General features: G+C 68.1%; 54 protein-coding genes, 2 pseudogenes and 1 riboswitch (2 of these 57 cut by a window edge). Of the genes and pseudogenes, 27 read left to right on the plus strand and 29 right to left on the minus strand.

The features are described from left to right. Positions 1–1662, plus strand: the 3' portion of a protein-coding gene (locus tag HPF_RS24050) for a transglycosylase domain-containing protein (protein ID WP_207959335.1). Its footprint begins 1377 nt before the window's first position; only the last 1662 of its 3039 coding nucleotides appear in the window; the start codon falls outside the window, past its left edge; the stop codon is at positions 1660–1662. On the opposite strand, the gene HPF_RS08660 is transcribed toward HPF_RS24050, so the two are convergent. The 8 genes from HPF_RS08660 to gntR form a co-directional block, all read right to left on the minus strand. Next, entirely contained in the window at positions 1646–2581 is a 936-nt protein-coding gene (locus HPF_RS08660) for an AraC family transcriptional regulator (RefSeq protein ID WP_133156345.1), read from the minus strand. The genes HPF_RS24050 and HPF_RS08660 overlap by 17 nt on opposite strands. Before the next feature lie 39 nt (positions 2582–2620). Continuing rightward, a complete protein-coding gene (dalD, locus tag HPF_RS08665) occupies positions 2621–4012 on the minus strand; it encodes a D-arabinitol 4-dehydrogenase (RefSeq protein ID WP_133156346.1) in 1392 nt (463 codons plus the stop codon). 25 nt (positions 4013–4037) lie between these two features. After that, the gene (locus HPF_RS08670) at positions 4038–4772 is read right to left on the minus strand and encodes an SDR family oxidoreductase (RefSeq protein WP_133156347.1); all 735 of its coding nucleotides are present in this window, start codon (positions 4770–4772) and stop codon (positions 4038–4040) included. A 4-nt stretch (positions 4773–4776) separates the two neighbouring features. Next, on the minus strand, positions 4777–5820 hold the full coding sequence (locus tag HPF_RS08675; RefSeq protein WP_066150639.1) for an ABC transporter ATP-binding protein: 1044 nt from the start codon (positions 5818–5820) through the stop codon (positions 4777–4779). A gap of 28 nt (positions 5821–5848) precedes the next feature. Then, positions 5849–6679, minus strand: coding sequence for a carbohydrate ABC transporter permease (locus HPF_RS08680; protein ID WP_127803660.1), 831 nt, complete (start codon positions 6677–6679; stop codon positions 5849–5851). 10 nt (positions 6680–6689) lie between these two features. Next, positions 6690–7562, minus strand: a complete 873-nt coding sequence (locus tag HPF_RS08685) for a carbohydrate ABC transporter permease (protein ID WP_133156348.1) — start codon at positions 7560–7562, stop codon at positions 6690–6692. 80 nt (positions 7563–7642) lie between these two features. Next, complete coding sequence (locus HPF_RS08690) at positions 7643–8845, minus strand: ABC transporter substrate-binding protein (RefSeq protein WP_243721763.1); 1203 nt, start codon at positions 8843–8845, stop codon at positions 7643–7645. A gap of 322 nt (positions 8846–9167) precedes the next feature. Next, positions 9168–10205 carry an HTH-type transcriptional regulator GntR gene (gntR, locus tag HPF_RS08695; RefSeq protein WP_133156350.1) on the minus strand — a complete coding sequence of 346 codons (1038 nt, stop codon included), beginning with the start codon at positions 10203–10205 and terminating at the stop codon, positions 9168–9170. A gap of 150 nt (positions 10206–10355) precedes the next feature. Between gntR and HPF_RS08700 the strand changes: the two genes are divergently transcribed. The 9 genes from HPF_RS08700 to creC all read left to right on the plus strand — a co-directional run bounded on the left by HPF_RS08700 (position 10356) and on the right by creC (position 19215). Beyond that, complete coding sequence (locus HPF_RS08700; protein WP_243721708.1) at positions 10356–10883, plus strand: gluconokinase; 528 nt, start codon at positions 10356–10358, stop codon at positions 10881–10883. Continuing rightward, positions 10880–11386, plus strand: a complete 507-nt coding sequence (locus tag HPF_RS08705) for a TRAP transporter small permease (protein ID WP_066150648.1) — start codon at positions 10880–10882, stop codon at positions 11384–11386. Before HPF_RS08700 ends, HPF_RS08705 begins: the two co-directional genes overlap by 4 nt. A gap of 4 nt (positions 11387–11390) precedes the next feature. Further along, the gene (locus HPF_RS08710; protein WP_066150650.1) at positions 11391–12683 is read left to right on the plus strand and encodes a TRAP transporter large permease; all 1293 of its coding nucleotides are present in this window, start codon (positions 11391–11393) and stop codon (positions 12681–12683) included. Positions 12684–12718: 35 nt separating this feature from the next. After that, positions 12719–13732: a TRAP transporter substrate-binding protein gene (locus HPF_RS08715; RefSeq protein WP_066150652.1), complete on the plus strand. Its 1014-nt coding sequence runs from the start codon at positions 12719–12721 to the stop codon at positions 13730–13732. A gap of 103 nt (positions 13733–13835) precedes the next feature. Next, positions 13836–14678, plus strand: coding sequence for a shikimate dehydrogenase (aroE, locus tag HPF_RS08720; protein ID WP_133156351.1), 843 nt, complete (start codon positions 13836–13838; stop codon positions 14676–14678). Positions 14679–14814: 136 nt separating this feature from the next. After that, positions 14815–15561, plus strand: coding sequence for a hypothetical protein (locus HPF_RS08725; RefSeq protein ID WP_133156352.1), 747 nt, complete (start codon positions 14815–14817; stop codon positions 15559–15561). Further along, the gene (locus HPF_RS08730; protein ID WP_133156353.1) at positions 15561–16961 is read left to right on the plus strand and encodes a hypothetical protein; all 1401 of its coding nucleotides are present in this window, start codon (positions 15561–15563) and stop codon (positions 16959–16961) included. Before HPF_RS08725 ends, HPF_RS08730 begins: the two co-directional genes overlap by 1 nt. Positions 16962–17066: 105 nt before the next feature. Then, the gene (gene creB, locus HPF_RS08735) at positions 17067–17771 is read left to right on the plus strand and encodes a two-component system response regulator CreB (protein WP_133156354.1); all 705 of its coding nucleotides are present in this window, start codon (positions 17067–17069) and stop codon (positions 17769–17771) included. A 4-nt stretch (positions 17772–17775) separates the two neighbouring features. Continuing rightward, on the plus strand, positions 17776–19215 hold the full coding sequence (creC, locus tag HPF_RS08740; protein ID WP_133156355.1) for a two-component system sensor histidine kinase CreC: 1440 nt from the start codon (positions 17776–17778) through the stop codon (positions 19213–19215). A gap of 19 nt (positions 19216–19234) precedes the next feature. Here creC and HPF_RS08745 read toward each other — a convergent pair whose 3' ends face one another. Continuing rightward, positions 19235–19789: a PaaI family thioesterase gene (locus HPF_RS08745; RefSeq protein WP_133156356.1), complete on the minus strand. Its 555-nt coding sequence runs from the start codon at positions 19787–19789 to the stop codon at positions 19235–19237. Positions 19790–19841: 52 nt separating this feature from the next. Here HPF_RS08745 and HPF_RS08750 point away from each other — a divergent pair, with 52 nt between their 5' ends. From HPF_RS08750 to creD, 3 genes are all read left to right on the plus strand, one after another. After that, on the plus strand, positions 19842–20312 hold the full coding sequence (locus HPF_RS08750) for a MarR family winged helix-turn-helix transcriptional regulator (protein ID WP_133156357.1): 471 nt from the start codon (positions 19842–19844) through the stop codon (positions 20310–20312). Next, on the plus strand, positions 20305–21666 hold the full coding sequence (locus tag HPF_RS08755) for an MATE family efflux transporter (protein ID WP_133156358.1): 1362 nt from the start codon (positions 20305–20307) through the stop codon (positions 21664–21666). The genes HPF_RS08750 and HPF_RS08755 overlap by 8 nt, the downstream gene beginning before the upstream one ends. An 87-nt stretch (positions 21667–21753) precedes the next feature. Beyond that, positions 21754–23097, plus strand: a complete 1344-nt coding sequence (gene creD / locus HPF_RS08760) for a cell envelope integrity protein CreD (protein WP_165961671.1) — start codon at positions 21754–21756, stop codon at positions 23095–23097. Between the two features lie 73 nt (positions 23098–23170). On the opposite strand, the gene HPF_RS08765 is transcribed toward creD, so the two are convergent. After that, positions 23171–23641: an Lrp/AsnC family transcriptional regulator gene (locus HPF_RS08765; protein ID WP_371836589.1), complete on the minus strand. Its 471-nt coding sequence runs from the start codon at positions 23639–23641 to the stop codon at positions 23171–23173. A gap of 144 nt (positions 23642–23785) precedes the next feature. On the opposite strand from HPF_RS08765, the gene HPF_RS08770 reads away from it, so the two are divergent. After that, positions 23786–24094, plus strand: coding sequence for a 4a-hydroxytetrahydrobiopterin dehydratase (locus HPF_RS08770; protein WP_133156360.1), 309 nt, complete (start codon positions 23786–23788; stop codon positions 24092–24094). After that, positions 24015–24989 carry a phenylalanine 4-monooxygenase gene (gene phhA / locus HPF_RS08775; protein WP_424955191.1) on the plus strand — a complete coding sequence of 325 codons (975 nt, stop codon included), beginning with the start codon at positions 24015–24017 and terminating at the stop codon, positions 24987–24989. Before HPF_RS08770 ends, phhA begins: the two co-directional genes overlap by 80 nt. Here the strand turns inward: phhA and ribBA are convergent, their stop codons facing one another. Then, entirely contained in the window at positions 24990–26099 is a 1110-nt protein-coding gene (gene ribBA / locus HPF_RS08780) for a bifunctional 3,4-dihydroxy-2-butanone-4-phosphate synthase/GTP cyclohydrolase II (protein WP_066150673.1), read from the minus strand. On the opposite strand from ribBA, the gene HPF_RS24055 reads away from it, so the two are divergent. From HPF_RS24055 to HPF_RS23880, 4 genes and pseudogenes are all read left to right on the plus strand, one after another. Next, a complete protein-coding gene (locus HPF_RS24055) occupies positions 26098–26229 on the plus strand; it encodes a hypothetical protein (protein ID WP_256861484.1) in 132 nt (43 codons plus the stop codon). The two genes, ribBA and HPF_RS24055, sit on opposite strands and share 2 nt — an antisense overlap. Further along, a riboswitch (FMN riboswitch) is annotated at positions 26202–26376 on the minus strand. (Overlaps the previous gene by 28 nt.) A 33-nt stretch (positions 26377–26409) precedes the next feature. Continuing rightward, positions 26410–27120: a hypothetical protein gene (locus HPF_RS08785; RefSeq protein ID WP_133156362.1), complete on the plus strand. Its 711-nt coding sequence runs from the start codon at positions 26410–26412 to the stop codon at positions 27118–27120. A gap of 10 nt (positions 27121–27130) precedes the next feature. Further along, positions 27131–27400 (plus strand): annotated as a pseudogene (locus tag HPF_RS23875) (VOC family protein); the annotation flags it as partial. 411 nt (positions 27401–27811) lie between these two features. Continuing rightward, positions 27812–28423 (plus strand): HD domain-containing protein, encoded by a 612-nt coding sequence (locus HPF_RS23880; protein WP_243721764.1) that lies wholly within the window; start codon positions 27812–27814, stop codon positions 28421–28423. Between the two features lie 279 nt (positions 28424–28702). On the opposite strand, the gene HPF_RS24135 is transcribed toward HPF_RS23880, so the two are convergent. The 4 genes and pseudogenes from HPF_RS24135 to HPF_RS08805 form a co-directional block, all read right to left on the minus strand. After that, complete coding sequence (locus tag HPF_RS24135; protein WP_133156364.1) at positions 28703–29869, minus strand: cytochrome P450; 1167 nt, start codon at positions 29867–29869, stop codon at positions 28703–28705. Then, a pseudogene (locus HPF_RS24195) lies at positions 29868–29948 on the minus strand (DUF2249 domain-containing protein); the annotation flags it as partial. The pseudogene HPF_RS24195 and the gene HPF_RS24135, both read right to left, overlap by 2 nt. 70 nt (positions 29949–30018) lie before the next feature. After that, positions 30019–30636, minus strand: coding sequence for a hemerythrin domain-containing protein (locus tag HPF_RS08800; protein ID WP_341785653.1), 618 nt, complete (start codon positions 30634–30636; stop codon positions 30019–30021). 189 nt (positions 30637–30825) lie between these two features. Continuing rightward, positions 30826–31383 (minus strand): hypothetical protein, encoded by a 558-nt coding sequence (locus HPF_RS08805; RefSeq protein ID WP_066150677.1) that lies wholly within the window; start codon positions 31381–31383, stop codon positions 30826–30828. Positions 31384–31447: 64 nt separating this feature from the next. On the opposite strand from HPF_RS08805, the gene HPF_RS08810 reads away from it, so the two are divergent. Next, positions 31448–31897 carry a MarR family winged helix-turn-helix transcriptional regulator gene (locus HPF_RS08810; protein WP_066150679.1) on the plus strand — a complete coding sequence of 150 codons (450 nt, stop codon included), beginning with the start codon at positions 31448–31450 and terminating at the stop codon, positions 31895–31897. Between the two features lie 166 nt (positions 31898–32063). Here HPF_RS08810 and HPF_RS08815 read toward each other — a convergent pair whose 3' ends face one another. The 7 genes from HPF_RS08815 to HPF_RS08845 all read right to left on the minus strand — a co-directional run bounded on the left by HPF_RS08815 (position 32064) and on the right by HPF_RS08845 (position 39822). Further along, the gene (locus tag HPF_RS08815) at positions 32064–32429 is read right to left on the minus strand and encodes a methylglyoxal synthase (protein WP_066150681.1); all 366 of its coding nucleotides are present in this window, start codon (positions 32427–32429) and stop codon (positions 32064–32066) included. After that, the gene (gene pgi / locus HPF_RS08820) at positions 32430–34016 is read right to left on the minus strand and encodes a glucose-6-phosphate isomerase (RefSeq protein ID WP_133156365.1); all 1587 of its coding nucleotides are present in this window, start codon (positions 34014–34016) and stop codon (positions 32430–32432) included. A 34-nt stretch (positions 34017–34050) separates the two neighbouring features. After that, complete coding sequence (gene eda, locus HPF_RS08825) at positions 34051–34686, minus strand: bifunctional 4-hydroxy-2-oxoglutarate aldolase/2-dehydro-3-deoxy-phosphogluconate aldolase (RefSeq protein WP_133156366.1); 636 nt, start codon at positions 34684–34686, stop codon at positions 34051–34053. 13 nt (positions 34687–34699) lie between these two features. Continuing rightward, positions 34700–36526 (minus strand): phosphogluconate dehydratase, encoded by a 1827-nt coding sequence (gene edd / locus HPF_RS08830; RefSeq protein ID WP_133156367.1) that lies wholly within the window; start codon positions 36524–36526, stop codon positions 34700–34702. Between the two features lie 5 nt (positions 36527–36531). Further along, on the minus strand, positions 36532–37236 hold the full coding sequence (pgl, locus tag HPF_RS08835) for a 6-phosphogluconolactonase (RefSeq protein ID WP_079365961.1): 705 nt from the start codon (positions 37234–37236) through the stop codon (positions 36532–36534). Continuing rightward, positions 37236–38705, minus strand: a complete 1470-nt coding sequence (gene zwf / locus HPF_RS08840; protein ID WP_133156368.1) for a glucose-6-phosphate dehydrogenase — start codon at positions 38703–38705, stop codon at positions 37236–37238. Before zwf ends, pgl begins: the two co-directional genes overlap by 1 nt. 109 nt (positions 38706–38814) lie before the next feature. Further along, the gene (locus HPF_RS08845) at positions 38815–39822 is read right to left on the minus strand and encodes a PfkB family carbohydrate kinase (RefSeq protein WP_243721709.1); all 1008 of its coding nucleotides are present in this window, start codon (positions 39820–39822) and stop codon (positions 38815–38817) included. Positions 39823–39991: 169 nt separating this feature from the next. Here HPF_RS08845 and HPF_RS08850 point away from each other — a divergent pair, with 169 nt between their 5' ends. From HPF_RS08850 to HPF_RS08875, 5 genes are all read left to right on the plus strand, one after another. Further along, positions 39992–40975 carry a sugar ABC transporter substrate-binding protein gene (locus HPF_RS08850; protein WP_066150697.1) on the plus strand — a complete coding sequence of 328 codons (984 nt, stop codon included), beginning with the start codon at positions 39992–39994 and terminating at the stop codon, positions 40973–40975. A 198-nt stretch (positions 40976–41173) separates the two neighbouring features. Next, positions 41174–42133: an ABC transporter permease gene (locus tag HPF_RS08860; RefSeq protein WP_133156371.1), complete on the plus strand. Its 960-nt coding sequence runs from the start codon at positions 41174–41176 to the stop codon at positions 42131–42133. Next, complete coding sequence (locus tag HPF_RS08865; protein ID WP_133156372.1) at positions 42133–42924, plus strand: ATP-binding cassette domain-containing protein; 792 nt, start codon at positions 42133–42135, stop codon at positions 42922–42924. Before HPF_RS08860 ends, HPF_RS08865 begins: the two co-directional genes overlap by 1 nt. Positions 42925–42933: 9 nt before the next feature. Then, positions 42934–43386 carry an RbsD/FucU family protein gene (locus tag HPF_RS08870; protein WP_079365966.1) on the plus strand — a complete coding sequence of 151 codons (453 nt, stop codon included), beginning with the start codon at positions 42934–42936 and terminating at the stop codon, positions 43384–43386. Between the two features lie 21 nt (positions 43387–43407). Then, on the plus strand, positions 43408–44679 hold the full coding sequence (locus HPF_RS08875) for an ROK family transcriptional regulator (protein ID WP_371836588.1): 1272 nt from the start codon (positions 43408–43410) through the stop codon (positions 44677–44679). On the opposite strand, the gene HPF_RS08880 is transcribed toward HPF_RS08875, so the two are convergent. The 4 genes from HPF_RS08880 to HPF_RS08895 form a co-directional block, all read right to left on the minus strand. Then, complete coding sequence (locus tag HPF_RS08880) at positions 44676–45329, minus strand: ABC transporter ATP-binding protein (protein WP_066150709.1); 654 nt, start codon at positions 45327–45329, stop codon at positions 44676–44678. The two genes, HPF_RS08875 and HPF_RS08880, sit on opposite strands and share 4 nt — an antisense overlap. Next, positions 45326–46300, minus strand: coding sequence for a tRNA (adenosine(37)-N6)-dimethylallyltransferase MiaA (miaA, locus tag HPF_RS08885; protein ID WP_133156373.1), 975 nt, complete (start codon positions 46298–46300; stop codon positions 45326–45328). Before miaA ends, HPF_RS08880 begins: the two co-directional genes overlap by 4 nt. Further along, on the minus strand, positions 46290–47546 hold the full coding sequence (locus HPF_RS08890; protein ID WP_207959337.1) for a Bcr/CflA family efflux MFS transporter: 1257 nt from the start codon (positions 47544–47546) through the stop codon (positions 46290–46292). Before HPF_RS08890 ends, miaA begins: the two co-directional genes overlap by 11 nt. Positions 47547–47610: 64 nt before the next feature. Continuing rightward, entirely contained in the window at positions 47611–48453 is an 843-nt protein-coding gene (locus tag HPF_RS08895; RefSeq protein WP_133156374.1) for an alpha/beta hydrolase, read from the minus strand. A gap of 353 nt (positions 48454–48806) precedes the next feature. On the opposite strand from HPF_RS08895, the gene HPF_RS08900 reads away from it, so the two are divergent. Further along, entirely contained in the window at positions 48807–49208 is a 402-nt protein-coding gene (locus tag HPF_RS08900) for a GreA/GreB family elongation factor (protein WP_133156375.1), read from the plus strand. A 3-nt stretch (positions 49209–49211) separates the two neighbouring features. Here the strand turns inward: HPF_RS08900 and gdhA are convergent, their stop codons facing one another. Together gdhA and mutL are read right to left on the minus strand one after the other, a co-directional pair. Further along, complete coding sequence (gene gdhA / locus HPF_RS08905; protein ID WP_066150724.1) at positions 49212–50555, minus strand: NADP-specific glutamate dehydrogenase; 1344 nt, start codon at positions 50553–50555, stop codon at positions 49212–49214. A 157-nt stretch (positions 50556–50712) separates the two neighbouring features. After that, positions 50713–52659, minus strand: coding sequence for a DNA mismatch repair endonuclease MutL (gene mutL, locus HPF_RS08910; RefSeq protein WP_133156376.1), 1947 nt, complete (start codon positions 52657–52659; stop codon positions 50713–50715). Positions 52660–52697: 38 nt separating this feature from the next. Between mutL and HPF_RS08915 the strand changes: the two genes are divergently transcribed. Beyond that, positions 52698–53363 (plus strand): DedA family protein, encoded by a 666-nt coding sequence (locus tag HPF_RS08915; protein ID WP_133156377.1) that lies wholly within the window; start codon positions 52698–52700, stop codon positions 53361–53363. On the opposite strand, the gene HPF_RS08920 is transcribed toward HPF_RS08915, so the two are convergent. Next, positions 53364–54501, minus strand: the 3' portion of a protein-coding gene (locus tag HPF_RS08920) for an N-acetylmuramoyl-L-alanine amidase (RefSeq protein WP_133156378.1). The gene runs 257 nt beyond the window's last position; the window shows 1138 of its 1395 coding nt (coding positions 258–1395); its start codon lies off the right edge, out of view — the gene reads right to left on this strand; it ends in the stop codon at positions 53364–53366.

A 54501-nucleotide genomic window follows, 5' to 3' on the forward strand; every position in this document is an offset into this window, starting at 1 on the left:
ACGCTGGGCGCGGTGCGCTACAGCTTCACCCTGCTCGAACGCACACCCGAGGGCAACCAGGTGCGCGTGCAGACCGACACCACCAACCAGCCGCTGGACATCAACGAAGGCAGCAAGCTCGAACTGGGCTCCACCGCCAAGCTGCGGGTGCTGGCGACCTACCTGGAACTCGTTGCCGAACTGCACGCCCGCCTGGCGCCGCAGGAGCCCAGGACCCTGGGCGGCATCGCCTTCGACCGGCAGGACACGCTCACCCGATGGGCCGTGCAGCACCTCACCACCAGCCCCGACCGCAGTCTGGACGCCATGCTGGAGGCGGCGCTGGAGCGCCGGTTCTCGGCCGATCCGGGCGAGCGCTTCTTCACCGGTGGCGGCCTGCACAGCTTCAGCAACTTCAGCGCCGACGACAACACCCGCTCGCCGACGGTGCGCGAGGCCATGCAGGCCTCGATCAACCTGCCGTTCGTGCGGGTGATGCGCGAGGTGGTGCGCCACACCATGTACCAGGTGCCGGGCAGCACCGCACGCCTGCTCGAAGACGACCAGGACCCGCGGCGCAGCGCCTACCTGGCGCGCTTTGCCGACCGCGAAGGCCAGACCTTCCTGCGCCGCTTCTGGCGCAAGACCGACCAGCGAAACCCGGCCGAGTTGCGCGCCCTGCTGCTGGACGGCCTGCGCCCCACGCCCGAGCGGCTGGCCGCGGTGTTCCGCTACCTGGAGCCCGAGGCACCGGCCGAGGCGCTCGGGACCTTCCTGCACGAGCGCCTGGGCGAGAAGGCGCCCGACGCGGCGCGCGTGGCGCGCCTGCACGAGCGCTTCGCGCCCGGCGCGCTGGACCTGCCCGACCGTGGCTACGTGGCCGGCGTGCACCCGCTCGAACTCTGGCTGGTGGCCTACCGGCTGCAGCACCCCGGCGCCAGCCTGGCGCAGGCGCTGGAGGCGAGCGCCGACGAGCGGCAGGCGGTCTACGGCTGGCTGTTCCGCACCCGGGTCAAGAGTGCGCAGGACACCCGCATCTACACGCTGCTGGAAGTGGAAGCCTTCCTCGACATCCACAGCCGCTGGGCGCGGCTGGGCTACCCCTTCGGCCACCTGGTGCCCTCGCTGGCGACAGCGCTGGGCAGCTCGGGCGACCGGCCGGCGGCCCTGGCCGAGCTGATGGGCATCATCGTCAACGACGGGGTGCGCCTGCCCACCCGCCACATCACCGGCCTGCACCTGGCCGCTGACACGCCCTGGGAGACGGCGCTGGGCCGCACGGCGACGCAGGGCGAGCGCGTGATGACGCCGGAGGTGGCGCGGGCGCTGCGCAAGGCCCTGTCCGAGGTGGTGGAGCGGGGCACCGCGCGCCGCCTGTCCGGCAGCTTCAGGACCGAGGGGGGCGAGGACCTGTCGCCGGGCGGCAAGACCGGCACTGGCGACAACCGCGTGGTGGTGCGCGGGCGCGCCACGCTGGCGCTCAACCGCACCGCCACCTTCGTCTTCCACCTCGGACCGCGCTACTTCGGCAGCCTCACCGCCTATGTGGTGGGGCCGGATGCCGCGAAGTACCGCTTCACCTCGGGGCTGCCGGTGCAGATCCTGACGTCGATGGGGCCGGGCCTCATGCCCTATCTGGATGGCACCGAGGGCCGGGCCTGCCCGGTCACGCCGCGCCCTTGAAGCGCGTGAGGCTCTGGCGCCGGAACTCGGTGGGCGTCATGCCCTTGATTTCCAGAAAGCGCCGGTTGAAGTTGGCCACGTTGTTGAAGCCGACCTCGTAGCAGATGTGGGTGACCTGCTCGTCGGTGTCCATTAGCAGCTGGCAGGCGCGGCTGATGCGCACGCGGTTGACGAAGTCGGTGAAGGTGTTGCCGGTGGCCTTGCGGAAGAAGCGGCTGAACCGGCTCTCGCTCATGCCCAGTTCCGCGGCCAGCGCGCTGGCCGAGTGGTCGTCGGCCAGGTGGTCGGTGATGCGGCTGACCACGGCGTGGATCTGGTCGATGGAGGCATCGTCGTCGTCGCTCTGCAGCTGCACGCTGGAGAGCAGCCGGTAGTCGGTGCAGGCCGTGAGGTCGGCCAGGTAGTCGCAGAAGGCGGTGAGCCGGCGCAGGCCGCGCGCGTTCTTGACGCGGTGCCAGTGCCGCTCGGCCGCCTCGGACAGGCCGAAGAACTCGATGCCGTGTTTGGCGCGCTCCAGCAGGGGCAGCACCTCGCGCAGCTCGGGGATGGTTTCTGCGGCGCGGGTCAGGGGCTCGTGGGTGAACTGGATCACCAGGTCGCGCTGGGCCACGCCGCCTTCGGGCATGTCCATGGTGACCCAGTTGTGCGGCAGGCGCGGGCCGGTGAGCACCAGTTGGCCGGCCTGGAAGGGGCCGATCCAGTCGCCCACGAACACCTTGCCGCTGGTGCTTGTGATCAGGTGCAGCTCGTACTCGTCGTGGTAGTGCCAGCGCGCCAGCGGCGTCGGGAAGCCGTGGGAAAGACAGCGCACGAAGCCGACATCCGACGACAGCTCGTAGCCCAGGTCGGGCGAGCGCACGAACTCGTGTTCCAGCTCGGGCTTGAGCTGGCGCGGGGCGGTGGGCACTTTCACGGTCATGGCGGGCTCCGGCGGCGGTGGCACCTAAGTTACACCGGTTCAGGCCCTGGCGCGTTCCGCCACGAACGCCTGCACGCGGGCAAAGGCCTTGCGCAGGGTCTCGACCAGCTGCGGGTGGCCGGCCATTTCGCCCCAGAGCGTGGTGTCGGCGGCGTAGGCGGCCACCGGGTCGGCCGCGTCGCAGATGGCGTGGGCCACGGCCGGGTCCATGGCCTGGTCCTGGTAGGTGTAGGGGATCTGCCCGGCGTGCCAGCGCTGCAGGTAGGCCAGGAACAGTGCGGGCAGCAGGGCCACGCTGTCGAAGCTGCCGCCGCGGGCCAGCTGGTCGCGGATGGTGGGCGCGATCATGCCGGGGATCTTGGAGAAGGCGTCCATGGCCACGCGCTGGTTGGTGTCGGCGATGGCGGGGTTGCCGAATCGGTCGAGCACCACGTCGCGGTACTGCTCCAGGTTGATCGGGCAGGGCAGCAGAACCGGGATGGCGTCGTCGGTCACGTAGTCGTAGGCCATCTTCCGGATGGCGGCGTCGTGCGTGCCTTCGTGGATGTAGAGGTAGCCCGCCAGCGTGCCGGCCCAGGCGATGCAGCTGTGCGTGGCATTCAGCAGGCGGATCTTGGCCTCCTCGTGGGCCTGCACCGAGTTGACCATCTCGACCCCGACCTTTTCCCACTCGGGGCGACCGGCGATGAAGTTGTCCTCGATCACCCACTGGATGAAGCTCTCGCCCATGAGGGCGGCCTTGTCGTCCCAGCCGGTGGCGGCCTTGACGCGTTCGGCCACGTCGGGCGTGGGGCGGGGCGTGATGCGGTCGACCATGGCGTTGGGGCTGCGGGTGTGTTCCTGCACCCAGGCCTTGAGGGCCGTGTCCCCCAGCGCGTCGATGAACTGCAGCAGGCCGCCGCGCGAGCGTTCGCCGTTGTGGCGCAGGTTGTCGCAGTTCATCAGCGTGACGGCGCCACCGCCCGCCTTCATGCGCGCGCGCAGGATGCTGACCAGGCCGCCGTAGATGGTGTGGCCGGCCTGGCCCGCCTTCACGGCCTCCAGGTCGGCGCGCAGGTCGGGGAAGGTGGCCCAGTCGAGCCGGTTCTTCGCGTCGAGGTAGTAACCGGCTTCGGTGACGGTGAAGCTGATGATGCGCGTGGCCGGGTCGGTGCCGGTGGCGATCAGCGGCGCCAGGTCGTCCTGGTAGGGGATCACGCGCTGGATCGATTCGATGCGCGTGTAGCTGCGCTCGCCCTGGGGCGTGACGGTCTCCAGCGTGTAGCGGCCGCCCTGGGCCTGCAGGGCGGCGATGGTCTCGGCCATGTCGGGGCGCAGGTTGCCGCCGGCGATGGCCCAGCGCAGGTCGCCTTGCTGGCGCAGCTGGTGGATGTAGACGGCCTGGTGGGCGCGGTGGAACGAGCCCAGGCCCAGGTGCAGGATGAAGTTCATGGTGCGTCGGTGAAAAGGGAGCGGGTCAGAGGTCGAAATTCGTGGGCATCAGCACGACGTCGCGGATGGTCATGCCGCGCGGGCGGGTCAGCATGAACAGCAGCACCTCGGCCACCTCGGCCGCTTCGATCAGGCTGCCGCTGGCCTTGGCCTCGGCGAGTTTTTCTGCCGGCCAGTCGGACAGCAGCGAGGTGATGACCGGTCCCGGCGAGACCGAGCCGACGCGGATGCCGTGTTTGAACATCTGCCGCCGCACGGTCTGCACGAAGCAGTCGATGGCCCACTTGGACGAGGCGTAGACCGGCTCCCAGGGCGTGGGGAAGTGCGCGGCCAGCGAACTGGTGACGAGGATGTCGCCCGTGCCGCGGCCGATCATGTGTGGCAGCACGTTGTGCACGTTCTTCATCACCACGTTCACGTTGAGGTTCAACATGCGGTCGATGGCTTCGGGCGTGGTGTCCAGCAGGTCGCCACCGACGTAGAGGCCCGCGTTGGCGTGGAAGATGTCCAGCTGGCCCAGCAGCGCCAGCGTGTGTTCGAGCAGGCGGTTGCACTGCGCGGGGTCCAGGAGGTCCATCACCAGGGGCAGGGCGTTCGCGCCGATGGCGGCGCAGGCCTTGTCCAGCGCCGCGGCATCGCGGTCGATCAGCACCACGCGGGCGCCGGCATCGGCCAGGGCCTTCGCGCTGGCGAAACCGATGCCCGAGGCCGCGCCGGTGACGGCGGCGGTCTTGCCCTGGAGAGCTTGTGAGGAAGCCATGGCGTCAGGCGGCCCGTGCGGCGACCACGCGGCCGGCGGTGTCGAACCAGTGGGCCTGCGAGGCGTCGATGTCCAGGCTCACCGCATCGCCCGCGTGCAGGCCGGTGCGCTCGTTCTGGCGCGCCACGAACTGCGCGCCGTTGGGCGTGCTCACGTAGATCAGGGTCTCGGCGCCCAGGGCCTCGACCAGGTCCACCTGGCCGCTCACCGGCGTGCTGCCGGTGCTGCGCACGCTCACGTTCTCCGGCCGCAGGCCGATGGCGCCACCCACGGCGCCGGCGGGCGCCTGCTGGGCCACCACGGCGGGCACCTGCTGCAGCGGCACCACGTTCATCTGCGGCGTGCCGATGAACTGGGCCACGAACTGGTTGGCGGGCCGGTCGTACAGCTCCAGCGGCGTGCCCACCTGTTCGATGACGCCGTCGCGCAGCACGACCACCTTGTCGGCCAGCGTCATGGCCTCCACCTGGTCGTGCGTCACGTAGATGGTGGTGGCGCCCAGGTCGCGGTGCAGCTTGGCGATCTCCACCCGGGTCTGGCCGCGCAGCGCGGCGTCCAGGTTGGACAGCGGCTCGTCGAACAGGAAGACCTTGGGCGAGCGCACGATGGCGCGGCCGATGGCCACGCGCTGGCGCTGGCCGCCCGAGAGTTCCTTGGGCGTGCGCTGCAGGTACTGCGTGAGGTTGAGGATGCGCGCGGCGTTCTGCACCTTCTCGTCGATCACCTTGGGGTCGACCTTGGCCAGCTTGAGCGCGAAGCACATGTTCTCGTAGACGCTCATGTGCGGGTACAGCGCGTAGCTCTGGAACACCATCGCCAGGTCGCGCTTGGAGGAGGGGGCGTGCGTGATGTCCTTGCCGTCGAGCACCAGACTGCCGCCGTCGATGTGTTCGAGCCCGGCGATCAGGCGCAGCAGCGTGGACTTGCCGCAGCCGGACGGCCCGACGAAAACGATGAACTCGCCCTTTTCGATGGACAGGTCGATGCCCTTGATGGCGCGGTTCTCGCCGAAGAACTTTTCAATGCCTTGGAGTTGCAGGTAGGCCATGGTGGTCTCTTGTCTCTCTTGAATGGGGTTACTTCACAGCGCCGAACGTGAGGCCCTGGACGAGCTGCTTCTGGCTGAACCAGCCAAAGACCACGATGGGGGCAATGGCCATGAGCGAGGCGGCGGACAGCTTGGCCCAGAACAGGCCTTCGGGGCTGGAGTAGCTGGCGATCAGCGTGGCCAGCGTGCCGGCCTTGGCCGAGCTGAGGTTGAGCGACCAGAAGGCCTCGTTCCAGCTCAGCACCAGGCACAGCAGGCCGGTGGAGGCCAGGCCGCCCATGCCCAGCGGCAGCAGCACCTTGGTGGCCTCCTGCCAGAGGGTGGCGCCGTCCATGCGCGCGGCCTCCAGGATCTCGTGCGGGATCTCCTTGAACGAGGAGTACAGCATCCAGACCATGATGGGCAGGTTGGACAACGTGAACACGATGATCAGGCCCAGCTGCGTGTCCAGCAGCTGGCTCTTCTGCGCCATCACGTAGATGGGCACCAGGGCGCCCACCGCCGGCATCATCTTGGTGGAGAGCATCCACATCAGGATGTCCTTGTCGCGCTGGCCCTTGTGGAAGGCCATGGCGTAGGCCGCGGGGGCGGCGATGGCCAGGCCCAGCAGGGTGGATACCACGCTGGTGACCACCGAGTTCCAGGCGTAGTGCAGGTAGTCGCTGCGTTCCTGCACCTCGTGGAAGTTTTCCAGTGTGGGCGAGAAGAACAGCTCGGGCGGCACCGCGATGGCCTGCAGCTCGGTCTTGAACGCTGTCAGCAGCAGCCAGCCCAGCGGGAAGAACAGCAGCAGGGCCACGGCCCAGGCGGCCACGGTGCGCACCGCGTAGGCGGGGGTGAAGGTGGATTGACGTGCCATGGGATGGGCCTTATTTGTCGAGGTTCTTGCCGACCATGCGGATCAGGAAGATCGCGGCGATGTTGGCCAGCACGACGGCGAACAGGGCACCGGCCGAGGCCACACCGGCGTCGAAGTTCAGCAGCGCCTGCTTGAAGATCAGGAAGGCCACGTTGGTGCTGGCGTCGCCCGGGCCGCCACCGGTGGTGGTGTAGATCTCGGCGAAGACGCTGAGCAGGAAGATCAGCTCGATCATCACGACCACGGCCACCGAGCGGCCCAGGTGCGGGATGTAGAGGTAGCGCAGCTGCTGGCCGTAGGTGGCGCCGTCCATGCGCGCGGCTTCCAGCTGCTCGCGGTCCATGCTCTGCAGCGCGGTCATGAAGATCAGCGTGGCAAACGGCAGCCACTGCCAGCTCACCATCACGATCACCGAGAACAGCGGGTGGTCGGTGAGCCAGTCCACCGGCGCGGCGCCGAAGAAGGCCCAGACCTGGGCCAGCACGCCGTAGATCGGGTTCATCATCATGTTCTTCCACATCAGCGCGTTGACCGTGGGCATGACGAAGAAGGGCGAGATCAGCAGCACGCGCACGATGCCGCGGCCGGCGAAGGGCTCGTTGATCAGCAGGGCGATGGCCACGCCCAGGATCACGGTGATCAGGATCACGCTGCCCAGCAGCAGGATGGTGTTGATCACCGAGGTCGTGAACGACGGATCGGTCACGAAGTATTCGAAGTTCTCCAGCCCGACGAAGCCGCTCTGGTCGGGCTGCATCAGGTTGTAGCGGATGACGGAGAAATAGATCGTCATCACCAGCGGCACGATCATCCACAGGAAGAGCGTGGCCACCGCGGGCGTCAGCAGCAGACGCGGCAGGGTGCGCGATGTGGGGCGGTTCATGGCCATGGACGTGAGAGGGGAAAACCCCTCCCCCGCGGGCGGGGGAGGGGGCGGTCAGACCGGGTGGGGCCTGCGGTGGCTTACTTGTAGTAGCCGGCCTTCTTCATCTCGCGTTCGGCGGCGACCTGCGAGGCCTTGAGCGCGTCGTCCACGCTGGTCTTGCCGGCGAGCGCGGCGCTCATCTGCTGGCCCACGGCGATGCCGATGGACTGGAACTCCGGAATGGCGGCGAACTGCACGCCGACATACGGGCTCTTGGGCAGGGTCGAGTCGGTCGGGTTGGCCGATTCGATGGCCTTGAGCTCGGCCGCGGCGAAGCGGGCAGCCTTCTGGAACTCCGGCGAGGCGTAGGTGCTCTTGCGGGTGCCGGTGGGCACGTTGGCCCAGCCGTTGGTCTTGGCGACCAGCTGGATGTATTCCTTGCTGGTGGCCCAGGTCACGAACTTCTGGGCGGCGTCGACCTTCTTCGAACCGGCGGGGATGGCCAGGTTCCAGGACCACAGCCAGTTCGCGCCCTTGGGCGTCACGGCGGTGGGGGCCTGGGCGAAGGCCATCTGGTCGGCCACCTTCGACTGCTTGGGGTCGCTCACGAAGGAGGCGGCGATGGTCGCGTCGATCCACATGCCGCACTTGCCCGAGTTGGTCAGCGCCAGGATCTCGTTGAAGCTGTTGTTCGACGAGCCGGGCGGGCCGTAGTTCTTCAGCAGGTCGACGTAGAAGGTGATGGCGTCCTTCCAGGGCTTGCTCTCCAGCTGGGGCTTCCAGCTCATGTCGAACCACTGGCCGCCGTGGGTGTTGACCAGGGTGGACAGGAAGGCCATGTTGTCGCCCCAGCCCGGCTTGCCGCGCAGGCAGATGCCGTAGGTGTTGGGCGGGTTGTGGATCTTGGCGGCCAGCGCCTTGATGTCGGTCCAGGTCGGGTTGTCGGCGACCTTGATGCCGGCCTTGTCGGCCAGGTCCTTGCGGTACATCAGCATGGACGATTCGCCGTAGAACGGGGCGGCGAACAGCTTGCCGTCCACCGTCAGGCCGCCGCGCACCGCGGGCAGCAGGTCGTCCACGTCGTAGGCGGCGTCGGTCTTGAGCTCGGTGAGCCAGCCTTTCTTGCCCCAGATCGGCGCCTCGTACATGCCGATGGTCATGATGTCGAACTGGCCGCCCTTGGTGGCGATGTCGGTCGTCACGCGCTGGCGCAGCACGCCTTCTTCCAGCGTCACCCACTTGAGCTTGATGTCGGGGTTGGCGGCTTCGAAGTTCTTCGAGAGCTTCTGCATCTCGATCATGTGGCCGTTGTTCACGGTCGCGATCACGAGTTCGGTGGCGGCGTTGGCGCCCGCGGCGGCCAGCAGGCCGGCGGCGAACACGGTGGCAAGGCGGAATTTCACAGGGTGTCTCCTGAGGTGGGTGGTGGCGTTCGTCCAGGTTCAACGGTGTCTGAAACCGTGGACCGGATTCTGGGCACCTTCTGACCCGCGGTTTGTACGCAAATCGGCCAGATATGTACTTGCTTGCGTTATCAGGCTGGGATTTACCCTAGGTGCCGGCAAAAAGTATGTGCGACCTGCAAAGCGGTACTTCGCGGGTGCAGCAAGGTATCGAAAAGGCTCAGGTGGAGGCGCGCAGCCGCAACTCGAAACCCAGGTCCACCGAATGGCGGGCGGGCGTGTCGCCGCGCATCAGGCTCAGCAGCATCTGCGCGCTGGCCTCGCCGATGGCGCCGCGCGGTGTGGCCACGGTGGTCAGCGGCGGCAGCATCTGGTCGCTGCCCGAGAGGTCGTTGAAGCCCGCCACCGCCAGCCGCTGCGGCACGGCCACGCCCAGGCGCAGCGCGGCCAGCAGCCCGCCCTGGGCCAGGTCGTCGTTGCAGAAGAAGACGGCGTCGCAGCCGGGCTGCTCGCGCAGCAGCCGCTCCAGCAGTTCTCCGCCCAGGGCCATCGACGAGGGCCGCGGATCGAGCCACTCCAGCGCCGGGTCGTACAGGCCCGCGGCCCGCAGCGCACGGCGGTAGCCCTCGGCGCGCTGCAGGGTGCGCGGGTCGAGCTGGGCGGCGACGAAGGCGATGCGGCGCCGGCCGCGGTCCAGCAGGTGGCGGGTGATGGCCTCGCCCGCATCGCGCTGCGAGAAACCCACGCAGTACTGCGCCGGGTCGGTGGACAGTTCCATCAGGTGCACACAGGGCACGCCGCTGTGCGCCATCAGTTCGCGCGTGGCGGCGTTCTGGTCGATGCCGGTCACCAGCAGACCGGCGGGCCGGTGCTGCAGCTGTTCGCGCAGCAGCTGTTCTTCCTCGTCGGGGCTGTAGTGGGTGATGCCGATCAGCGTCTGGTAGCCGGCCGGTCGCAGCGTGCGCTGCACCGCCTCGAGCAGGTCGACGAACAGGGCGTTGGACAGCATCGGAATCAGCACCGCCACATGCGAGCCGTGGCGCGAGGCCAGGGCGCGCGCCGCCGGGTCGGGCACGTAGCGCAGCTGCTGCGCCGCTTCCTTGACCCGCGCCGCCAGCACCGGGTCCACGGTGCGCTCGCCGCGCAGGGCGCGCGAGACGGTGATCGGGCTCACGCCCGCCAGTGCCGCAACGTCGGCCAGGGTCACCCGGCCGGTGGCGCGGGGGCGGGAAGGAGGCGGCGGTGGGGCGGGTGGCATCAGGGTTTGTCCGGGTGTCGGCGAAGAATCATAGCCGTAAGATAGCGCTATCTCAAAGGGGCGGACACCCTCGAAAACCCGAGCCGCCACCAAGCCCGGCCTGGCCACAGGCCGTTTTTTCTTCCGACAAAAGATAGCGCTATCTCAAGCATGAACATGGTTCAAAATGCGTCGCTGGTGATCATGGGCGTGGCCGGTTGCGGCAAGTCCAGCCTGGGCGCCGGTCTGGCCCAACGCCTCGGGCTGCCGCTGATCGAAGGCGACGACCACCACAGCCCTGCGAGCCGGCAGAAGATGCGCGAAGGCATCGCCCTGACCGACGCCGACCGCGCCGGCTGGCTGGCGACCCTGGCCGGCCTGCTGGCCCGTTCGCCCGGTGGCGTGGTGCTGACCTGCTCGGCCCTGCGGCGCGCCTACCGCGACCAGCTGCGCGCCGCGGCCCCGGGCCTGCGCTTCGTCTTCATCGACATCACCCCGGCGCTGGCCAGCGAACGCGTGGCCGCGCGCTCGGCGCACTTCTTCAACACCGCACTGGTGGACAGCCAGTTCGCCACGCTGGAATCGCCGGTGGGCGAGCCCGGCGTGCTGCGCGTCGACGCGGCCGAGCCCCTGCCGCAACTGCTGGACCAGGCCGCCGCCTGGGCCGCCGCCCCGTCCCCCAGCCAGGAGGCCGCATGAACACGCCCGACCAACCCAAGGCGCATCCCCTGCAGCGCGCGGCCCAGACCCTGATGGCCGTGTGCCTGGCCGTCATGGCCTGTTCCGTCTTCCTCAACGTGGTGCTGCGCTACGGCTTCGGCAGCGGCGTGGCCGCCAGCGAGGAACTCTCGCGCCTGCTGTTCGTCTGGATGGTGTTCCTCGGCGCCGCCGCGGCCTACCCGGCCGGCGAGCACATGGCCTTCACCAGCCTGGTGGGTCTGCTGCGCCGCCGTCCGCTGGCTTTCAAGGCCGCCACGCTGCTGATCCGCCTGCTGGTGCTGCTGGCCTGCGTGCTGCTGGGCCGGGGCGCCTGGCAGCAGGTGGTGGTGGGCATGGACAGCCACTCGGTGGTGCTCAAGGCGCCGGCCGCGCTGCTGCCGCTGCCTGCGCTGCTGTGCGCCATTGCCATCGGCGCGATGGTGGTGTGGGAAATCATCAAGGCCAAGCCGCTGGACCTCGGCCACGGCGTGGACGTGGAGTGACGCGATGAGCCTCGAAGCACAAGCCTTCATCGTCTTCGTCCTCGGCATGCTGGTGCTCATGGGCATCGGCATGAACATGGCGTTCGCCCTGCTGCTCACCGGCGCCGCCATGGCCTGGGTGATGGACTTCTTCGACACCCAGCTGCTGGCGCAGAACATGGTGGCCGGTGTGGACAGCTTCCCGCTGCTGGCCGTGCCCTTCTTCATCCTGGCCGGCGAGCTGATGAACAGTGGCGGCATCAGCCGGCGCATCATCGAAATGGCGCAGACCTGGGTCGGCCACATCCGCGGCGGCCTGGGTTTCGTGGCCATCGGCGCGGCGGTGCTGATGGCGTCCATGAGCGGCTCGGCCCTGGCCGACACCGCGGCGCTGGCCACCATCCTGCTGCCCATGATGCGCGAGCACGGCTACCCCATGCACCGCTCGGCCGGGCTGATCGCCTCGGGCGGCATCATCGCGCCCATCATCCCGCCGTCCATGCCGTTCATCATCTACGGCGTCACCACCAACACCTCCATCTCGGCGCTGTTCCTCTCGGGCATCGTGCCGGGTCTGATGATGGGCGCCGCGCTGATCGTCACCTGGAAGATCGTGCTCAAGGGCATGAACCTGCAGGACAACCCACCGGTGCCGATGGCCGGCCGTCTGCGCGCCACGGCCCGCGCGTTCTGGGCGCTGCTGATGCCGCTGATCATCATCGGCGGCATGAAGAGCGGCGTGTTCACGCCCACCGAGGCCGCCGTTGTGGCCGCGTTCTACGCGCTGGTGGTGTCGCTGTTCATCCACCGCGAGATGAAGATCGGCGCCCTGCACGGTGTGCTGGTGCGCGCCGCGCGCACCACCGCGGTGGTGATGTTCCTCTGTGCCGGCGCCCAGGTGGCCAGCTACATGATCACGCTGGCCGACCTGCCCGGTGTGCTGGGCGGCTGGCTGGGGCCCCTGGTGGAGAACCCGCGCCTGCTGATGGCCGTGATGATGATCGTGCTGGTGCTGATCGGCACCGCACTCGACCTCACGCCCACCATCCTGATCTTCGCGCCGGTGATGCTGCCCATCGCCGTCAAGGCCGGCATCGACCCGGTGTACTTCGGCCTGATGTTCGTGCTCAACGGCGCCATCGGCCTCATCACGCCGCCCGTGGGCACCGTGCTCAACGTGGTGGCCGGCGTGGGCCGCCTGCCCATGCACCAGGTCATCAAGGGCGTGAACCCCTTCCTGCTCAGCTACACGCTGGTGCTGGCCCTGTTCGTGTTGTTCCCGCAGATCGTCACCGCCCCCGTGGCGTGGATGCGCTGATCCGTTCGTCCGATTTTTCACCCAAGGAGACTGTCATGTCCATGTTCCGCCGCACCCTGATCGCCGCCACCGCCGTGGCCGCCTTCGCCGCCCCGTTTGCCAGCTTCGCGCAGGACATCAAGCCGCGCCTGATCCGCTTCGGCTACGGCCTCAACGAAGACTCCAACCAGGGCCGCGCCGTCAAGCTGTTCGCTCAGGAAGTCGAGAAGGCCTCGGGCGGCAAGATGAAGGTGCGCGCCATCGGCGCCGCCGCGCTCGGCTCCGACGTGCAGATGCAGCAGGCCCTGATCGGCGGCGCGCAGGAAATGATGGTCGGCTCCACCGCCACCCTGGTGGGCATCACCAAGGAAATGGCGATCTGGGACACGCCCTTCCTGTTCAACAACGCCAAGGAAGCCGACACCGTGCTCGACGGCCCGGTGGGCCAGAAGGTGATGGACAAGCTGCAGGAGAAAGGCCTGGTCGGGCTGGTGTACTGGGAGAACGGCTTCCGCAACCTGACCAACAACAAGCAGCCCGTGGCCAAGCTGGAAGACCTGAACGGCATCAAGCTGCGCGTGATGCAGAACGACGTCTTCCTCAACAGCTTCAAGACCCTGGGCGCCAACGCCATCCCGCTGCCGTTCTCCGAGCTGTTCACCGCGCTGGAGACCAAGACCGTCGACGGCCAGGAGAACCCCTACAACACCATCCTGTCGAGCAAGTTCTACGAGGTGCAGAAGTACCTGACCGTGACCAACCACGTCTACAGCCCCTGGATCGTCACCGTGAGCAAGAAGTGGTGGGACGGCCTCTCCAAGGACGAGCAGAAGGTGCTGGCCGACGCCGCGAAGAAGAGCCGCGACTTCGAGCGCCAGGACACCCGCGCCGAAGCCGCCAAGGCCCTGGGCGACCTCAAGGCCAAGGGCATGCAGGTCAACGAACTCAGCCCGGCCGAAGCGAACCGCATGCGCGAGAAGCTGGGCGCCGTCAACGCCAGCATCGCCGCCAACGTGGGCGAGGCGCTGTGGAAAGACACGCAGGCTGCTGTGGCCGCTGCGCGCAAGTGAATGTCTCCGGCGCCCGCCAGCCGGCGGGCGTTTTTCCCAAGCCGGTCTTGCCCCAGACCGGCTTTTTTGTTTTCATGGGGCCCCTCATTCGCCGGGAGCCGCCATGAACTTCCTCCACACCCTCACCGGTTCCTTCGCACAGCCCGCCGCCGAGAACCCGACGGTCGCCATGATCGAGGCCGCCTACCGGCACCACGGCATGGAATGGCGCTACGTCAACTGCGAGGTGCCGCCCGAGCGGCTGGCCGACGCGGTGCGCGGCGCCCGCGCCATGGGCTGGGCCGGGTTCAACTGCTCGCTGCCGCACAAGGTGACGGTGATCGAGCACCTCGATGGCCTGGCACCGTCGGCGCAGATCATCGGCGCGGTCAACACCGTGGTGCTGCAGGGGGACCTGCTGGTGGGCGAGAACACCGACGGCCAGGGCTTCGTCGAAGCGCTGCGCCCGGTATGCACCATCGAAGGCCAGCGCGTGCTGCTGTTCGGCGCCGGTGGCGCGGCGCGCGCGGTGGCGGTGGAACTGGCGCTGGCCGGCGCGGCCCACATCACCGTGGTCAACCGGGGCCGGCTGCGCGGCCAGGAGCTGGCCGACCTGATCGCGGCCAGGACCGGCGCCACCGCCGAATACCTGCACTGGCAGCCGACCATGCAGATTCCCACGGGCACCGGCATCGTGGTCAACGCCACCTCCATCGGCTTGTTCCCGAATGTGGACGACCAGCTCGACATCGACTGGAGCACCCTGCGCCCCGGCATGGTGGTGGCCGACGCCATCCCCAACCCGCCGCGCACCCACCTCATCCGCACCGCCGAAGCCGCCGGCTGCACCGTGCTCGACGGCCTGGGCATGCTGGTGAACCAGGGCGCGGTGGCGATCCGGCTCTGGAGCGGGGTGGATGTGGACCGGGGGGTGATGCGGCGGGAGCTGGAGCGGGTGTTGCTTTAGGATGCCAGCTTGGGCTTTCAGTGGACGCCGACTGTCTACATTAATTGATAATGCCGGCGCTTGCCTTGGGTCTGGTTTTAGTCATTTGTGATTGTGGCTTTGACTGGTTGTTTAATTTTTCGGAACTTCCTTTCAGATGATTTCATATTCTCGTATTTTGATGAGGTTGGTGTTGATCTTTGGGGCTGGATTTTTCTCTGGGTGTGCTGCCTACAACACTGAGATGAGAAATTCATCGGGAGAGGTTTCTTATTGTCAGAATGTAGGCTGGGGGTGGTTAGGGGCTCCAATTGCAGTAATCAATCAGCATCGGTGTGAGTCGGCGATGAGGGAGCGAGGGTTCGCTCCGGTAAGTGATGTTTCGGCTCAACCAGCTCGCCAGGCCGCAGCATTGGATATATCGGGCGGAAGGCCTGAGCAACAAGGCGCTTCAAAATCAGGTGGGCAGCCCCAACTTCGGGAGCTTAAGATTCCTGATCCTTGGTCCAAAATGACGATTCCAGATGCGAAAGTTCGCAGTGGTGCTGTTTTATGGGCAAAAAGGCAAAGTCCTGATGTCTATCTGGCGGTTTCTGTGCTTTCTAATTCGGTGGAAATTAATGTTGTTGATCAGCTGAAGTTGCAGCAGCAAGCGATGGTGGCTAAGGTGGCAGCGCCGAATCTATTTCCGATATCGGAATTCGAAGTTGCTGGTATTCGTGGAAATTTTGTACATGTTGTGGGTGTGCCGTCTGGCTCGAAAGAACCTGTCAGGTTTACAACCTACGTCTTTCTCAAGGGCTCCAATATTTATCGCGTGGAAATTTCTCATCTGGAACGGGATTTTTTCTCAAATCGTGATGGTGTTCGTGATGTTGTTGATTTGATTGTGAAGGAAATTTGATGGCTTTTAGACTGTTCTTGGTTTTTATGCTTGCCGTGACGCTTGCGGGATGTGCAAGAAACAGACTCCCAAAGCCAGTAGGTGTTCCTGAGTTTGTCACTCATAGCTACCAAATTTCAGCGAAAAACAATGCTGGTGCTCCGGTGGAAGGGGTTCGGTTTCATGCAGTCAAAACTGATCTCGCAACCGTCTTTACGCATGATGATCCTGTGCGAGTGCATGAAACCGTAGTTACGGACTCGAATGGCATTGCTAATGTTTCCTTGCGAGTCCAGCTTGGTCAGCATTGGAAAGGGGGGTATTACGAGGCTGACAATGAGCCAGAAATCGTGCGTCAAGCTTTTCCGCATGGTGGTAAGGATGTTTGGGGTTATTTCTCAGAAATACGAGGGGAAGAGGTTTTTGCAACTAAGTTCTCCTCTGGTGTAAATGTTCGAGAAACCATCCCAACTGATGTTCTGGTAAGAACGCCTGCATCTCATGGGGGCTCTGCGGAACATGTTTATCGCTTTCAAGCTGTAGACGTCGCCGGTAACCCCATCGAAGGTGCTCGGGTTGCACTAACGGTTGCCGACTACGCCAGAACCAATGGAGAGGGAGGGAAAGTAAAAGAAAAGAACAAGGTTTTTGAGTGTCTTAGTGATGCTCTAGGATTCTGTGTGTTGCGAGTCCCAGTGGAGTTTGGGGCGTACTATTCCTATGATTTTCCCAGTGATTCTGCTTATAAACCTTTTGACTGGCTCTACAAGTCGAATTTGAAGGGTTTGTATTTTGGCTATTTCTCGGGTGGCGGCGCTTCCGCTGGTATGCCAGGATTTTTCGAGTCTGATGTGTCAAAGGTTACGCGGGCAACATATTCAGGAGCCGAGCCTGATGGCGATGTATTAAAAATTGCTGTCCCTCGCCCTTCTGACTACTTTTGCAAAATTTTAAAGGAGTCGGAATCTCAAGTATTTGCGCGGAACCTTGATTCTTGGGTTCGGGCCATTCGATTGAGTAGCTGGGCGCGGAAATCTGATTTGAGTGAGATATGTAGAGAGAGTTTCAAGGGGCGGCAGCATGTTTCATTAACTTTGGAGCATAATGTTAAATACAACGAGCTGAAACTGAATAACTATGGAATTGGTGTTTTGGTCTTTGATGAGGTGGTGCGCAAAATGCTGAAAACTTTGGTTTCTGCATCCGGGGCGCTGCCGGTTGATGGCTTCAAGATAAGTGTAAAAACCCAAAAATCAAACTTTGCTGATAATTTCTCTCCGGCTGAATGGTTGACGTATGATTTTTACTTTCCTAAATCGCTTGTTGCCAAGTATGTTGAGGCTGATGTTTCAGGGCAGGCATTGGTCAATGGATCAATCGTTTTGCTGAATGGCGAGAGAATTGATCTTGACTTGAAGTAAATCGAGTTGCTTGATGCGGTTGAATGCCATGTGAAGCTGTAGCTTTGAAAAATATGTCTGCAGTCTCTTGGAGTTCAACCGCAGGAAGAGCCCTTTGGGCGAAAGATGAAATTGCCCCGCATCCTCCTCCTCGAAGACGAACCCGCCATCGCCGACACGCTGCTCTACGCACTGCGCAGCGAGGGCTTCGAGGTTGTTCACGTCACCCTGGCGCGCGAAGCGCTGGCCGCGTTTGCGCAGCACCCGCCCGACCTCGCGATCCTCGACGTCGGCGTGCCCGACGGCAACGGCTTCGATGTCTGTCGCGCCATCCGAAGAACGAGCGAGCTGCCCATCGTCTTCCTCACCGCGCGCAGCGAGGAGATCGATCGTGTGCTCGGGCTGGAGCTGGGCGCGGACGACTACGTGAGCAAGCCGTTTTCGCCACGCGAGGTCTGCGCGCGGGTCAAGGCGATCCTGCGGCGCACGGCGAACGGCAAGGCGGCGGAGCAGGGCGCTGCGCCGGCCACCGCCGGGGCTGCCGCGCTCCGCCTGGACGAGACGGCGCAGCGCATCGCTTGCGGCGGCGGCTACCTCGCGCTCACGCGCTACGAGTTCCTGCTGCTGGCGACGCTGTTGCGGCGCCCAGGCCGCATCTTCTCGCGCGCCGAGCTGATGGATCTGGTCTGGGCCGATGCGCCCGACACGCTGGACCGCACGGTCGACGCCCACATCAAGCTGCTGCGCGCCAAGCTGCGCGAGCGCGGCCTCTCGCCCGACCTGATCCAGACGCACCGGAACATGGGCTACTCCCTCACGCTGTCGGCCTGAATCCATGCGCATCGGCCTGCGTCTGCTGTTCGCCTTCTTCCTGGTGCTCGGCCTGGCGCTGTTTGTCGTGCTGCGTGTCTTCATCGAGGAGGTCAAGCCCGGCACGCGGCTGGCGATGGAGGACAGCCTGGTGGACGCGGCGAACGCGCTGGCGCTGGTGGCGGCGCCGGACCTGAAGGCCGGCACCATCGCCAGCGGCTCCTTTGCGCAGGCGCTGTCGGCGCTGCCCTCGGTGGACCCGGGCGCGACCATCTGGGGCTTTCGCAAGTCGCGCATCGACTACCGCATCACCGTCACCGACGCGCGCGGCATCGTGGTGTTCGACAGCCGCGGGCAGGATCTGGGCAAGGACCATTCGCAGTGGAACGACGTGCTGCGCACGCTGCGCGGCGAGTACGGCGCGCGCTCCAGCGGCGAGAGCGAATACGACGCCGACCGCACCGTGATGCATGTGGCGGCGCCTGTGAAGGACGGCCAGCGCATCATCGGCGTGCTCACCGTCTCGCGCCCGAACCAGACGCTGGAGCCCTACATCCAGCGCAGCCGCGACCGCATCCTCAACTGGTCCTGGGTGCTGCTGGGCTTGTCGCTGGCAATCGGCCTGCTGTTCACCTGGTGGATCGCGAGCTCGCTCTCGCGCCTGCGCGGCTACGCCAACGCCGTGGCGCGCGGCGAACGCGCCGAGCTGCCGCGCATGGGCCGGCTCTCGGGCAACACCGAGTTCGCCGACCTCGCGCAGGCGGTCGAGCGCATGCGCCTGAAGCTCGAAGACAAGGCCTACGTCGAGAACTATGTGCACACGCTGACGCACGAGCTCAAGAGCCCGCTGGCGGCGATCCGCGGTGCAGCCGAGCTGCTGCAGGAGCCCATGCCCGAGGCCGACCGCGAGCGCTTCGCCGGCAACATCCAGCGCCAGACCGAGCGCCTGCAGCAGCTGATCGACCGGCTGCTGGCGCTGGCCGACGTGGAGCAGCTGCGGCAGCTGCGCAAGGTGGAGCCGGTGGACCTGGCGGTGCTCACGCGCGAGCTGCTGCACACCGCCGAACCGACGCTGCGGCGCAAGAACCTGCGGCTGCAGACCACGCTGGACGAGGGCGCCATGGTGCGTGGCGACCGCTTCCTGATCGCGCAGGCGCTGCAGAACCTGCTGGACAACGCCATCGACTTTTCACCGCAGGGCGGCGCGCTGGTGGTGGCAGCCAGGCGCGTGGACGGGCTGGTGGAGTGGTCGGTGCGCGACGAGGGGCCGGGCGTGCCCGACTACGCGGCCGACAGGATCTTCGACCGCTTCTATTCGCTGCCGCGCGCCGACACGCAGGAAAAAAGTTCGGGCCTGGGCCTGTGCCTTGTCAAGGAGGTCAGTGAGCTGCACGGAGGCGCGCTGCGCATTGACAACGTGGCCGACCCGCGCGGCTGCCGCGCGAGCTGGACACTGCCAGCCTGACGCGCCGCGCCCCCGTGCCTCAGCGGCCGGCCCGCGCGGTCGCGTCGAAGATGAAGCAGGTGGTGGTGGCGTGGGCGTAGAGCTTGCCGTCGGGTCCGACGATGCGGGCCTCGGCGGTGGCCATCTGCCGCCCGCTGTGGATCACCTTGCCAATGGCGCGCAGCGGCCCCGTCCTGTCGCTCGCGGCGCGCACGATGTTCAGGCCGAGCTCGGCGGTGGTGTAGCCGGTGCCGGCGGGCAGCTTGGTCTGCACCGCACAGCCCAGCGCCGAGTCCAGCAGGGTGGCGTACCAGCCGCCGTGCACCGTGCCCAGCGGGTTGTAGTGTTTGAACTGCGGTTCACCCTGGAACACCGCGTGACCGTCGCCCACTTCGATCAGGTAGAAGCCCAGGGTCTCGCTGATGGGCGGGTAGGGCAGCTCGCCGCGCAGCAGCGCCTGCATGATCTCCAGCCCCGTCTTGCCGGCGATCTGTTCCGGCCTTGAAACGCCGGCCCGGCCACCGCCGGCCTCAATGCGCTGCCGCACGGCAGCTTCTTCCTGTTCCCAGCGCAGGCGGATGTTCTCGGTGTCCATGGTGTGTCCTCAAAACAGTTGCATATGCAATTATTGTAGATACAATCAACACATGGCCGCAAGCACCACCCCCAAATCCCTGCCGCAAGGTTGCACCAACCTCAAGCTGCGCCAGTTCATGCGCCGCGTGGCCCAGTTCTACGACGCTGAGATGGCGCAGGTGGGGCTCAAGACCACGCAGTACTCGCTGCTGTCCTATGTCGACAAACTGGGGCCGGTGCGTCCCGGCGAGCTGGCCGAGGGGCTGAAGATGGACGCGTCCACGCTCACGCGCAACCTGCGGCCGCTGGTCGATGCCGGCTGGGTCGTGGTCGCGGCGGGCGAGGACGCGCGCAGCCGCCTGGTGAGCCTCACGCCCGCCGGCCGCGAGAAGCGCGCCGAGGCCAAGCGGCGCTGGAAGGTGGCGCAACTGGGCATCAACCGCCTGCTCGGCGAGGACCAGGTGGTGGCGCTGCACGCGCTGATCGACGCGTCGATGGACAAGCTCGCTCCCGTGGCGGCCAGGGGCGAGGGCGATGAGTGAGCCCGGGGCCAGCGCGCCCAACCCCCTGCTGACCGCGCCCATCCTGCCGCTGCTGCTGAAGTTCGCGCTGCCCAACATGGTGGCCATGCTGGCAACCGCGCTGGCGGCGATCGCCGAGACCGCCTACGTCGGCCGCTTCGGCTCGCCCGCGCTGGCCGGCATGGCGCTGGTGTTCCCCTTCGTGATGTTCCAGATGATGCTGTCGGCCGGTGCCATGGGCGGCGGCGTCTCGTCGGCGGTGAGCCGGGCGCTGGGCGCAGGCGATGCCGCGCGGGCCAACGCGCTGGCGGTGCACGCGGTGTGGATCGCGCTGGCCGCCGGTGTCGTGTACACGGTGGCCATGCTCACGCTCGGCGAAGCCCTGCTGTCGGCGCTGGGAGGGCAGGGCGAGGCGCTGGCGCAGGCCATGGCCTATGGCAACGTGGCCTTCCTGGGCTCGGTGTTCGTCTGGCTGGTGAACACCCTGGCGTCGGTGATCCGCGGCGCGGGCAACATGGCCGCGCCCTCGGTCACGCTGTTTGCCGTGGCGCTGTTGCAGGTGGTGCTGGGTGGAGTGCTCGGGCTGGGCTGGGGGCCGTTCCCGCCGCTGGGCATGGCGGGCGTCGCGGCGGGTGGTGTGGTCGCCTACGGGGCGGGCGCGGCCTGGTTGTGGTGGACTCTCGCTTCGGGCCGGGCGCGCATATCGCTGAACATGCGCGGAACTCGTTTCGAGCGCGCGCTGTTCGCCGACATCCTGCGCGTCGGCGCGGTGGCCTGCATCTCGCCGCTGCAGACCGTGCTGACCATCCTCATCCTCACGCGGCTGGTGGCGCAGTTCGGCACCGACGCGCTGGCCGGCTACGGCATCGGCACGCGGCTCGAATTCCTGCTGGTGCCGGTCGCGTTCGCCATCGGGGTGGCGTCGGTGCCGCTGGTGGGCATGGCGATTGGCGCCGGGCTGGTGGTCCGGGCGCGGCGCGCGGCCTGGACGGCGGCGGGGTTGGCCACCGCCGTGCTCGGCGGGCTGGGCCTGATCGTGACACTCGCGCCCAACCTCTGGACCGGTCTGTTCTCGCAGGACCCGGCGGTGCTGGACGCCGCGGCGGGCTACTTCCGCTGGGCCGGCCCGGTCTACGGCCTGTTCGGCCTGGGCCTGTCGCTGTACTTCTCGTCGCTGGGTGCGGGCAAGGCCGTTGGCCCGGTGCTGGCGGGCACGCTGCGGCTGGTGATGGTGGCCGGCGGCGGCCTGCTGCTGGCGCTGTGGCAGACGCCCACCTGGACCATCTTCGCGCTGCTGTCGGCGGGCATGGCGTTGTATGGCCTCAGCTCGGTGGTCTTCGTTCGCCTCACCCCTTGGGGTGTCGAGAAGGCCTGATCCGTTTCACATTCGCTTCACACAGGCTGCGTGGGCACCGCACAGCCGCTTTGAAGAATCGCTCCGTCCCAACACAAGGAGCGAGAAGTGAACCGGTTTCCCCTGCTGAGCAAGACCGCCGTCATCGGCTTTCTGATGGTCCTGCTGCTGATTCCCCTGGCCATGGTGAGCGACCTGGTCACCGAGCGCACCCAGAACCGCGAACAGGCCACGCGCGAGGTGGCCCGAGCCCACGCCGGCACACAGACCCTCACCGGCCCCGTGCTGCACGTGCCCTACACCGAGACATTCACCCGCAAGGTGGTGGTCGACGTGGCGCGCAACATCGAGCGCGAAGAGACGGTCAAGGAACACCGCGTGGCGACGGTGTTTCCTCAAACCATGGACACACGCAGCCGCCTCACCACCGAGGTGCGCTGGCGCGGCGTGTTTCCGGTCACGGTCTACAACAGCCGCCACGACAGCGCCGGGCGTTTCGTCTGGGACGGCGTGGCACCGCGAGAGAAGGGCGGCCAGATCGCGCTGGGCCGGCCCTGGCTGAACTTCGGCGTGAGCGACCTGCGCGGCCTGCAAGGCCAGCCCGAACTGAAGCTCGCAGGCCAGACCCTGACCATCAGCGCAGCGCCGGCCGATGCGGACCTGCCGCTGCCCCTGGCCGCCGCTCTTGGGGCCGACCTGCTGCAGCCCGGCGCCGCGCTGGACTTCACCCTGGGCATGGACCTGGCCGGCACGGGGCAGATCGGCTTCGTGCCGCTGGCGGATGACAACAAACTCAGCCTGGTCTCGGCCTGGCCGCACCCCACCTTCGGCGGCGACTTCCTGCCGCGCCAGCGCACGGTGAACGCCGACGGCTTCGAGGCGCAATGGAGCGTGCCCGCGCTCTCCACCCAGGCGCAGCAGCAGTTCCTGTCGCAGGGCAAGGAGCGCGTGGCGCTGGACAGCTTCTCGGTCTCGCTGGGCAACCCGGTCGACGTCTACCGCCTGACCGAGCGCGCCACCAAGTACGGCCTGATGTTCATCGTGCTCACCTTCGCCGCCTTCTTCGTGCTGGAGATGGTCAAGCGCTGGCGCATCCACCCCATGCAGTACCTGATGATCGGCGCGGCCCTGGTGCTGTTCTTCCTGCTGCTGCTCTCGCTGTCGGAACAGCTGGGTTTCTTCGTCGCCTACCTGGCCGCCAGCGCCGGCTGCATCGCGCTGCTGACCCACTACCTGCGCCACGTGCTGGGCGGCTGGCGCCCGGCGCTGGGCATCAGCGGCCTGCTGGTGGCGCTCTACGGCGTGCTCTACGGCATCCTGCAGTCGGAGGACAACGCGCTGATGATGGGCTCGCTGCTGCTGTTCGGCGTGCTGGCCGCGGTCATGGTCGCCACCCGCAGGATCGACTGGTACAACGTGATGGGCAGCCGCGAGCAGGCCACCCATGCGTGACGACACCGGCAGGGTCCGGCGACGGGCCGCGATGGTGCTGCTGGCCGGCGCCTGGCTCGGGCGCCGCCTGGGCTCACTCCAGCGGCAGCGCGCCCGTGCACTTGAGCTCGTTCAGGCAGATGCTCGAGCGCACGCCGCTGACGCCGGGCTGCTGCGCCAGCGTGCCGAGCAGGAAGTCGGACAGGCCCTTGAGATCGTGTGCGACCACCTTGCAGACGTAGTCGAAGTCGCCGGTCACCGCGTAGCACTCCAGCACCTGCGGCATCTTGCCGACGGTGCGCTGGAACTTCAGCACCTCCTTGTGCTGTCCGCGCTCCATCGAGATGTGCACGAAGGCGGTCACGCCCAGGCCCAGGCGGTCGGCGTCCAGACGCGCTTCGTAGCGGCGGATCACGCCCATGGCCTCCAGCCGGCGGTGGCGCCGGTTGCACTGCGCCGGTGACAGGTGCACCAGGCCGGCCAGTTCCTGGTTGCTGATGCGGCCGTTGGCCTGCAGCGCGGCCAGGATGCGCCGGTCCAGACGGTCGAGGGTGGCGGCGTGCAAGGAATCCTTGGCGATGTCTTCGTTCATGAAAGGGTCTCTCGTGAAAGCGGGTGATCGTGGGCGCAAACGAGAGCAAATTGTCCGACAGACGGCGCAAACTGCACAGCCCATGGGCCCCGCAGAGCCCCATCACAAGGAGACACCATGACACCGCTGGACGCCGAGTCCCTGAAGCACCACCTTGCCGGCCTGCCCGGCTGGACCCACCACCCCGAGCGCGGCGCGATCTCGCGCAGCTTCCGCTTCGCCAACTTCGCCGAGGCCTTCGGCTTCATGGCACAGATGGCGGCGGTGTCGGAGCGGCTGGACCACCACCCCGAGTGGTTCAACGTCTACAACCGCGTCGACATCACGCTCACCACGCACGACGTCGATGGCCTGTCCGAGCGCGACATCACCTGGGCCAAGGCCGCCGACGGGGCCTATGCGCCGTTCCAGCGCAACGGAGGCTGAGATGCTGGCCGAACCCGTTGCCGCCAAACACGGCCTGGCCGCCGGCGAGGCCGGCCGCCCCGCCAACGCCGACTGGACCATCGACCAGGGCTGGGCCAACTACAGCGCCGCCGAACACGCGACCTGGAAGACCCTGTTCGAGCGCCAGACCAAACTGCTGCCCGGCCGGGCCTGCGACGAATTCGTGCAGGGCATGAAGGACCTGCCCATCGGTGCGGACCAGATCCCCGACTTCCGCCGCCTGTCGGAGGTGCTCATGCAGCGCACCGGTTGGCAGGTGGTGGCGGTGCCGGGCCTGGTGCCCGACGACGTGTTTTTCGAGCACCTGGCCAACCGGCGCTTCCCGGCGGGCCACTTCATCCGCAAGCCGCACGAGCTGGACTACCTTGAAGAGCCCGATGTGTTCCACGACGTGTTCGGCCATGTGCCGATGCTGATGAACCCGGCCATCGCCGACTTCATCCAGGCCTACGGGCAGGGTGGCCTGCGCGCGCAGCAGCTGGGCTGCCTGCCGCAGCTGGCGCGGGTCTACTGGTACACCATCGAGTTCGGGCTGGTGCAGCAGCGCGATGGCCTGCGCATCTACGGCGCGGGCATCGCCTCGTCGTTCACCGAATCGGTGTTCTGCCTCGACAGCCCCTCGCCCAACCGCGTGCGCTTTGATCTGGAGCGCGTGATGCGAACGCACTACCGCATCGACGATTTCCAGGAAAGCTACTTCGTGATCCGCGATCTCGACGAGCTGCTGGACTTCACCCGCGTCGACTTCGCGCCGCTGTACCAGCGCGCCAAGAACGCCCGCGAACTGCAGCCCGGCGACCTGCTGGCCGACGACGTGCTGTTCCAGCGCGGCGATGGCAGCTACCACCGCGCGCGGAACACGGTCACGGGCTGATCAGGCCGGGGACACGAAGGCTTCGGCCACCAGACCGTAGGCGCCCATGCTCGGGAAGCGGCGCGGGTTGCCCAGCACCTTCATGCGCGAAATGCCCAGGTCGCGCAGGATCTGGGCGCCCAGGCCGTAGGTGCGCAGGTCGGCGTCGTTGCCGGGTTCGCTGCGCTGCTTGGCGGCGCGCGGCTGGCTGGCTGCGGCGATCAGGTCCTCGGACGACTCCGTGGGGTTGAGCAGCAGGGCCACGCCCCTGCCCTCGGCCTTGATCGCGCCCAGCGCGGCCTGCAGCGGCCAGGAGTGCGGGCTGCTGGCGGTGTCGAGCCAGTCCATCAGCGACAGCGGCTCGTGCACGCGCACCATCACCTGCTCGTCGGCGGTCCACTGGCCGTAAGTCAGCGCCAGGTGGGCGCCGCCGAACTCGTCCTGGTAGGTGTGCAGGTCGAACTCGCCGTAGGGCGTGGCCACCGGGCGCACCGCCACCTGGCGGACCAGGCGCTCGTTCTGGCTGCGGTAGCGGATCAGGTCGGCAATCGAGCCGAGCTTGATGCCGTGCTGCTTCGCGAATTCCACCAGGTCGGGCAGGCGGGCCATGGTGCCGTCGTCCTTCATGATTTCGCAGATCACCGCCGCCGGCTGCAGGCCGGCGAGCGCAGCGAGGTCGCAGCCCGCCTCGGTGTGCCCGGCGCGCATCAGCACGCCACCCGCAGCGGCGCGCAGCGGGAACACATGGCCCGGCTGCACCAGGTCGGTGGGCGCGCTTTCCTTCGCCACGGCCACCTGGATGGTGCGCGCGCGGTCGGCGGCCGAGATGCCGGTGTCGACGCCGGTCGCGGCTTCAATCGAGACGGTGAACGCGGTGCTGTGCTTGGTGCCATTGCGCGAGGCCATGGGCGGCAGCTGCAGGAAGTCGCAGCGCTCGGCGGTCAGGGTCAGGCAGATCAGGCCGCGGCAGAAGCGGGCCATGAAGTTGATGGCCTCGGGCGTGATCTTGTCAGCGGCAATGATCACATCGCCTTCGTTTTCGCGGTTCTCGTCGTCGACGAGCACGACCATGCGGCCGGCCGCGATGTCGGCCACGAGTTCGGGGATGGGGGCGAGCTGGAATTCGGACATGGCTTCGGTCGTCGGGGTTGAACGGGTTGAACAAACACCGCTCGCAGGGCGCGACAAAGCCAAGGCAGCCACGGCGCTGCACGAGCGCGTGGCTGGGATTGGTTGCGTGTCTCTTTCATCCGGACTGTGACCGTCGGCCATGGCTTCGGCTTTGCGTGGGCATCGCCTTCCATGTCTGCTGACCCTGCCGGCATGAGCCAGCAGGCGCTCGCGGGCTCCCTCGGCCGAAGCCTCGGACACCGCCGGTGGGGAGTTTCACCCCGCCCTGAGAACGTCGAGGTGAATTATGCCCGCGGCTACCATTGCCCGCATGAACCGACTCGACACCGAACACCAGCGACTCTTCGCCTCCGACCCCGACGCCACTGCCGAAGGCCGGCTGCGCCACCTCGTGCTGGCCGTCTGCGGCCCGGCCGACTGGGCGCCGCTGTCGGCCGTCTGGCGCGGCGTGCAGGCCGACCTGGACCTGCCCGCACCCGCCATCGCGGTCAACGGCGTGGACGCCTTTGAACTCTGGTTTTCGCTCGCCGACCCGGTGCCGATCCACACGGCGGCCGCCTTCCTCGACGGCCTGTGCGACCGCTATCTGGGCGACGTGGTACCCGCTCGCCGGCGCTGCTGGCCGTCGTCCGACCCAGGCCTGCAGGTGGAACCGTCGCGTGTGCCGCAGCTGCAGGCGGAAACCGGCCGCTGGTCGGCTTTCGTTGCACCCGACCTGGCCGCCGTGTTCGGCGACGACCCCTCGCTCGACATCCCGCCGGGCGACGAGGCCCAGGCCGATCTGCTCTCGCGCCTGAAGTCCGTCACCCGCGCCGAGTTCCAGATCGCCCTGGCCCGGCTGACACCCGAGCCCTCGCCGTTCCTGCCGGCGGTGCAGCCGCCTGTGCCCACGGTCGTGACCCCGGCGGCGGCCAGCACGATCCGCCGCCACGACGACCCGCGCCAGTTCCTGCTGGACGTGATGAACGACCCGTCGGTGGCCATGGAGCTGCGCATCAAGGCGGCGAAGGCGCTGCTGTGAAGTGCCCGCGATGACGCTGGCTGTTGACCACCTCTTCCTGCTCATCGAACCCGACGGCCCCGAGATCGAGGCCCTCCGGCATCTCGGCCTGACCGAGACCTACCGCCGTGCGCACCCCGGGCAGGGCACAGCCAACGCCTGTTTCGCCTTCGACAACCTCTACCTCGAACTGCTCTGGCTCACCAGCGAACCCGAGGCGCGCAGCGCGCCCGTCGCTCGCACGCGCCTGTGGGAGCGCAGCCGCTGGAAACAGGAACGCGTCTGCCCGTTCGGCATCGCGGTGCGTGGCGACCTGGCGGGCGCGGGCGTTTCGACCTGGGACTACCGCCCGCCCTACCTGCCCGAGGGCATGGGCATTGCGGTGGCCTGCGCCAGCGACGACCCGGCGTTGCCGATGGTGTTCGTCTCGCCAGGACACCAGAACCCCGCCAATTGGCCGGAGGTGCAGCGGGGTCAACTGCAAAGGGCCGCCGGGTTTGGCAACGTGCTGTCGGTTGAATTTGGTGTCCCCGCGCACGCTGCGTCAGCGCCGCTGCTGCGCGCCTTGGACGGTGCTCGTCCGCCGTTGAGCGCCGTGGCGCCCAGCGACGACCGCCATCACCTGAGGCTCGCGCTGGCCGATGCACAGGGGCGGCAGACCCACACGCTGGACCTGGCCTCCACCAAGCTGGGTTCATGGCGTATCTCACTGATCGACGAGCGCCTGCCCGTACGCTCCTGGCAACGCGCCTGGGCGGTCCTGGGCCTGAGCGCGCCCGAGGGCCTGATGCAGCGTCTGCTGGGTGCCTGGGCCGAGCCGCAGCGCCACTACCACTCGCAGCAGCACCTGCACGAATGCCTGGCCCTGCTGGAACCGGCGCTGGACCTGGCGCAACACCCTGGCGAGGTCGAGCTGGCGCTGTGGTTCCACGACGCCGTCTACGACCCCCAGGGAAAGGGCAACGAAGCCTGCAGCGCCGACTGGGCTTGCGAAGCGCTCGCACAGGCCGGTGCAAGCCACGAGGTGCAGCAGCGGGTGCACGCGCTGATCATGGCCACCTGCCACGATGCCGAGCCCGTGGGCGACGACGCGCGGCTGCTGGTCGACATCGACCTCGCGATCCTGGGCGCCGACCCGGCGCGGTTTGCCGAGTACGACGCGCAGGTGCGCGCCGAGTACCGCTGGGTGCCGGGCTGGCTGTACCGGCGCAAGCGCAGGGAGGTGCTGGCGGGGTTTCTGGCGCGGCCGGCGATCTACGGCACCGAGCGGTTTCGGGAACGCTTCGAGGGGCGGGCACGGGAGAATATGAGGGGTTCGGGGTAGGGCGGCTGGCCGGTTGCGCCCCTTTTCTGCCAGATAGCCGTTCACGACGTGAGTCATTCGCTCATCGAAACGCGGACGGACCGAGGTCTCAGTGGACGGTCGCTGTGTCGGTGCCGTTCGCCGGTTCATTGCCCTGCCCGCGCCGCGCCCGGCCCAGCAGCCCGGAAACTCCAGTAAGCGGGCGACAGGCCGGCCAGACCGGTCGTCGAGGGCGCAGCGACCGGGTGGCTGGTGTCCGTCATGGTCAGGTGGCCCCGGCGACGCGCGATGACGTGCGCTTCAGCGCAGCCGGACCGGCACCCGGCGCCAGCCGCCCAGGGGATAGGTCTCGCGCTCGGGCGAGGCACCGGGCGCGGGATCGATGAGCGCCGTGGCCTTCAACAGTGCCTCCACGGCGACGACCAGTTCCATCGTTGCCAGCGGTCGCCCTGGGCACGCGTGGATGCCGGTGCCATAGACGAGGTTGTGTGGCGCGTTCTGCTCGGGCCGGTAGGCGCCGGGATCGCCGAAGACGGCCTCGTCCCGGTTGGCCGAGGTCCAGTTGAGGTACACGCGGTCGCCGGCGGCGAGTTCATGTTCCCCGATGCGCACGGCATGCGTCGTCACGCGCCGGTTGACGAGGAAGGGGTCGTCGATGCGCAGCATCTCGTCGATCGCCAGCGCAAGGTCCTGGGGGCGGTCCCGCAACGCCTGCTGCACGTCCTGGTGGGTGGCGAGGAACCAGGCGACGACACCCAGGGCCGCCGCCATCGACGCGAGATCACCCGCCGTCCAGTTGCGCAGGATGGAGACGATGTCCGCTTCGCTCAAGGGCTGCCCGTCGAGCGTTGCGGTCAGCAGTGCGGTGGTCGGATCGTCGGAGGTGGCCTGGTCCGGCGTGCGGCGCCTGCGCAGTTGCCTGCGGATGATCTCGTCGAACGCCGCGGCAACGGCGGCGCTGCGCGCGGTGTCGCCGCTGCGCGTGGCGGCGTGGTTCTCGGCCATCCAGGCAAGCAGCTCGTCCTCGATTCCCTGCCACCCCAGCCAGGCCGTCTGCGCCCGAACGGCGAACGGTCGGCCGATCTCGGCGACCGCGTCGACCACGGTGCCGCGCGGCAGCGCTGCCACGAGGGCATCGGCGATCGCGCGCACGCGGGGTTCCAGCGCGGCGATCTGCGCAGGGGCGAAGAAGCTGTCGACCAGTGCCCGCCAGGGGGCGTGTTCGGGCGGATCCATGCCGTTCGGGACTGCGCGCCGCGCCGACACGGCCGACGAGAAGGTCTGCGGGTCGTGTGCCGCCGCGACGACGTCGGCATGCCGGAACAGCGTGACGCCGCGGGGCGACCGGGCCAGCGCACAGGCGATGCGCTGGCGGTCGTAGGTGCCCAGCTGGTCGGCAAGCACCTCGGGTGACAAAGGCTCCCAGGCCGGGATCGCGGCTTGCGGATCATCAACGCGCCGGTTCATGGCGAAAGCGCTTGGCGACGCCTCGGGCGTCGAAGGGGGAGATGGCTGACGGTGACAGGTGAAGATGGGGTTGCGACATCGCGGGATCCTGGGGTCGGGAGAAGGTGGGGAGGTCGGTGTATCGTGTTTAAGATGCATTTGTTATGCATCTATGTTATCGGTCCTCGAACGACAAGGCAATGAAGACCCGTGGCCAGCTCACTCGACCCATCCGGAGCACGCCCAACATGAGGCCCGTCGCGCCGCTGGCGCATCGCCTTGCCGATCTCGGTCAGTGCATCGTCCCCGAGGAGCCGCGAGGCCATCGGAAGCAGTTCGGCCTCCTCACGCGCGATGTGCCGCTCGTACATGCAGATGAACGGCTCGACGTCCGTGGGGTCCAAACTCACCGAGTCGCCCGCCGCGATGGCGTGCAGCACCTCACGCAGGCGCTGCCACCGGAAATGCAGCGCTCGATGTTCGAGCGTCAGCAAATCGATCAGCTCGCGGATGCAGATCGCATCCGAGCCGGCCATCGACTCGATCAGGGCCGGGAACAGGTCCATCTCCTCGTCGGCGTGGTGGTCCCTGGTTGCGGTGTCGAAGCAGCACATCACCGCTGCTGCGGCAGCACGTGCGTCTTCGTCCGGATCGCGCTCGAGCAGATGCGCCACCAGTCGCCGCAACGTGGCGCACTGTCGCTCGACGCGGCGATGGCAGCCCGAAAGCACCTCCAGCGGCGCCTCGAATCCTGAGGCTGCCGCATGGCCGGAGATCGTCATCGACATGGGCGTCGCCTCCTGGCTATGCGTTGTGCCTGGCGGGGAACGGCGGCGTGTGACGGGTGCGCTGATCGGAACCATCGCCCCGGAGCGCCGCGCACTTGATGCGGCTGAGGCAGCGGCGCACGCCGGTCAGGCTGACGAAGCCGTGAGGGCAGGGCTGGTGCAGGGCTTTTTGCATCGATTCGGCGTGGGTCAGCTCAGCATGGTCAGCGCGACGGCCAGACACCCCCAGGCGGCGAGCCCCGCGCCGGCCGCGACCTGCACGACGGCCGCAGCCACGAAGGCCTCGCGGGGGCGGCACATGGCCACGAGCCCGTGGTACGCGATGCCGCAGCTCAACCCGAGACCGGTCAGCAACACCGCCGCAGGCGCTGCCATGCCGGGCAGCGCAAAGCCCGCCGCAGAACCCCACAGCGGCAGCGGCGCCAGCGCGGCGAGCAGGCGCGCCTCGTGCGGCCCGAGAACCATTGCGTACGCGCCTGCGATGTGACGGAACAGCTGGCCGGCCACCGCCACCGAGGCGAACTCCGCCAGCAGGACCAGCAGCGACAGTTCACCCCAGGGATGGCTGCCATCCCTGATGTCGGAAGGGCCGACCGTGCCGGCCAGATAGAGGACCACAGGTGGCAGCAACGCGACGGGCAGCACGATCTGCAGGAACAGGCGCCACCCGGCGGGGCGGGTGCGCAGCAGTTCGGGCCAGCCGCGCTCGGCGGAAAGCGGCAGGGCCGCCAGGGTGTAGAGATTCATCGCGCCGACTGTGAAAATCGCTTGACTATTCTTTCAATAATATCACGACATGATACAAAAGCGCATGCCTTCAAGACCGCCCAAGACACCGCCGGCCAGCTCGTCGAGAGCGCTGGACAAGAGCGACTTCGAGCGCCTGTCGGACTTCCGGCACCGGCTTCGTCAGTTTCTGCGCGCCAGCGAGCTCACCTGCCGCACGCATGGGCTCACGGCGCTGCAGTACCAGCTGTTGCTGCACGTGGCCGGCTTCCCGGGCCGGTCGTGGGCCACGATCGGGGAACTCGCCGAGCGCTTGCAGGCCCAGCACCATGGCGTCGTGGCGCTGGTGGATCGCTGTGCGGCCCTGGGTTGGCTGGCGCGCCGCCCCGGTCGGGAGGATGGCCGTGTGGTCGAGATACATCTGCTGCCCAAGGGCGAGCGACTGCTGGCCAGGGTGGCGAGCCTGCACCGTGACGAACTGCACACGCTGCTCGGCGAGTTCTCGGCCGCAGTGCCGGATCGTCGTGCGCCGTGATCCGGATGCATGTCGGCGAGCCGGTGATGTTCCTTGAGCGGCCGGCGCTGGTGGATGCCGAAGCGGCTGGAGATGCGTTTGTACTGAAGCTCTCGAAGGAGGCTGTCTTCGCCAAAAATGAGCGTTGCGCGCGTTTCAAAGGTACGTGTGTCGTACCGGCCGCTTGTCAGCGCAACATACCGCCCAGCAGCACCCGCGCCGTCGCCACATTCGTCGCACACGGCACGTTGTGCACGTCGCACGCCCGCACCAGGGCGTTGATGTCCGGCTCGTGCGGCTGGGCCGTCATCGGGTCGCGCAGGAAGATCACCGCGTCGATCTCGCCAACCGACAGCCGCGCCCCGATCTGCAGGTCGCCGCCCAGCGGCCCGCTGAGCAGGCGTTCTACTGTCAGGCCCACCTCGTTCTGCAGCCGGCCGCCGGTGGTGCCGGTGGCCATGAGGGTGTGTTGCCGCAGCAGCGGCGCGAACTCGGTGGCCAGGGCCACCATGTCGTCCTTCTTGCGGTCGTGGGCGACGAGGGCGATGCGCATTTACTGCTTTTCCATGGCCTTGGCCATCGTCTTGCCCAGCTCCACACCCCACTGGTCGTAGGCGTTGATGCCCCAGACAGCGGCCTGCACGAACACCTTGTGTTCGTACAGCGCGATCAGTGCGCCCAGGCGGTGCGGGCTGAGCTGGTCGATCCAGAGCACGCTGTTGGGCACGTCGCCGGCAAAGCTGCGTTGGGTCACGAAGGGCTCGGCCTGCTCCATGGTCTGGCCCTCGGCCATCAGGGCCTTGAGCGTGTCGGCGGCGTTGCGGCCCACGGCCAGGGCCTGCGACTGCGCGCGCAGGTTCAGGTTGACCACGCGGTGGTGTTCGGCGGCCAGCGGCAGCGGTGTGTCTTCGGTCTCGACGCCGACGAACTCCACCGGCACGCGGTGCGTGCCCTGGTGCAGCAGCTGGAAGTAGGCGTGCTGCCCGTCGATGCCCAGGCCACCCCAGAGGATGGGGCCGGTGCCGGTGTCGGCGGGCTGGCCGTCCTTGCGGGTGCGCTTGCCGTTGCTTTCCATGTCCATCTGCTGCACGAAAGGCGCAAAGCGCACCAGGCGGCTGGGGTAGCAGCTCAGCAGCTGGGTCGGGCAGTTGAGGAAGTTGCGGTTCCACACGCCGCTCATGGCCAGGATGACGGGCAGGTTCTGCTCCAGCGGGGCCGAGCGGAAGTGCGCGTCCATGGCCTGGCCGCCGGCCAGGAACTCGCGGAAGGCTTTGGGGCCGATGGCCATGGCCAGCGGCATGCCCAGCGCGGACCAGACGGAGTAGCGGCCACCGACCCAGTCCCAGAAGGTGAAGGTGTGCTCGGCCGGGTAACCGGCGGCGCCGGACTTCTGCGGCGCGGCGGTGATGGCGACCAGGTGCGCGCTCTGCGCGGCGCCGCTGATGCCGCCGTCTTCCAGCCAGCGGCGGGCGCTGGCGGCGTTGGTCATGGTCTCCTGCGTGGTGAAGGTCTTGCTGGCGACGATGACCATGGTGGTCTTCGGGTCCAGGCCGCGCAGCGTGCTGTGCAGCGCCCAGGCGTCGGGGTTGCTGACGAAGTGCACGCGCAGGCCGGTCTTGCCGTCGCTGCACAGCGGGGCAAGTGCATCGGCCGCCATGCGCGGGCCGAGGTCCGAGCCGCCGATGCCGATGTTCACCACGTCGGTGAAGGCGGCGCCGGTGCTGCTCTTGACCCCGCCGGCGCGCACGCGGTCGGCGAAGGCGCAGACGCGGTCGAGTTCGTTCTGCACCAGTTGCTGGATCTCGGCGCCCCAGGGCGCCGCGTCACCGGTGGCGCCGGGCGTTCCGCGCAGGGCCACGTGCAGCACCGCGCGCTGTTCGCTGGTGTTGATGGTGTCGCCGCGGAACATGGCGTCGCGCTGGGCTTCGACCTGGGCTTCGCGGGCCAGCTGCAGCAGGGCCGCCAGAATGGCGCCGTCGAAGGCCTGGCGGGTGAAGTCGAGCCGGATGCCGGTGCCGTCGGCGGCGGCCTGCATGGCCTCGCGACCGGGCTGGGCCAGGCGCTCGCGCAGGTGCGGTTGCGGCAGGGCGGCGAACTGGGTGAGCGTCTGCCAGGCGGGCAGGGTGGTGGGGCTGGTCATGGTGGAGGTTCCTCTTCCCTTCAGATGCGCCTGTTTATACCTGCGCCGCGAGCGCGCTCGCTTCGCGGGCGAGGCGCGTGATGCGCGCCCAGTCGCCCGCCGCCAGTGCGTCGGCCGGGGTCAGCCAGCTGCCGCCGGCCATGGCCACGTTGGGCAGCTTGAGGAAATCCTTCAGGTTCTCGGGGCTCACGCCGCCGGTGGGGCAGAACTGCACGTCGGGGATCGGCGCGCCCAGCGCCTTGAGCATGCCCAGGCCGCCGGCCTGCTGCGCGGGGAAGAGCTTCATCAGCGTGAAGCCCTGTTCGCGGCGGTGCATGACCTCGCCGGGCGTCATCACGCCGGGGATGAAGGGCAGGCTGGCGGCCTTGACGGCGCTGACCAGGGCGTCGGTGGCACCGGGCGAGAGCGCAAAGCTCGCGCCCGCGTCGATCACCTGCTGCACCTCGGCCACGCGGGTCACGGTGCCGGCGCCGGTGTGCATCTGCGGCACGGCCTTGGCGACGGCCTCGATCGATTTCAGCGCGGCGTCGGAACGCAGGGTGATCTCCATCACGTCGATGCCGCCTTCGAGCAGGGCGTGCGCCAGCGGCACAGCATGCGCCGGGTCCTGCAGCACGATGACGGGAACGACGCGGGAGGTGAAGGCGGGGCGGGTGAAGCAGTTGGTCATGGTGTGTCCAAGTTCAGCCGAACAGCGGCGAAGCGCCGTTCTCGGGGGTGGAAGCGTGTTGGCGGAACAGGCCGAAGAGTTCGCGGCCGGTGCCGTGGCCGTTGTGGCCCAGGTCGGGGTGGTTCACCGGGCGGGCGGCGAAGGTGGCGGCATCGACCTCCACCTCCAGCACGCCGCGCTCGCAGTCGAGCGTGATCATGTCGCCGTCCTGCACCCGCGCGATGGGGCCATCGGCCAGCGCCTCGGGGCTCAGGTGGATGGCGGCCGGTACCTTGCCGGACGCGCCGCTCATGCGGCCGTCGGTGACGAGGGCGACCTTGAAGCCCTTGTCCTGCAGCACGGCCAGCGGCGGCGTGAGCTTGTGCAGCTCGGGCATGCCGTTGGCACGCGGGCCCTGGTAGCGCACCACGGCGATCAGGTCCTTCTCCAGCTTGCCGGCGTTGAACAGGGCCAGCAGGTCCTGCTGGTCGCTCACCACCACGGCGGGGGCGCGCACCACGCGGTGTTCGGGTGCCACGGCCGAGACCTTGACCACGCTGCGGCCCAGGTTGCCCTGCAGCAGGCGCAGGCCGCCGTCGGCGCTGAAGGGCTCGCTGACCGGGCGCAGCACGGCGGTGTCGGCGCTGGCCGAGGGCACCGGGCGCCAGGCCAGCGTGCCATCGTTCAGCCAGGGTTCTTGCGTGTACGCGGCCAGGCCTTCGCCCATGACCGTCTTCACGTCGCAGTGCAGCAGGCCGTGGGCCAGCAGCTCCTGCATCAGGAAGCCCATGCCGCCCGCGGCGTGGAAGTGGTTCACGTCGGCCTTGCCGTTGGGGTAGACGCGGGCCAGCAGCGGTATCACGCCCGAGAGTTCGGCGAAGTCGTCCCAGTCGATCAGGATGCCGGCGGCGCGCGCCATCGCGATCAGGTGGATGGTGTGGTTGGTCGAACCGCCCGTGGCCAGCAGGCCGACTATGCCGTTGACGATGGTTTTCTCGGTCACGATGTCTGCCAGGCGGATGCGCGGCGCGCCGGTGCGGCCGGTGTTGGCGAAGGCGCGGTCCATCGCGGCCCTGGTCAGCGCCTCGCGCAGTTCCGTGCCCGGGTTGACGAAGGACGACCCCGGCAGGTGCAGGCCCATGATTTCCATCAGCATCTGGTTGCTGTTGGCGGTGCCGTAGAAGGTGCAGGTGCCGGGCGAGTGGTAGGCGGCGGCCTCGCTCTCCAGCAGCGCGTCGCGGCCGACCAGACCCTGCGCGTACTGCTGGCGCACCTTGGCCTTGGCGTCGTTGGATAGGCCGCTGGTCATCGGGCCGGCTGGCACGAACACGGTGGACAGGTGGCCGAACTGCAGTGCGCCCATGAACAGGCCGGGCACGATCTTGTCGCAGACGCCGAGCATCAGCGCGGCGTCGAACACGTTGTGCGAGAGCGCGACGGCGGTGGAGAGCGCGATCACGTCGCGCGAGAACAGCGAGAGCTCCATGCCGGCCGCGCCCTGCGTGACGCCGTCGCACATGGCGGGCACGCCGCCGGCCACCTGGGCCGAGAAGCCGAGCGAGCGGGCGTGCGCGCGCAGCAGCTCGGGGTAGTGCTCATACGGCTGGTGGGCCGAGAGCATGTCGTTGTAGGCGGTGACCACACCCAGGTGCGGCGCCTTCTCGGCGTGGATCTTGAGCTTGTCGCTGGCCGGCAGGGCGGCCGTGGTGTGGGCCATGTTGGCGCAGCCCATGCCGGCGCGCTGGGTGCCGGCCTTGGCCGAGGTCTCGACCGTGTGCAGGTACTGGCCGCGCAGGTCGGACGAACGGTCGGTGATGCGTTGCGTGACGCGGGCGAGGGTGGTGTGCAGGGGGGCGTTCATGGTGGTCATCCCTTCCAGACGCTCACGGGCGTCTGTGTTTGGTTCAGGATCAGCGAGACGGGCAGGGCCCCGTCGGCCTTTTGCGAGGCGCGGTCATACACGGCGAGCTTGGACGCGCCGGCGATGGAGAGCAACAGTTCCCGCGATGCCAGCAGGGCGTGCAGCGTGAACGTGAGGCGCGCGTGTGGCGCGGGAATCGGCGCCTGCTCGGGCACGACCCAGGCCAGGCGCTCGTCGGTGGCGATGGCGCGGGCGTAGCCGGGTGCGCCGGGGAAGAGCGAGGCGGTGTGCGCGTCCTCGCCCATGCCGAGCACGGCCAGGTCCAGCGGCCAGGGCAGGGGGGCGATGCGCGCGGTCGCGTCCTCGACCAGGGCGTCCAGCACCGCGGCGTTGAACTGCGGCGCCAGCTCGCGGAAGAACGGCAGGAAACGGGCCGCGGCGGCCTTCCCCTGCAACAGGTGGCGGGCGACCAGGGCGGTGTTGCTGGCCTCGTGGTCGCGCGGAACGATGCGCTCGTCCACCAGCACGATGCTCACCTTGGACCAGTCCAGGTCCTGCTCGCGCAGGGCTTCGAACATGGGGATCGGCGACTTGCCGCCCGAGACCGCGAGGCTGGCCTGGCCGCGCGCGGCGATGGCGGTGCGCAGCGCGTCGGCGATGTGGGCCGCGATGGCGGCCGGCGTCGCGCCAGGGTGTTCGGTCACGGCCATCAGGCCTCCTCCACCCAGGCCGAACCCTCGCGCGCCATCAGCGCAGAAGAAGCGGCCGGGCCCCAGCTGCCGGCGGTGTAGGCCTTGGGCTTCTCGCCCAGCTGCTGCCAGCCGTCGATGATGGGTTCGACCCAGGCCCAGGCGGCTTCCAGTTCGTCGCGGCGCATGAAGTGCGTCAGGCGGCCCTTGGTGACGTCGATCAGCAGGCGTTCGTAGGCCTCGGCGCGGCGCTCGGTGAAGGCCGATTCGAGGTCCAGGTTCAGGCTCACCGGGCGCAGCTTCATGCCGCTGCCGGGCTCCTTGGCCATCATCTGCAGCTGGATGTGTTCCTCCGGCTGCAGGCGGATCATCAGGCGGTTGACCGACCGGTGGGCCGAGTCGCTGAAGATGGTGAAGGGCAGGTCGGCGAACTCGATCACGATCTCCGACTGGCGTGCGGCCATGCGCTTGCCGGTGCGCAGGAAGATCGGCACGTTGGCCCAGCGCCAGTTGTTGATGTGGGCCTTGAGCGCGACAAAGGTTTCGGTGGTGCTGTCGGCCGGAATGTTGGCTTCCTGCAGGTAGCCCAGGGCGGCCTCGCCGTTGGAGGCGCCGGCGGTGTACTGGCCGCGCACCGTGTCCTTGGCCACGTCGGCCACCGTCATCGGCCGCAGCGAGCGCAGCACCTTGAGCTTCTCGTCGCGCACCGCGTCGGGGTCGAGCGACACGGGGGGCTCCATGGCCACGATGCACAGCAGCTGCAGCAGGTGGTTCTGGATCATGTCGCGCATGGCGCCGGTGCCGTCGTAGAAGCCGGCGCGGCTGCCCACGCCCACGCTCTCGGCCACGGTGATCTGCACGCTCTTGATGTAAGGGCTGCGCCAGAGCGGCTCGAAGATGCTGTTGCCAAAGCGCAGCACCATCAGGTTCTGCACCGTTTCCTTGCCCAGGTAGTGGTCGATGCGGAAGATCTGCTGCTCCTGGAAATACCGGCCCACGTCGTCGTTGATCTGGCGCGCCGAAGCCAGGTCGTGGCCCAGCGGCTTTTCCAGCACCACGCGGGCGCGTTCGTCGATCAGGCCGGCGCCGTGCAGGTTCGCGCAGATGCCCACGAACAGGGACGGCGCGGTGGCCAGGTAGTACACGCGATCGGACCCCGGCTGCATGGCCGCGGCCAGCGCGGCGAAATCCTCTGCCTTGGTGGCGTCGACGCTGGTGAACTGCAGCCGGTCGAGGAAACCGGCCCAGACGCCGTCGTCGAAGTGCTTCTGCTCGATGAAGCCGGGCACCTTCTCGCCGATGAAGGCGAGGAATCCTTTGCGGTCCCAGGTCTGGCGGCCCAGGGCGTGGATGCGGGTGGCGGCCGGCAGGTTGTTGTGCAGGTGGGCCATGTAGAGCGCGGGCAGCAGCTTGCGCACCGACAGGTCGCCCACGCCACCAAAGATGACGAGGTCCAGCGGGGCGGAGGAGGGGGACGGGGAAGTGGCCATGGCTTTACCGGGTTACCGTTGATGGGTGGAGTTTATGGTAATTAAGTTACATGCCGGGTACTTTTTTGCAGCAACCCCTGCAGAGGCTGCGCGCACCGCGGCAGGGCTCTCAGGCGAGGGCCTTGAAATGCGGCCGGCCCCCGGCCAGGCGCTGCAGCACCTGTTCGCGTGTGGGCGGCACGCAGCCGGTTTCCATCACGCACAGGCTGGCGCAGGCAATCGCATTGGCCAGCAGGTCTTCCACGTCGGCGGCGTCCAGGGTCAGTTCGGCGGCGGTCTTCGCGGCGCGCATGGCGGGGCGGTCCAGCAGCGCGACCAGCATGCCGGCCAGGAAGCTGTCGCCCGCGCCCACGGTGTCGGCCACCTGCACGGGCTGTGATTCGGCCGCCTGCCAGGCCCCGCCGTCGCGCGCCAGGATGACCGCGCCCTTGGCGCCCAGGGTCAGTGCGAGCCAGCGCGCAGGCGTCTTGGCGAGCAGTTCGCGCGCGGCGACCAGCGGGTCGGGGTTGGTGAAGCCGAGGATGGCCAGGTCGTCGTCGCTGACCTTGACGATGTCGGCCTCGCCCAGCGCCGCCATCACGCTGGCTTGGTAGGCCGCCATGTCCGGCACGATGGCGGGGCGCAGGTTGGCGTCCACCACGACCAGCTTGCCCGCGGCGCGCTGCGCCTGCAGCCAGGGCAGGTACTTGTGCGTGTCGTCGGCCACCAGGGCCAGGCAGCCGGTGACCACCATCTTCAGCGCCGGCTGCGCCGCGCACTGCGCGTTCATGGTGGCGGCGTCGACGCGGCGGTCGGCCACGCCCTCGCGGTAGAAGCTGTAGCTGGCCTTGCCGGCCTCGTCCAGGCTGACGACGGCCAGCGAGGTGGGCTCGTGCGCCGGCTCGGGGTGGGCCAGCGTCACGCGGGCCCGCGCGATGGCGTGGGCCAGGCCGCGGCCGAAGCGGTCCTGCGAGAGCGGGTTCAGGTAGAGCGTGCCCACGCCCTGCAGGCCGAGCGCGCGGGTGAGGTTGTAGACCGCGCCACCGTCGCAAGGGCGCAGCCGGCCGTCGGCCTCCTGGATCATGTCCATCAGGGCCTCGCCGGCGGTGGCGACGGTGATCGGGGTGTTGGGCTGCATTTGGTCGGAAGTAGGGAAGACCATAACTAAATCCAATTGATTTATTTAACGCCCAGCAACTATAGTTCAGTCACTCCGCAGCCGGACTCGGGCTAACCCGAAGGTCCGGCGGCTGAGAAAACCTGGTTCAACAACGTCTGATCCCATCCATCCTCCTCAGGAGACATCTGTGAAAAAAGTCGCTTTCGCCTTCACCGCCCTGGCCCTGGCCGCTGGTTCCACCTTCGCCGCCGAGCCCGTGATCGGCCTGATCACCAAGACCGAAACCAACCCCTTCTTCGTGAAGATGAAGGAAGGTGCGCAGGCGGAAGCCAAGAAGCTGGGTGCCAAGCTGATGACCGCCGCCGGCAAGAAGGATGGCGACACCGCCGCCCAGATCACCGCCATCGAGAACATGGTCACCGCCGGTGCCAAGACCATTCTGATCACGGCCAGCGGCGACGCCATCATTCCCGCTGTCAAGAAGGCCCAGGCCAAGGGCGTGCAGGTGATCGCGCTGGACAGCCCGTTTGACGGCGCCGACGCCCTGTTCGCCACCGACAACTACAAGGCCGGCATCCTGATCGGCCAGTACGCCAAGGCCGCGCTGGGTGGCAAGCCCGCCAAGATCGCCATGCTCGACCTGTTCCCCGGCCACCCCGTCGGTGCCCAGCGCCACAACGGCTTCATGACCGGTTTCGGCCTGAAGGCCAACGACGCCAAGTCCAACGAACTGTCGTCCACACCGGAGACCGTCTGCGCCGCTGACACCGACGGCAACCAGGCCAAGGGCCAGACCGCGATGGAGAACTGCCTGCAGAAGGACCCGGCCATCAACGTGGTCTACACCATCAACGAACCCGCCGCAGCCGGCGCCTACAACGCGCTGAAGAAGGCCGGCAAGGAAAAGGACGTGATCATCGTGTCCGTCGACGGCGGCTGCGCCGGTGTGGCCGATGTGGGCAAGGGCGTGATCGCCGCCACCAGCCAGCAGTACCCGCTGAAGATGGCCGCCATGGGCGTGGCCGCGGGCGTTGAGTACGCTAAGGGCGGCAAGAAGGCGTTCGGCTACGTCGACACCGGCGTGACCCTGATCGCCGCCAAGGCTGTGCCGGGCGTGGAAAGCAAGGACGTGAAGGTCGGTACCGAGCTGTGCTGGGGCGACAAAAAGTGATCTGAGCCCCCACGCTCCGCAGCTTCGCGGGTCGCTGCCCCCCAGGGGGGCTGACCCGGCTTGGCGCGGCCCGGCGCCGGGTCTTCATCTTCGCCACCAAGGCGCCGGGGGCGCCCCTTTGAACCGGGAACCAGGAGTCCCGGCGAAGCAAGGGCGCCCTTTTCTTTTCTCTGTTTGCTCTCTACCGGAGATCTCGTCATGAGCTCTTTCAAGGACCGGCTGCCTCCCATCAGCCAGATGGGGCCTTTCATTGCCCTCGCGATCGCCTGTGCCATCTTCGGCATGACCACCGACAACTTTTTCACCGGCGCCAACTTCGCGCTGATCCTCCAGCAGGTCATGGTGGTGGGGGTGATCGCCATCGGCCAGACCCTGGTCATCCTGACCGCCGGCATCGACCTCTCGTGCGGCATGGTGATGGCCCTGGGCAGCATCGTGATGACCAAGTTCGCGGTCGAGCTGGGCGTGCCGGCGCCGCTGGCCATCCTCTGCGGCATCGGTGTGACCGCCGGTTTCGGCCTGATCAACGGCCTGCTGGTCACGCGCATCAAGCTGCCGCCCTTCATCGTGACCCTGGGCACGATGAACATCGCCTTCGCGATCACCCAGCTGTATTCCGGTGCGCAGACCGTTTCCGACCTGCCGCCTTTCATGACCGCGCTGGGCGGCACCTTCGACATCGCCGGCGCGCCGGTCGCCTACGGCACCGTGGTGATGGTGTTGCTGTACCTGGGCGCCTGGTTCTGGCTGCGCGAAACCGCCTCGGGCCGCCATGTTTACGCCGTGGGCAACAGTCCCGAAGCCACCCGCCTGGTCGGCATCCCGACCGACCGCGTGCTGCTGTGGGTGTATGTGCTGGCCGGCGTGTTCTACGGCATCGCCTCGCTGCTGCTGGTGGCTCGCACCGAAGTCGGCGACCCCAACGCCGGCCAGACCGAGAACCTGGACGCCATCACCGCCGTGGTGCTGGGCGGCACCAGCCTGTTCGGCGGCCGCGGCATGATCCTCGGCTCGCTGGTCGGTGCCATCGTGGTCGGTGTGCTGCGCAACGGATTGACGCTAATGGGTGTTTCGTCGGTGTACCAGGTGCTGATCACCGGCATCCTGGTGATCATCGCCGTGACTGTGGACCAACTCTCCCGCAAAGGAGCCCGGTAATGAGCACTTCCCACAAACTCGTGATGCAGGCCAAGGGCCTGGTCAAGCGCTACGGCCAGGTCACCGCCCTCGACGGTGCCGACTTCGAGCTGCGCGCCGGTGAAATCCTGGCCGTGATCGGCGACAACGGTGCCGGCAAGTCCAGCCTGATCAAGGCGCTGTCCGGCGCCACCATCCCCGACGAGGGCGAGATATTCCTGGACGGCCAGAAGATCCACTTCAACACCCCGATCGACGCGCGCCGCGCCGGCATCGAGTGCTGCTACCAGGACCTGGCCGTGGCCCCCGCCATGACCATCACCGAGAACCTGTTCCTGGGCCGCGAGATGCGCCGCGAGGGTTTCCTGGGCAGCACCCTGCGCATGCTCGACAAGAAGAAGATGCTGGAGATCGCCGTGCAGCGCATGGCCGACCTCAAGGTGGGCATCCGCTCGATGACGCAGGCGGTGGAGACCCTCTCGGGCGGCCAGCGCCAGTGCGTGGCGGTGGCCCGCGCCGCGGCCTTTGCGCAGCACGTGGTCATCCTGGACGAGCCGACCGCCGCGCTGGGCGTGAAGGAAGGCAACATGGTGCTGGAACTGATCCGCCGCGTGCGCGACAAGGGCCTGCCGGTCATCCTGATCAGCCACAACATGCCGCACGTGTTCGAGATCGCCGACCGCATCCACATCGCCCGCCTGGGCAAGCGCGCCTGCGTGGTCAACCCCAAGACGATCAGCATGAGCGACACGGTGGCGGTGATGACGGGCGCGCGCGATCCCGCGACGCTGCCCGCGGAATGTCTGGCCTGAGGACGCACCATGCTCAAAGGAATTGATCCCCTGCTCAGCCCGGAGCTGCTCAAGCTGCTGGCCGAGATGGGGCACGACGACGCGGTGGTGCTGGCGGATGCCAATTTCACCGCCATGAGCCTGGGCGCCGGCAAGCCGGTGCTGCGCCTGCCGGGTGTCGGCATGCTTCGAACATTGGAGGCGGTGGTGAGCGTGTTTCCCCTGGCCGAGGACGTGAGCCATCCGGTGGCGTACATGCAGGTGGGTGACACGCCGGAAGGCTACCGGTCGGCCCTGCAACGAGAGGCTGTGGCCGTGCTCGCATCGGCCGGTCTGCCGCCCGAACGGGTGCAGGCTGTGGAGCGCTACGCGTTCTACGAGCGGGTGAAAAAGGCCTACGCCATCGTCGTCACCGGCGAGCTGGAGCCCTGGGGCAACTTGCTGCTGCGCAAGGGTGTGCTGGGCCAGGCCTTGCGGCCCTGAGGCGTGTCACACTCGGCGGCTGTGAGCGAAGACAAGCACCCCCCAGGGCAGGCCGATCCGTCGGCGCCGGACAGCGGCGCCGACGCGGGCGACGCCCCGCGCCTGCGCCAGCGCGGATCGAACCAGATTGGCATGCGCCAGTTCAACGACCGCGTCGTGCTGCAGGCGCTGCGGGTGCATGGCAGCATGCCCAAGGCCGAGCTGGCGCGGCTGACTGGCCTCACGGCACAGACCATCGGCCTGATCACCGCGCGGCTGGACGAAGACCAGCTGCTGGTGCGCGAAGCGCCGGTGCGTGGCCGGGTCGGCCAGCCCTCGGTGCCGCTGGGCCTGAACCCCGACGGCGCGTTTGCCGTGGGCATCAAGATCGGCCGGCGCAGCGCCGACTGGCTGCTGGTCGACTTTCTCGGCCGGGTGCGCCAGCGCCTGTCGATTGCCTATCCGTTCCCGGACGCGGCGTCGCTGCTGCCGGAAATCGAGAAGAACCTCAACCGCCTGCTCGACGACCTGGGCGGTCTGCGCAGCCGGGTGGTCGGCGTGGGCGTGGCGGCGCCGTTCCAGCTGGGCGGCTGGCACCGCATGCTGGGCCTGACCGAGGCGCAGTCCGACGCCTGGACCCACCTCGACCTCGCCGCCGAGGTGCAGGCCATGACCGAGCTGCCGGTCAGCTTTGCCAAGGACACCTCGGCTGCCTGCGTGGCCGAGCTGTTGCAGGGGCGTGGGCGCGACCTGCACAGCTTCCTGTATCTCTTCATGGACACCTTCGTCGGCGGCGGGCTGGTGATCGACTCGCACCTGCACCGCGGCGTGAACGGCAACGCGGGTGCAGTGGCCTCGCTGCCGCTGCAGGTGGCCGCGTCGGCGAACCCGCGCGAACTGCCGCCGCAGCTGATCAGCCAGGCCTCACTGTGGGACCTGGAGCAGCGCTTCCGCGAACACGGGCTGGACCCGATGGCCGCCTACGATGCGCGCGCCCTGGCCGGCCACTGGCTGCCCTACACCCGCGAGTGGATCGATCGTGCGGCGCTGGCGCTGGCGCACTGCGTGGTGGCGGGCACTGCTTTCCTCGACGTGGAGGCGGTGGTGATCGATGGCGTGGTGGTGCCCGACCTGCTGCGCGAACTCTGGCAACGCACCGGTGAGGCGCTCAAGGCCTACAACCCCGAAGGTCTGCTCGCGATGCCCCGGCTTGAACTCGGCACCATCGGCTCCGACGCGCGTGCGCTCGGCGGGGCGCTGCTGCCGCTGCACGCGAGCTTTGCGCCGGATCGGGATCTGTTCCTGAAGGTCTAGACGCCGGGCGCCAGGCCCTGCGCGGTCAGGTGCAGTGTGCGGTCCGCGCGCGCCGCGGCGTGTTCTGAATGGGTGACCAGGATCAGCGAGGCGCCGTTCTCCCGCGTCTGCGCCTGCAGCAGGTCCATCACCTGCGCCGCGGTGGACGGGTCGAGGTTGCCGGTGGGCTCGTCGGCCAGGATCAGGCGGGGCTTGTGTACGAGCGCACGCGCAATCGCCACGCGTTGCAGCTGACCGCCCGAGAGCTGGGCCGGCAGCCGTTCGCCCAGGCCCGCCAGCCCGACCGCCTCCAGCACCTGCGCCACCCGCGCCGGATCGGGCCGCTGGAGCAGCAGCAAGGGCAGGCCGACGTTCTGTGCCACGTCCAGGTGGGGCAGCACGTGGAAGGCCTGGAACACGAATCCCAGCGCCTCGCGACGCCAGTGGGCCCGCTGGGTTTCGTTGAGCCGCCCGAGGTCGGTGCCGTCGAGGGAGATCGACCCGTCCTGCCAGTCGTCCAGCGCCGCCATGCAGTTGAGCAGGCTGGACTTGCCCACGCCCGACTCGCCGACGATGGCGACGAACTCACCGGGGGCGACGGTGAGGGAGACGTTGGAAAACACGGGTGTGTCGCCGTAGCGTTTGCCCAGATCCTGGATCACCAGACTCATGACCGGCCTTCCATCAGGGGCGCGACCTCCGCCAGCACCCGCGCCAGCGCATCGGGCGCATCGCAGGCGATCACGCGCCGCTTCGGCATCGAGCGCAGCCAGGTGATCTGGCGCTTGGCGAGCTGGCGCGTGGCGAAGATGCCGCGGTCGCGCAGTTCGGCTTGCTGGGCCGCATTCAGCGGCGCGTCGGCAGCGGCGTCCAGCGCCTCCCAGGCCTGGCGGTAGCCGACGCAGCGCATCGAGGGCAGGTCCGGGTGCAGGTCGCCGCGCGCGCGCAGGCGCCGCACCTCGTCCACGAAGCCGTCGGCCAGCATGGCGTCGAAGCGCTGGGCGATGCGCCCGTGCAGCCACCCGCGGTCGGCGGGTTCCAGGCTGAGGAAGGCGCCTTCCGGAACCGGGTTGTCCGCCGTCCGGCGGTCGCCGGTCTGGAACGACGAAATCGGACGGCCCGACACCTCAAACACTTCAAGCGCGCGCTGGATGCGTTGGGCATCGTTGGGCGCAAGCCGGGCGGCGGTGGCCGGGTCGATTTTCGCCAGTTCGGTGTGCATCGCTGGCCAGCCGTGTGCGGCGGCGGCCGCTTCGATGCGCGTGCGCACGTCGGCGTCGGCGGGCGGCATGTCGTCCAGGCCCTGCATCAGGGCCTTGAAATACAGCATGGTGCCGCCCACGAGCAGCGGCGTGCGGCCGCGAGACCGGATTTCTTGGATCAGCCGCTGCGCGTCGCGCACGAAGTCGGCCGCGCTGTAGGCGTTCAGTGGGTCGGTGATGTCGATCAGGTGGTGCGGCACCTGCGCCTGTTCCTCGCGCGAGGGCTTGGCGGTGCCGATGTCCATGCCCCGGTAGACCAGTGCCGAATCGACGCTGATGATTTCGACCGGCCAGCGCTGGGCGATGGCGAGCGCGGTGGCGCTTTTCCCGCTGGCGGTGGGACCGGCGAGCGCAATGCAGCGCACGGGCTCAGCGGGCATCGCTTGCTCCGGTGGTGACGCGCACCGGCGGCGTTTTCACCTCGCCATGGCGCTGCACCAGGGTCCAGGCGGTCAGCGCGATCAGCACGCTCCAGAACCACAGGCCATCGGTCAGCGGCCGCACGCTGCCCGGGTTTTCGGCCAGGCTCTTGCCGAGCCAGCCGCCCATGAAGAAGGCGGTCAGCATCATCAGGCAGCCGCTCATGGCCGAGGCCGCGCCGGCCGCCTGCGGGAACGGGCCGACGGCGCCGCTCTGGCCGCAGGGCTGGTGCACGCCATGGCCGAGCATGAACAGGACGAAGGGGCCGAGGATGGCGGCCGGGTGCTGGATGCCCGCCAGCGCCAGCAGCCCCATGGTGCTGCCCGCGAGCAGGGTGCAGCCGCCGGCGATGGCGACCGTGAGCCGCACGCCCAGGCTCTGCAGCAGGCGGCGGCAGAGGAAGGTGCCCACGATGTAGGACAGCGACATCACCAGCATCAGCAGGCCGTAGGCGGTCTTGCTCAGGCCCAGCACGCCGATGAACACAAACGACGAGGCGGCGAGGAAGGTGAACAGGCCGCCGTAGGAGGTGGCCGAGAGCAGGGTGAAGGCCCAGAAGGTCGGGTGGCGCAGGATGCCGCCCCAGGTGCGCAGCAGGGTCAGCGGCTCCAGCGCGCGCGGGTTCTTCTGCGCCAGGGTCTCATCGAAGCGCCAGACCAGCAGCACCAGCGTGCCGGCGCCGAACACCGCCAGTGCCAACAGGGCCACCCGCCAGCCGGCGAGGTCGGCCAGCAGACCGCCGACCGGCGCGCTTGCGCAGGCGATCACGCCCAGGCCGGTGAGACCCTTGGACATCACCCGAGCGCCATCCACCGGCGCATACAGGTCGCGCACCACGGCGCGCGCGCACATCACGCCCGCGCCCATGGCCATGCCCTGCAGGATGCGCCAGACGATGAGCTGCTCCATCGACGCTGAAAACGTGCTGCCCACCGCGGCCAGTACATACAGGGCGGTTCCGAGCAACAGGACCGGGCGGCGGCCGAAGCGGTCGGACAGCGGTCCCCAGACCAGCTGGGAGAGGCCGAAGGCCAGAAGCAGGGCGGTGAGCGTCAGCTGCGCCTGCGGCATGCTGGCGCCGAAGCCCTGGGTGATCGAGGGCAGGGCGGGCAGGTAGAGGTCGGTGGTGACCGGCTGCAGGCCCAGCAGCAGCGAAAGCACCAGCACGATCAGGCCGGGCGACATGGCGGAACGGGGAGCGGACATCCGATTGAGGTTAGCAGATGCCCTCATGTTCAACCGGAACGACGCCGAAGGCGGCGCGGGGGGATCACTTCATTCCGAACAGCTCGGCCAAGGCGGTGCGGTACTGCGGTTGCCCCACCGCGTTGGTGTTGTGGTGCGACCCGCCCTCCACCAGCTCGAAGCGCTTGGGGCCGGTGGCCGCCTCGAACAGCTTGCGGCCCAGTTCCGGCGCGATGGTGCGGTCCTCGCTGCCATGCACCACCAGCAGCGGCGAGCCGATCTTCTTGACCCGTTCCACGGTCTCGAAGCGCTGGGTGATCAGCGGGCCGACCGGCAACCAGCCCCACTTGTAGGAACTGACCACGTCGGGAATAGAAGTGAAGGTGCCCTCGACCAGGGTGCCCGCCTCGTCCTGCACCTGGGCCGCCAGGTCGATGGCAATCGCGCCGCCCAGCGAGTGGCCGAAGATGTAGCGCGGCCGGTCGGGGTACTGCCGGGCCAGCCAGTCCCAGGCGGCGCGCGCATCCTCGTAGGCCATGGTTTCCGAGGGCAGGGTGTTGGTGCTCTTGCCGAAGCCACGGTAGTCCACCGCCAGCACCGAGAAGCCCAGCTCCTGCATGCGCCGCGCGCGGAACGCCGAGCCGACCACGTTGAAGCGCGCGCCGTGCAGGTAGAGCAGCACGGGGGCCTTGGGGTCGCTCGCGAAGCGCTCGTGCGCGCTCCACAGGCCATGCAGCTTCACCGGCTGGCCGGTTTCCTGCGACTGGAATTCGATCCACACGTCCTGCATGCCCTGCGCCGCCTCTTCGCCGCGCCACCAGCTGCGGTCCGAGGGCTGGAAGATCCAGCCGCGCTGGCGTTCGTCGAGGGTGGCGCAACCGGCCAGCACGGCGGCCGAGAGCAGGACGAGGGCGATCAGGCGTTTCATGGGCTTACACGATCCTCCGGGCCGGTGGAAAGTTCACTGCCGGCGCGCCGGCCGGTCGCCGCCGGGCACTCACCGGTTGACACGGGCGCCCGTCCTGCCTACATTGCCGCCCATGCTGCGCATCCACCACCCGACGACCCCGTGTCGCGTTCTGTCGCCTCTTGCGACGGAACCGGGTGTGCGCGTGCCCGTCCACACCTCAGGTGGTGGCGCGACGGCCGCACATTCCTGAGCCCGGCGATCCCCTTCCTCTCCCACTCATCCGCGCCACGCGCGATCGCCGGGCCCCTCGACCAGAGCGCATAGCCGTTCCCCCGCCTGCTCGGCCGGGACGGGCCTTTTCTGGAGCCGACATGTCCCTGTTTTTCCGTGGTGACCGCATCGTCACCGAGCTTGATCTCGTCCGCCTGCACAAGCTGGGCGCCCACCGCATGCCCGCTGGTCTGCCCGACGCGCTTGATCTGGCCGAGCAGGTGCCCTCACCCGAGGTGCCTGCCGACGTGGTGACCATGTATTCGCAGATCGAAATCCTCGAAGCGGGCGAAACGGCGCCTCGCAAGCTCACCCTGTGTTATCCCGAAGACGCCGAGCCGGCCCAAGGCTTCATCTCGGTGCTGTCTCCGGTGGGCGCAAGCCTGCTGGGGCTGCGCGTCGGTGGGCGCGCGCACTGGCACACGCCGCAGGGCGAGCCCCGCTCGGCCCGGGTGACGGCCATCCTGTTCCAGCCCGAGGCGAGCGGCGACTACACCACCTGAGCGTCAGACCACGCCTTGCGCCAGCATGGCGTCGGCCACCTTGACGAAGCCGGCGATGTTGGCGCCGTCGATGTAGCTCACGCTGCCATCGGCGCGCTGGCCGTGCTTGACACAGGCGGCGTGGATGCCCTGCATGATCTGCAGCAGGCGGGCGTCCACCTCTTCGCGCGTCCAGCTCAGGCGCATGGCGTTCTGGCTCATCTCCAGGCCCGAGGTGGCCACGCCGCCGGCGTTCGACGCCTTGCCCGGTGCGTACAGCACGCCGGCCGCTTCGAATGCCTTGGCGGCCTCGATGGTGGAGGGCATGTTGGCGCCTTCGGCCACGCAGAGCACACCATTGGCGATCAGGGTGCGTGCATCGGCTTCGTCCAGCTCGTTCTGCGTGGCGCAGGGCAGGGCCACGTCCACCGGCACGTGCCAGGGGCGTTTGCCGGCCTCGAACTTCACGCCGGTGCGCTCTGCGTAGTCGCTCACACGGCCGTAGTGGTGGTTTTTCACGTCCATCAGGATGGCCAGCTTCTCGGGCGAGAAGCCGTCTTCGTCGACGATGGTGCCGCTGGAGTCGGAGACGGTGACCACCTTGGCGCCCAGGGCCATGGCCTTCTCGACGGCGTACTGCGCCACGTTGCCCGAGCCGGACACCGAGACGCGCATGCCCTGGAAGGACTTGCCGCGGGTCTTGAGCATCTCTTCCGCGAAATACACCGTGCCGTAGCCGGTGGCCTCGGGGCGGACCAGTGAGCCGCCGAAGGACAGGCCCTTGCCGGTGAACACGCTGGCGGCGCTGTTGGCCAGCTTCTTGTACATGCCGGCCATGTAGCCGACCTCGCGGCCGCCCACGCCGATGTCGCCGGCCGGCACGTCGGTGTCCGGGCCCACATGGCGGAACAGCTCCATCACGAAGGCCTGGCAGAAGCGCATGACTTCGGCCGGGCTCTTGCCCTTGGGGTCGAAGTCCGAGCCGCCCTTGCCGCCGCCCATGGGCAGGGTGGTCAGCGCGTTCTTGAAGGTCTGCTCGAAGGCCAGGAACTTGAGCACCGACAGCGTCACCGAGGGGTGGAAGCGGATGCCGCCCTTGTAGGGGCCGATCGCCATGCTGTGCTGGATGCGGTAGCCGCGGTTGACCTGCACCTGGCCGTGGTCGTCCACCCAGGAGACGCGGAACATGACCACGCGCTCGGGCTCGACCAAGCGGTCGAGAAGTCCTTGCTCGGCGTACTTGGGGTGGGCGGCGATGAAGGGCCAGAGGCTTTCCATCACCTCGGTGACCGCCTGCAGGAACTCGGGCTGACCCGGGTTGCGGGCTTCAACGTGGGAAAGAAAGTCGTGGACCGAGGCGTATTTCATGCGTGTGATGCTCCAGAAAAGTGCATGAGAGTATGCAAAACCCGCATTTCATGATCCAAAAGGCACATGAATGCGGCGTGAGGCCCACTAATGGTGCGAGCGAAAGCCGCACAACCGAGGGCTTTCCCTCGGTTGTGCTCACGTTTGGTGCGGTTTGTCAGCGGCCGCGCAGGAACAGCGCGTCCAGGTCTTTCATGCCCAGCTGGCGCCAGGTGGGCCGGCCGTGGTTGCACTGGTCGCTGCGCTCGGTCACTTCCATCTGGCGCAGCAGGGCGTTCATCTCGTCCAGGGTCAGACGGCGGTTGGCGCGCACCGCGCCGTGGCAGGCCATGGTGGCCAGCAGCTCGTTGCGGGCGCGCTGCACCACCGTGCTGGCGTCGTGCTGGCTGAGTTCGGCGAGCACGCTGCGGGCGAGCTCCACCGGGTCGCCGGCGGCCAGGGTGGTGGGCACGGCGCGCACGGCCAGGGTCCTGGGCGAGAACGGCACGATCTCCAGCCCCAGCTGGGCCAGCACCTCGGCTGCAGTTTCGGCGGTGGCGACCTCCTCCGGCGTGGCCGCGAAGGTGGCCGGGATCAGCAGCGGCTGGCTGCTGATCTGGTGCGCGTCCAGCTGCTGCTTGAGGCGCTCGTAGACGATGCGCTCGTGCGCCGCATGCATGTCTACCACCACCAGGCCCTGGGCGTTCTCGGCCAGGATGTAGACGCCGTGCAGCTGGGCGACCGCGCGGCCCAGCGGCCATTCGCCGTCGGGCAGGGGGGCGGGCGCTTCCTGCGTGGCCGGGGTAGGTGCGAACACCGGTTCGGCGCGGCGGATGTCGGGCGCGTCCAGCGGCGCCGCAATCCGTTCGGCCGGGCGCCAGAGCGCTTCGAGGTCGCTCACACGCTGGCCCGCCTGCGGCGCCTCGGGCCGCCAGGGCAGGGGCTGCTGGCGCGGCACCGTGGCGAGGAAGGTGGAAGCGGGCGTTTCGGTCGGCGTCGCTGAAAGTGGGCCAGTGACGGGCAGCGTCTGCGCCGAGCGCGGCGCGGCCAGCGCCCCTTCCACCGCGTGGCGCACCGCCTGGTGCACCTCGCGGCTGTCGCGGAAGCGCACCTCGATCTTGGTCGGGTGCACGTTCACGTCCACGCGCGTCGGGTCGATGCTGACGTACAGCGCGTACACCGGCTGGCGGTGGCCGTGCAGCACGTCTTCATACGCGCTGCGCGCGGCGTGGGTGATGACCTTGTCGCGCACGAAGCGGCCGTTGACGTAGGCGAACTGCCAGTCGGCGCGCGAGCGGGCCGCGTCGGGCACGCCGGCAAAACCCCAGACGCGCAGGCGCTGCTGGCCGCCGGCGGTGGCTTCTTCGCCCGGCACATCGCTGGCCGGCCAGTTCACCGCCACGGCGTTTTCGATGAACTCCTCGCCCAGCACGTCGGCCAGGCGCCGGCGCAGCGCGTCCAGCAGGTGTTCGCCACCGGCCAGGTCGGGCGCCACGGCGCGCCACTGTGCGACCAGCTTGCCGTCGTGCCAGATGGCAAAGCCCACTTCGGGCCGCGCCAGCGCGTGGCGGCGAACGGCCTCGATGCAGTGGGCCAGCTCGGTGCTTTCGGACTTGAGGAACTTGCGCCGCGCGGGCGTGGCGAAGAACAGCTCGCGCACTTCGACCGTGGTGCCGCGCGCGCGGGCGGTGGGTTGCAGCTCGCCGCTGCGGCCGTCCAGCAGCCAGCCGTGGGCGGCCCCTTCGTCGGTGCGGGTCAGCACCGAGACCTCGGCGATGGAACAGATGGCGGCCAGTGCCTCGCCGCGGAAACCCATGGTGTCCACGGCTTCGAGGTCGTTCAGGCTGGCGATCTTGCTGGTGGCGTGGCGCTTGAGCGCGGTGGGCAGTTCCTCGCGCAGGATGCCGATGCCGTCGTCCTCCACGCTGATGAGCCGGATGCCGCCGGCCTGCAGCCGCACGGTGATCTGCGTGGCACCGGCGTCCAGCGAGTTGTCCACCAGTTCGCGCACCACGGAGGCGGGGCGCTCGACGACCTCGCCGGCCGCGATCTGGCTGATCAGCTCGTCGGGAAGTTCACGGATGGGGCGGCGGTGGGCGGGCAGGGGGGCGTTCACCCGGGGCATTCTAGGCGTGGGGCACCGCCCGGGGATAATCGCGGGCTATGGATTTCGCCCTCTACCTGATCGACTTCATCCTGCACGTGGACAAGCACCTGCAGGCCTTCGTACAAGCCTACGGCGCCTGGGTGTATGCCCTGCTGTTCCTCATCATCTTTGTCGAGACCGGCCTGGTGGTCATGCCCTTCCTGCCGGGCGACTCGCTGCTGTTCATCGTGGGTGCGCTGTGCGGCGCCGGGCTGATGGACTGGTCGGTCGCGGCCGGGCTGATGCTGACGGCGGCCATCCTGGGAGACCAGACGAACTACACCATCGGGCGCTACTTCGGCCCGAAGGTGTTCCAGTGGGAGAACTCGCGCTTTTTCAACAAGAACGCCTTCAACCAGGCCCACAACTTCTACGAGCGCTACGGCGGTGTGACCATCATCCTGGCGCGCTTCATGCCCTTCATCCGCACCTTCGCACCCTTCGTGGCGGGCGTGGCCGAGATGACGCGCAGCAAGTTCACCGCCTACAACGTGGTGGGCGCGGTGGTCTGGGTGATCGGCCTGACGGCGGCGGGCTATTTCTTCGGCAACCTGCCCTGGGTGCAGGCCAACCTGTCCAAGATCATCTGGGCGCTGATCTTCGTGCCAGGCCTGATCGCCATCTTCGGCGGCTGGCGCGCCGCGAGGGCCGAGAAAGCCCGGGCTGCGGCGGGGCAGGCCTGATCAGGCCTGCTGCTTGCGCGCCAGCGGCGGATTCGCCGAGAAGTATTTGACGATGCCCTTGAGCAGGGCATCGGCCAGCTGGTTCTGGTAGGCCTCGCTGCGCAGCCGGGCCTCTTCGTCGGGGTTGCTGATGAAGGCCGTTTCCACCAGCACGCTGGGAATGTCCGGCGCCTTGAGCACCGCGAAGCCGGCCTGTTCCACCCGCGGTTTGTGCAGCTTGCCCACGCGGCCTACCTCGGCCAGCATCGCGCCGCCCAGTTTGAGGCTGTCCTTGATCTGGGCCGTGGTGCTCATGTCCAGCAGCGTGCGGGCTACGGTCGCGTCCTTGGACTTGACGTTGATGCCGCCCACCAGGTCGGCGGCGTTTTCCTTGTTCGCCATCCAGCGCGCGGCCGCGCTGCTGGCGCCCTTGGTGCTGAGCGCAAAGATGCTCGCGCCCTGCGGCCGTGGCGTCATGAAGGCGTCGGCGTGGATGCTGATGAACAGGTCGGCGCGCACCCGCTGCGCTTTTCTCACCCGCGTGCCCAGGGGCACGAAGAAGTCGGCGTCGCGCGTCATGTAGGCCCGCATCGGGTTGCCGTTGACCGTGGTCGCGTTGATGCGCTCGCGCAGGCGGTGGGCCACCTGCAGCACCACGTCCTTCTCCTGCGTGCCACCGGGGCCGATGGCGCCCGGGTCTTCGCCGCCGTGGCCGGGGTCGAGCGCCACGATGATGAGTCGCTCGGTTTTTTTGCCGGGTGATGCCTTCGGCTCACCGGCCGGGGCGGGTTTGCCGGCGGTGGCGCCGGGTGCCTTGGGAGGTGCCGGTTTGTCGTGGCGGGCAATGAGGTCGGCCAGCGGGTCGTCCGCTGGCGTGGCTGGCATGTCCCGCAGTTCGGCACCCAGCAGCTCGGCGGCGCGCCGGGCCGATTCGTCGACTGCGGCCGTGTGCTGGCGGATCAGTTCCTCGAAGGGGTCGACCGTCTGCACCGGGTAGAGGTCGAGGACCAGCCGGTGGCCGTAGGCGGCGACCGGTTCCAGGTTGAACACCTGCGGCTTGATTGGTTTTTTCAGGTCCACCGTCAGCCGCGCGACATTGGCACTGACCGGGGCGACGCGGATGGCCGCGATGTTCGGGTCGTCGCTCTGCAGCTTGCCC

It is taken from the genome of Hydrogenophaga pseudoflava, assembly GCF_004353865.1.
GTDB lineage: Bacteria > Pseudomonadota > Gammaproteobacteria > Burkholderiales > Burkholderiaceae_C > Hydrogenophaga > Hydrogenophaga pseudoflava.

Excerpts from the sequence above, each read along its gene's own strand:
- HPF_RS08700 (WP_243721708.1), top strand. The coding sequence starts at position 10,356 with ATGAACATGGTTCAAAATGCGTCGCTGGTGATCATGGGCGTGGCCGGT.
- HPF_RS08705 (WP_066150648.1), top strand. The coding sequence starts at position 10,880 with ATGAACACGCCCGACCAACCCAAGGCGCATCCCCTGCAGCGCGCGGCC.
- creC (WP_133156355.1), top strand. The coding sequence starts at position 17,776 with ATGCGCATCGGCCTGCGTCTGCTGTTCGCCTTCTTCCTGGTGCTCGGC.
- miaA (WP_133156373.1), bottom strand. The coding sequence starts at position 46,300 with ATGCCCGCTGAGCCCGTGCGCTGCATTGCGCTCGCCGGTCCCACCGCC.
- HPF_RS08870 (WP_079365966.1), top strand. The coding sequence starts at position 42,934 with ATGCTCAAAGGAATTGATCCCCTGCTCAGCCCGGAGCTGCTCAAGCTG.
- ribBA (WP_066150673.1), bottom strand. The coding sequence starts at position 26,099 with ATGTCCGAATTCCAGCTCGCCCCCATCCCCGAACTCGTGGCCGACATC.
- HPF_RS08880 (WP_066150709.1), bottom strand. The coding sequence starts at position 45,329 with ATGAGTCTGGTGATCCAGGATCTGGGCAAACGCTACGGCGACACACCC.
- HPF_RS08900 (WP_133156375.1), top strand. The coding sequence starts at position 48,807 with ATGTCCCTGTTTTTCCGTGGTGACCGCATCGTCACCGAGCTTGATCTC.
- mutL (WP_133156376.1), bottom strand. The coding sequence starts at position 52,659 with ATGCCCCGGGTGAACGCCCCCCTGCCCGCCCACCGCCGCCCCATCCGT.
- gntR (WP_133156350.1), bottom strand. The coding sequence starts at position 10,205 with ATGCCACCCGCCCCACCGCCGCCTCCTTCCCGCCCCCGCGCCACCGGC.
- HPF_RS08815 (WP_066150681.1), bottom strand. The coding sequence starts at position 32,429 with ATGCGCATCGCCCTCGTCGCCCACGACCGCAAGAAGGACGACATGGTG.
- pgl (WP_079365961.1), bottom strand. The coding sequence starts at position 37,236 with ATGGCCGTGACCGAACACCCTGGCGCGACGCCGGCCGCCATCGCGGCC.
- pgi (WP_133156365.1), bottom strand. The coding sequence starts at position 34,016 with ATGACCAGCCCCACCACCCTGCCCGCCTGGCAGACGCTCACCCAGTTC.
- HPF_RS08675 (WP_066150639.1), bottom strand. The coding sequence starts at position 5,820 with ATGGCCTACCTGCAACTCCAAGGCATTGAAAAGTTCTTCGGCGAGAAC.
- HPF_RS08785 (WP_133156362.1), top strand. The coding sequence starts at position 26,410 with ATGAACCGACTCGACACCGAACACCAGCGACTCTTCGCCTCCGACCCC.
- HPF_RS08755 (WP_133156358.1), top strand. The coding sequence starts at position 20,305 with ATGAGTGAGCCCGGGGCCAGCGCGCCCAACCCCCTGCTGACCGCGCCC.
- HPF_RS08810 (WP_066150679.1), top strand. The coding sequence starts at position 31,448 with ATGCCTTCAAGACCGCCCAAGACACCGCCGGCCAGCTCGTCGAGAGCG.
- HPF_RS08685 (WP_133156348.1), bottom strand. The coding sequence starts at position 7,562 with ATGAACCGCCCCACATCGCGCACCCTGCCGCGTCTGCTGCTGACGCCC.
- HPF_RS08890 (WP_207959337.1), bottom strand. The coding sequence starts at position 47,546 with ATGTCCGCTCCCCGTTCCGCCATGTCGCCCGGCCTGATCGTGCTGGTG.
- HPF_RS08680 (WP_127803660.1), bottom strand. The coding sequence starts at position 6,679 with ATGGCACGTCAATCCACCTTCACCCCCGCCTACGCGGTGCGCACCGTG.
- HPF_RS08730 (WP_133156353.1), top strand. The coding sequence starts at position 15,561 with ATGGCTTTTAGACTGTTCTTGGTTTTTATGCTTGCCGTGACGCTTGCG.
- edd (WP_133156367.1), bottom strand. The coding sequence starts at position 36,526 with ATGAACGCCCCCCTGCACACCACCCTCGCCCGCGTCACGCAACGCATC.
- HPF_RS08745 (WP_133156356.1), bottom strand. The coding sequence starts at position 19,789 with ATGGACACCGAGAACATCCGCCTGCGCTGGGAACAGGAAGAAGCTGCC.
- gdhA (WP_066150724.1), bottom strand. The coding sequence starts at position 50,555 with ATGAAATACGCCTCGGTCCACGACTTTCTTTCCCACGTTGAAGCCCGC.
- HPF_RS08865 (WP_133156372.1), top strand. The coding sequence starts at position 42,133 with ATGAGCACTTCCCACAAACTCGTGATGCAGGCCAAGGGCCTGGTCAAG.
- creB (WP_133156354.1), top strand. The coding sequence starts at position 17,067 with ATGAAATTGCCCCGCATCCTCCTCCTCGAAGACGAACCCGCCATCGCC.
- HPF_RS08845 (WP_243721709.1), bottom strand. The coding sequence starts at position 39,822 with ATGCAGCCCAACACCCCGATCACCGTCGCCACCGCCGGCGAGGCCCTG.
- HPF_RS24135 (WP_133156364.1), bottom strand. The coding sequence starts at position 29,869 with ATGAACCGGCGCGTTGATGATCCGCAAGCCGCGATCCCGGCCTGGGAG.
- HPF_RS24055 (WP_256861484.1), top strand. The coding sequence starts at position 26,098 with ATGGCTTCGGTCGTCGGGGTTGAACGGGTTGAACAAACACCGCTCGCA.
- HPF_RS08805 (WP_066150677.1), bottom strand. The coding sequence starts at position 31,383 with ATGAATCTCTACACCCTGGCGGCCCTGCCGCTTTCCGCCGAGCGCGGC.
- HPF_RS08770 (WP_133156360.1), top strand. The coding sequence starts at position 23,786 with ATGACACCGCTGGACGCCGAGTCCCTGAAGCACCACCTTGCCGGCCTG.
- HPF_RS08860 (WP_133156371.1), top strand. The coding sequence starts at position 41,174 with ATGAGCTCTTTCAAGGACCGGCTGCCTCCCATCAGCCAGATGGGGCCT.
- zwf (WP_133156368.1), bottom strand. The coding sequence starts at position 38,705 with ATGGCCACTTCCCCGTCCCCCTCCTCCGCCCCGCTGGACCTCGTCATC.
- dalD (WP_133156346.1), bottom strand. The coding sequence starts at position 4,012 with ATGAACTTCATCCTGCACCTGGGCCTGGGCTCGTTCCACCGCGCCCAC.
- HPF_RS08690 (WP_243721763.1), bottom strand. The coding sequence starts at position 8,845 with ATGATCGAGATGCAGAAGCTCTCGAAGAACTTCGAAGCCGCCAACCCC.
- HPF_RS08670 (WP_133156347.1), bottom strand. The coding sequence starts at position 4,772 with ATGGCTTCCTCACAAGCTCTCCAGGGCAAGACCGCCGCCGTCACCGGC.
- HPF_RS08750 (WP_133156357.1), top strand. The coding sequence starts at position 19,842 with ATGGCCGCAAGCACCACCCCCAAATCCCTGCCGCAAGGTTGCACCAAC.
- HPF_RS08715 (WP_066150652.1), top strand. The coding sequence starts at position 12,719 with ATGTCCATGTTCCGCCGCACCCTGATCGCCGCCACCGCCGTGGCCGCC.
- HPF_RS08800 (WP_341785653.1), bottom strand. The coding sequence starts at position 30,636 with ATGTCGATGACGATCTCCGGCCATGCGGCAGCCTCAGGATTCGAGGCG.
- HPF_RS08710 (WP_066150650.1), top strand. The coding sequence starts at position 11,391 with ATGAGCCTCGAAGCACAAGCCTTCATCGTCTTCGTCCTCGGCATGCTG.
- HPF_RS08660 (WP_133156345.1), bottom strand. The coding sequence starts at position 2,581 with ATGACCGTGAAAGTGCCCACCGCCCCGCGCCAGCTCAAGCCCGAGCTG.
- HPF_RS08725 (WP_133156352.1), top strand. The coding sequence starts at position 14,815 with ATGATTTCATATTCTCGTATTTTGATGAGGTTGGTGTTGATCTTTGGG.
- phhA (WP_424955191.1), top strand. The coding sequence starts at position 24,015 with ATGGCCTGTCCGAGCGCGACATCACCTGGGCCAAGGCCGCCGACGGGG.
- HPF_RS08915 (WP_133156377.1), top strand. The coding sequence starts at position 52,698 with ATGGATTTCGCCCTCTACCTGATCGACTTCATCCTGCACGTGGACAAG.
- HPF_RS08895 (WP_133156374.1), bottom strand. The coding sequence starts at position 48,453 with ATGAAACGCCTGATCGCCCTCGTCCTGCTCTCGGCCGCCGTGCTGGCC.
- aroE (WP_133156351.1), top strand. The coding sequence starts at position 13,836 with ATGAACTTCCTCCACACCCTCACCGGTTCCTTCGCACAGCCCGCCGCC.
- eda (WP_133156366.1), bottom strand. The coding sequence starts at position 34,686 with ATGACCAACTGCTTCACCCGCCCCGCCTTCACCTCCCGCGTCGTTCCC.